Genomic DNA, 50,952 nt, shown 5'->3' with positions numbered 1-50,952 from the left:
CGGGGGGGGGGGGGGGGGGGGGGGGGGGCCGGAGGACACGATGGTGCTGCGGCGGTGAGGGGCCCTGCGGAGGCCCGCCGCGGCCACCTTCGAACCGGCGTGTGTCATCCGCCGACTCGCTTCTGATCCTCAAGGAGGCACATTCCCGTGCTGATCACTCTTCGTGGTGATCAGCACTGTCTGCTCCGGGATGGTCGCCCTGTATGAAGGTTGCCCGCGGTCACGGACACCCCCACAGGAGACGATCCCCATGACCAAGACCATGCGCGCACGTCTTGCGCGCGGTTCTTCGGCCGCTCTGGCGGCTCGAGCAATCGCCGCCCCTTGTCCAAGGTGACCTCGACCTGCCGGCCGACTACACCGTGGCCGATGCGGTGAACGACTTTCTGGAGCGCGGGCTGAAGGGGACGTGACGCCCAGACCGTCAGCAAGAACTGCGCGATGGCGAACAAGCACCTGATCCCGTTCATCGGCAAAGCCAAGCTGAAGGAACTCAGCGCGGATGACGTCGACGACTGGTTGGACGACAGGGCCGAATTCCTCGCGACGCGGAGCCTGCGGGACCTGCTCGCCATCCTGCGCCGCTCCATTGCGCACGCTCAGCGCCGGGACAAGGCCGCGCGGAACGTCGCCCTACTTGTCACCGCACCCGAGGGGCGCCCCGGTCGTCCGAGTAAGGCACTGAACCTGGAGCAGGCGAAAGCCGTGCTCATCGCCGCGCGCCCGTCACGGCTGTACGCCTACCTCGTGCTCTCGCTCCTCAGTGGCGTACGCACGGAAGAGGCGCGGCCCCTCACCTGGGATCACGTCTTCCTGGAGATAAAGGACGGCATTCCGCCGCACGTCGCTGTGTGGCGTTCCGTGCGCAAGCACGGCGAAACCAAGACCAGGAAGAGCCGCCGGACCATCGCTCTGCCGAAGCAGGTGGTCGACGTCCTCAAAGAGCACATGCGATGGCAGAAGCAGGAACGGGCATCGTGAGGGATGGAGTGGAGCGCCACGGGGCGGGTCTTCACGACCCGGACCGGCGAGCCGCTCGACGCGGCCAACGTCCGGCGAGACTTCAAGGCCATCGTGAAGCGGGCCGGACTGAAGCCTGAGTGGACGCCGAGGGGGCTCCGGCACAGCTTCGTGTCGATCCTGTCGGACAACGGTGTCCCGCTGGAGACCATCGCCCTCTTGGTCGGTCACAGCAGCCAGGCCACCACAGAGGCTGTCTACCGGAAACAGCTCCGGCCCGTGATCACGCAGGGGGCCGAAGCGATGGATCACATCTTCGCCGATAGCCGCGAAGGGGACGCTCTCGGGTCTGTCGTCGACTGATTTCGGGTAGATGACGGTCCGGTGCAGGGGGCGCTGACCAGTGCGCCAGGTGGGTGAGCGCACATTGCCACGGGGGGTGCTGTGGATCCGCAAGGCTGGTGGGGGTTGCTGCTACAGGGTGCTGTTTCCGCGGTGGTGGGAGGTGTCGTGGCTGCGCTAACCGCCTGGGGGGTCGTATCAGCAACGCATAGACACCAGCAGCGGGCCGCGCTGCTAGCGGAAGCCCGCCGGGCGGCGATAGAGCTGTTTCACCTTGCCGGGGGATACCTCAGCATGTTGGAGAGGGCCCGTGAGGATCAGAGCGGTCCTGTCCCCAACACGGAGGGACACGACTGGCTCGTTGCTGCCACCGGCGTGGAGATCGCGATGTTCTCATTGCCCGGCGACATCGGGCGCCGGATTTCGAACGACATCGGAGAAGCGCGCCGCGCCCTCGAAACGCTCAACAGCGCTGAGCATCGTGAGACAGGAGCCATCACAGCAGGGCTGCGCTGCGTACAGACCCTGGTCGACGATCTAGCTGACTGGCTCATGGAGGGGAGACATCTAAGCGCCTAGGGGGACTGGTCGAAGGGCTTGATCCACTTCCTTTGGCCCCCTGTTTGGCCCCCCGAGCACGGCAGAGGCCCATTCGCGATCACGCGAATGGGCCTCTGACCCGCGTCGGGGTGGCGGGATTTGAACCCACGACCTCTTCGTCCCGAACGAAGCGCGCTGCCAAGCTGCGCTACACCCCGATTGTCGCTGCTCGTCGCGGCGACGTCGTTTACTTTAGCCCACCGGTGGCTGGAGACGAAATCCGGTTTTCGCGCGGTGGCGGACCGGGTTCGGGCGGGCGTGGTCGAGGGCCACGAGGAGGACGGCGAGGGCGTAGAAGGAGAGGCCGAGGAGGAGGGCGTTGGCCAGGATGCTCTTGTAGCCGTGGAGGTCGACGTCCAGGAACGGGTAGAGGTAGCGGCCCGGGGTGCCCGGTGGGATCAGTTCGCCGCGGGTCAGGGAGAAGAGCAGGTAGGCCAGGGGGTAGAGGAGCCACGTGGTGGCCTGGCGCAGGTGGAGGCGGCCGGGTGGGGTCAGGAGAAGCCAGTCCAGGAGGGCTGCGAGGGGGACCACCGTGTGCAGGACCTGGTTGGTGATCGCGTGCCAGCCGGAATGGGTGGCCGCCTCGCCCGAGAGGGAGAACGGGCTCGTCCCGTTCGCCAGGAGCAGGTGGTACACCAGGCCCGTGATCGTGACGTAGAGGAGGGCCGCGCCCGTCAGGGCGGACGGCAGGGGGTGGCGGGCCGACCATGCCCGGCGGGCCGAGAACACCATGACCAGCGCCAGTAGGACGCTGCTCTGGATCGTGAAGTGGCTCAGGATCCGGATCGGGCTGCCGAGGAGCAGGTCGATCGTCACGGCCGTGGCCGCCACCAGGGCGACGAGCAGGCGGTAGACGGCGGCCAGGGGTCGGCGTACGCGGGGCACCACCGCCGTGGCGGGGACGGGCGAGGGCAGCAGCGCGGGCACACCCGGGATTGCGGGCAGGTCCGGGATGTCCCTGGGTATCGGGGCGGTCATGCCCTCACGCTAGGAAGGGTGGACAAAAGGGGCGATACGGGTGGTCCGTGTGGGTTAACCTCCGCCGGCTCCGCTCAGTATCAGTAGCGGGACTACTCCCGCACCCCACGCCAAACAGCGGGACTACTCACGCCGCCCCATCGCGACAGCGGGGCTACCCCCCACCACCCAGCAGGACTACTCCCGCCCCACCAACGTCAACAACGTCACCTCCGGCGGGCACGCGAACCGCACCGGTGTGTAGCGGTTCGTGCCGCAGCCCGCTGAGACGTGGAGGTACGCGGTACGGCCCTCCGCCGTGTGCGTGGACAGGCCCTTCACGCGGTCCGTGTCCAGGTCGCAGTTGGTGACGAACGCGCCGTAGAAGGGGAGGCAGAGCTGGCCGCCGTGGGTGTGGCCGGCCAGGACCAGGGGGTAGCCGTCGGCCGTGAAGGAGTCGAGCACGCGGAGGTACGGCGCGTGCACCACGCCCATCGAGAAGTCGGCGCCGCCGGACGGGCCGCCCGCCACCTGCGTGTAGCGGTCCCGCTTGATGTGCGGGTCGTCGAGGCCGGTCAGCTCGATCGAGGCGCCCTCGATCTTCAGCGTGCCCCTGGTGTTGGTGAGGTTCAGCCAGCCCGCGCCGTCGAAGGCGTCCCGCAGGTCCTCCCACGGGTTGTGGATCGCGTTGACGGCGGGCGCGTTGCCGTTCAGACCGTGGCGGCCCTGGGCCTTCTCGAACAAGTACCGGGCGGGGTTGCGGAGTTTGGGGCCGTAGTAGTCGTTGGAGCCGAAGACGTACGCGCCCGGGAACTCCAGCAGCGGACCGAGGGCGTCCAGTACCTCCGGCACGCCCTCCGGGTCGGAGAGGTTGTCGCCCGTGTTGATCACGAAGTCCGGGCGCAGCCCTGCCAGCGAACGCAGCCAGCGCTGTTTCTTGCGCTGGCCGCCGACCATGTGGATGTCGGAGACCTGGAGCACGCGCAGTGGGCGCATCCCGGCGGGGAGGACGGGGACGGTCACCCGTCGGAGGCGGAAGGAGCGGGCCTCGAAGCCCGCCGCGTACACCAGACCGGCGGTGCCTGCCGCCACGATTCCCAGGGGTACTCCATATCGCGAGCGCATACGTCCATCGTGTCAGACCCGGCGCGTGCCCCGTGCCCGACCGCCCGTTAAATGAACGGGCGTACGGGATGCGACACCTGCGACAATCACGCTCATGACCACCCTCAAGTCGAAGTTGCAGGAAGACCTCAACGCCGCGATCAAGGGGCGCGACGAGCTCCGCTCCTCGACGCTCCGGCTGACGCTCACCGCGATCACCAAGGAGGAGGTCGCGGGCAAGACCAAGCGCGAGCTCTCCGACGACGAAGTGCAGAAGGTGATCACCCGCGAGGCGAAGAAGCGCCGCGAGGCCGCGGACGCGTTCGCGCAGGGTGGTCGTGCCGAGTCGGCCGAGCGGGAGAAGGCGGAGGGCGAGGTGCTCGCCGCGTACCTGCCCCAGCAGCTCGGCGACGAGGAGCTGGACGCCATCGTCGCCCAGGCCGTCGAGGAGGCGAAGGCGGCGGGCGCCGAGGGGCCGCGGGCCATGGGCGCCGTCATGAAGATCGTGAACCCGAAGGTCGCGGGCCAGGCCGAGGGCGGGCGCGTCGCCGCCGCGGTCAAGAAGCTCCTGGCGGGCTGATCGCCCCGGGGCAGACCGCCGGCGGCCGCGCACCCCGGGCTGAGAAGCGGTCTCCCCACCTCCTCCCACATCACGAACGGCCCCTTTCTCCCGTACGACATCAGTCCGTACGGGAGAAAGGGGCCGCCCCCGTTCTCAGCCCACCGCGTCAGTCGCGGCCGCCGTTCCCGTTTCCGTTGCCCTGGAAGAAGCCCTCCGGGATGGAGAAGGTGGGATCCGGGAAGGTGCCGCCGCCGTCGGTGGCTCCTTCGTCGCCGTTGTCCCCGTCGTTGTCGCCGTTTCCGTTCCCGTTGCCGTTTCCGTTGCCATTCCCGTTTCCGTCGCCGTCACCGCGGTCCTTGGGGGGGTCCGGGATGCTGACGAGGTTGAAGGACTCCGTCTTCTTGCCCTCCAGGGCGCCGGTCATGGCGTCCTTCCAGATCGGGCCCGGGACCTCGCCGCCGTAGACGAGCGGGCGGTAGACGCCGCCGATCGTGATGTTCTTCATCTTGACCTTCTGGGTGGCACTGCCGACCCAGACGGCGCCCGACATGTTCGGCGTGTAGCCGACGAACCAGGCGTTCCGCCGCTCGTCGGTCGTACCCGTCTTACCGGCGCTCTGGCGGTCGGTGAGGCCGGCCTGCTGACCCGTACCGGAGTCGACCACGCCGCGCAGGAGCGTGTTGACCGTGTCCGCGGTCTTCTCGCTCATCGCCCGCGAGCACGTGGACTTCGGCACCTCCATCGACTTCTGCTCGTCGCCGATCTTCTGCGTGATCGACTCGATGGCGACCGGCGAGCAGTACATGCCCCGGGAGGCGAAGGCGGCGTACGCGCTCGCCATCGTCAGCGGGGAGAGGCCGATCGAGCCGAGGGCGATCGAGGGCGTCTCGGGGATCTTGTCGCCGTTGCCCTGCCGGACGTGCAGCTTGTCGGTCACGTTGACCACCGGGCACAGGCCGATGTCGGAGATCATCTGCACGAAGTAGGTGTTGACCGACTTCGCCATGGCCTCCTTCAGCCGGTACGGGCCGACCTCCGACTCGGTCTCGTTCTCCAGCTTCTCGCCGCGCCTGTTGGTCCACGGACTGCTGTCGCACGTCTGGACCGGGCTCGGGTACTCCATCTCGTACGGCGACGAGTACTCCTGCGTCGGCGGCCGGCCCTCCTCCAGGGCGGCCGCCGCCACGAACGGCTTGAACGTCGAACCGGTCGGGAAGCCGAAGTTGGAGCCGCCGTAGGCCGCGTCGACCGAGTAGTTGTACTCGGTCTCGTTCTTGCCGTAGCCGTACGGCTTCGACTGGCCCATCCCGACGATCTTGCCGGTGCCGGGCTCGACGAGGGTGGCCGCCGCGGCGACCTTGTCGCTCTGGTTGACGTGGTCCTTGAGCGAAGCCTCGACGGAGCTCTGCGCCTGCGGGTCGAGGGTCGTACGGATCGTCAGACCGCCCTGGTTCCAGACCTTCGCCCGCTCCTCGCGGGACTTGCCGAACACCGGGTCGCTGAGGAAGACCCGCTCCACGTACTTGCAGAAGAAGCTGGCGCCCTGGACGGCCGTGATGCAGCCGTTCTTGGGCTGGCTGATCTTGAGGCCGAGCGGCTGCTCCATGGCCTTGGAGGCCTCGGTCTGGGAGACGTCGCCGACCTCGGCCATGCGCCGCAGCACGGTGTTGCGGCGCTTGGTGGCCTCGGTCTCGTCGTTGATCGGGTCGTACCGGCTGGGCGACTGGACGATGCCGGCGAGGAGGGCCGACTCCTGGAGGTTGAGGTTCTTCGCGGACTTCGAGAAGTAGCGCTGGGCCGCGGCCTCGACGCCGTAGGCCTGCTGGCCGAAGAACGTGATGTTCAGGTAGTTCTCGAGGATCTTCTTCTTGCCCAGTTCCTCTTCGACCTGGATCGCGTACTTCAGTTCCTTGATCTTGCGGCCGAGGGTCTGCTGGGTGGCCTGCGCGACCTTCGTCGGGTCGTTGCCGGCCTCCTCGACGAAGACGTTCTTCACGTACTGCTGGGTGAGCGTCGAGGCGCCCTCCGAGACTCCGCCGGCCTGCGCGTTCTTGTTGAGGGCGCGCAGGACGCCCTTCAGGTCGATCGCGCCGTGCTGGTAGAAGCGCGAGTCCTCGATCGCGACGATCGCCTTCTGCATGTACGGCGAGACGTTCTTGAGGCCGACCACCGTGCGGTCGCGCGAGTAGACGGTGGCGAGCTGGCCGCCGTCGGCGTCGAGGATGGTCGTGCGCTGGCTCAGCGGCGGTGTCTTCAGATTGGCCGGGAGCTCGTCGAAGCTCTCCACCGACCCCTTGGCCGCAAGACCCAGCGCACCGGCCGCGGGCAGCGCGATGCCGGCCATGACAGCTCCCGCGAGCACACTGACACCGAGGAATTTGGCGGCCTGCTGCGTGGAGGACAGACCACCGCCCGAGCGCTTGTTTGGCATAGGGGCAGCCTACGTTCTCATTCGCCGGACACGCGTATATGCCTTGGCCTAAGCTGCTCTCAACTGTCACAGCCGTAGGGCTACGTATCAATACGTCCGGCGACCCCGAATCGTTCCGGAGGTTCCCCGACTTTTTTGACGGGGACGTGTCCGAATCCACCTCGTGTGTCACCTGGTGCCCGTTGTGACGCAACATAACTGTCCTGGTTTGCCGGAACAGTCATGTATGTCGCGGGCTCACTCCCCCGGGTGATCTGCCGCTTACCCATAGTCCGTTCGGGCCATTCAAGATTGGGCCCGAAGGGGGTGTTGCGCTGTGCCCACCTTCCGTAACGTCCTCAACTGGCGGCGGTGAATATGCCGCTGCCGCCGTGGGGGAGCCTCGATTCGGGAGAGGACGGCGCCGGTATGGGCTGGGTAGTCGACTGGAGTGCGCAGGCGGCCTGCCGCACTACCGATCCGGATGAACTGTTCGTTCAAGGAGCAGCGCAGAACAGGGCCAAGGCGGTGTGCACCGGATGCCCAGTGCGCACGGAGTGCCTCGCCGACGCGCTCGACAACCGCGTCGAGTTCGGCGTGTGGGGAGGAATGACGGAGCGGGAGCGCCGCGCACTGCTGCGCAGGCGGCCCACGGTCACTTCATGGCGCCGGCTCCTTGAGACCGCGCGTACGGAATACGAGCGGGGGGTCGGCATCCTGCCCCTCGACGACGACGAGGTGTACGAGAGCTACGCGGCGGTGAGCTGAGGGCAGCGCCCTCGGGCATCGGAATCGCACGCGTCGGTATCTCAGGCACCGGCAGCGGGCTCGGGCAGCTCCTGGTGGGCAGCCGCGAGCCGGTTTCCGATGTCCCGCAGCCCGGTCAGGTCGTGCACGTCGCCGGGCAGCGCGGCCACTTCGGTCACCGCCACCTCCGGGTGGAGCGCGGTGAAGCGGTCACGCGTGCGCTGCTCGCGGAAGAGCAGCCGCATGCGTTCGGCATGCAGCCTCAGCAGGCCTGCGGTGAGTTGCTGGACGGACATCTCCTGGTCACTGTCCTGCGTGGGTTCCGTGTCCTGCGTGACTTCCGTGTCCTGCGGGGTGGCGGGGGAGCCTTCGTCAGGAGCCGGATGGTGCGAGGCGGGAGACTCCGTAGCGGGAGACTCTGAACTGCCGTATGTGTCGGGAGAGTTACGAAGACCAGCTTTCCCGTCCCCCTGATCCACAATGCGAGGCTCTTCAAGATTTTCCGCGGCGGCGAGCGCGCGCTCGGCCGACAGCCGGTCGGCGCCGCTGCCATGGACCCGGTTGAGCACCAGGCCCGCGAGCGGCATGTCCTCGGCCGCCAGCCGCTCCACGAAGTACGCGGCCTCGCGCAGTGCGTCCCGCTCCGGGGCCGCGACCACCAGGAACGCCGTTCCGGGCGCCTGGAGCAGCTTGTACGTCGCGTCCGCGCGCGTGCGGAAGCCGCCGAACATCGAGTCCATCGCCGCCACGAAGGTCTGTACGTCCTTCAGCAGTTGGCCGCCGAGCAGCTTGCCGAGGGCGCCGGTCATCATCGACATGCCGACGTTCAGGAACTTCATCCCCGCGCGGCCGCCGACCTTCGCCGGCGCCAGCAGGACACGGATCAGCTTGCCGTCGAGGAACGAACCGAGCCGCTTCGGCGCGTCCAGGAAGTCGAGCGCGGAGCGGGACGGGGGCGTGTCGACGACGATCAGGTCCCACTCGTCCCTGGCGCGGAGTTGTCCCAGCTTCTCCATCGCCATGTACTCCTGCGTGCCCGCGAAGCCCGCCGAAAGCGACTGGTAGAAGGGGTTGTTGAGGATCGCCGACGCCCGGTCGGCGTCCGCGTGCGCCTCGACGATCTCGTCGAACGTGCGCTTCATGTCGAGCATCATCGCGTGCAGCTCGCCGTCGCCCTCCACGCCCTTCACCCGGCGCGGGGTGTTGTCGAGCGAGTCGATGCCCATCGACTGGGCGAGCCGGCGGGCCGGGTCGATGGTGAGGACGACCACCTTGCGGCCGCGCTCGGCGGCGCGCAGGCCGAGGGCCGCCGCGGTGGTCGTCTTGCCGACGCCGCCCGAGCCGCAGCACACGATGATGCGGGTCTTCGGGTCGTCGAGCAGGGGGTCGACGTCGAGTACGCGCGCGGGGGAGAGCTGGTGACGGGTGCCCTCCTGGGCGAGGGCCGGATCCTTGCTCATGACATCCCCTTGTTCACGACATCCCCTGATTCCGGCTCATGACAGCCCCTGTTCGCGCAGCTCGGCCGCGAGTTCGTACAGGCCCGCCAGGTCCATGCCCTCGGCGAGCAGCGGCAGTTCGTGCAGCGGCAGGCCCAGCTCGCCCAGTGCGGCCCGCTGTTCGTGCTCCAGCGCGTACCGCTCGCCGTACTCCGCGGCTTGCTGCAGCAGCGGGTCCACCAGCCGCTCGGCGTGCCCGCCGCGGCGCGCCCCGCCGAGTCCGGCCGCCGACAGCGACTGGGCCACGGCCGTACGCGGCACGCTCCGTACGAGTTCCAGTTCGGCCGCGTCCAACACCTCGGGCCGCACCATGTTCACGATGATCCGCCCCACCGGCAGCCGCGCCGACCGCAGCTCGGTGATGCCGTCCGCGGTCTCCTGGACGGGCATCTCCTCAAGCAGCGTCACCAGGTGCACGGACGTCTCCGGCGACTTCAGCACCCGCATCACTGCCTGCGCCTGGTTGTGTATCGGACCGATCTTGGCGAGGCCCGCGACCTCGTCGTTGACGTTCAGGAAGCGGGTGATGCGGCCGGTGGGCGGGGCGTCCATGACGACGTAGTCGTACGCGAACCGGCCGCTCCTGTCCTTCCGGCGCACCGCCTCGCACGCCTTGCCGGTCAGGAGTACGTCCCTGAGGCCGGGCGCGACGGTGGTCGCGAAGTCGATCGCGCCGAGCTTCTTCAGGGCTCTTCCGGCGCTGCCCAGTTTGTAGAACATCTGGAGGTAGTCCAGAAGGGCCAGTTCGGGGTCGATGGCCAGGGCATACACCTCCCCGCCCCCTGGAGCGACGGCGATCTTTCGCTCCTCATAAGGCAGCGTCTCCGTTTCGAAGAGCTGCGCGATGCCCTGCCGGCCCTCGACCTCGACGAGAAGCGTCCGCTTCCCCTCGGTCGCGAGGGCCAACGCGAGGGCGGCGGCGACCGTCGTCTTTCCGGTCCCGCCCTTGCCGCTGACGACCTGGAGCCTGCTCACGTATTCGAGCGTAACCAGTCCGTGCGCGGGCTAAGCGGGAGGCTGTGGACAACCTGGGTGCGGTCGGCCGTCCGACCGGTGTGTCGCAGCGGCTAAAGTCGCCCACATGACCAAGTGGGAATACGCAACCGTGCCTCTGCTCGTCCACGCCACGAAGCAGATTCTGGACACCTGGGGCGAGGACGGCTGGGAGCTCGTCCAGGTCGTGCCCGGGCCGAACAACCCCGAGCAGCTGGTGGCCTACCTGAAGCGGGCCAAGGCGTGAGCTCGGTCGAGGCGCGGCTGGCCGAGCTGGGGCTGACGCTTCCTGAGGTCGTGCCGCCGCTCGCGGCGTACCAGCCGGCCGTGCAGTCCGGTGTGTACGTCTACACCTCCGGCCAGCTGCCGATGGTGGAGGGCAAGCTTCCGGTCACCGGCAAGGTGGGTGCGGAGGTCACGGCCGAGGAGGCCAAGGAGCTGGCGCGCATCTGCGCGCTGAACGCTCTGGCCGCCGTGAAGTCCGTCGCGGGTGATCTGGACCGGGTGGCGCGTGTGGTGAAGGTGGTCGGCTTCGTGGCGTCCGCCTCCGACTTCACGGGGCAGCCGGGTGTCGTCAACGGCGCGAGTGAGCTGTTGGGCGAGGTGCTGGGCGACAAGGGTGTGCACGCGCGGAGTGCGGTGGGTGTGGCGGTGCTGCCGTTGGACGCGCCGGTGGAGGTTGAGGTTCAGGTGGAGCTGACCGGGGTGTAGGCCGGGTGCGCGTCGCGCCTTGTGTTTGGTGGGGGTCGGCGCCGTGTCGGGGGGTGTCCGTCCTCGGAACGGCGCGGAATCGGTTGGCCATCGAGGTGCTCGCGTTGACGCGCCAACCGTGTCGGGCGGACACCCCCCGACACGGCCCCTTGCCGCCGTACGCGGGTGCGGGTGCGTACCTCCGCCTCTCGGCCGACTGAGTCGGGTGGTGGGTGGCACAGCCCCCAAGGGTGGGTGCAGCGGTGCTGGTCGCTCTCGAACATCCGCGCGTCAGGAGATAGCCTCCGGCCATGGGTAACGGGCAGTGGTATCCACCGGAGTGGCCCGAGCGTATCCGTGCCCTGGCGGATGGCACGCTTACGCCGGTCGGTCCCAAGCGTGCGGCCACCGTGATGCTTCTGAAGGACACAGACGCCGGCATCGCCGTGCACATGCTGCGCAGACGGGCCTCCATGGCGTTCGCCGGGGGTGCGTACGCGTATCCGGGCGGCGGTGTGGATCCCCGTGACGACGACCGGCACGTCCGGTGGGCGGGCCCCACGCGCGCGTGGTGGGCGGACAGGCTCGGCGTGGACGAGACTGCGGCCCAGGCGATCGTCTGTGCGGCCGTGAGGGAGACGTACGAGGAGGCGGGGGTCCTTCTCGCCGGACCGGCCCCGGAGTCCGTGGTCGGCGACACCACGGGCCCGGACTGGGAGGCGGACCGGGCCGCCCTGGTCGACCGTGAGCTGTCCTTCGCCGAGTTCCTGGACCGGCGGGGGCTGGTGCTGCGTTCGGATCTGCTGGGTGCCTGGACGCGCTGGATCACCCCAGAGTTCGAAGCCCGGCGCTATGACACGTGGTTCTTCGTCGCCGCCCTCCCGGAGGGCCAGCGCACGCGCAACGCCTCCACGGAGGCCGACCGCACGGTGTGGATCCGGCCCGAGGACGCGGCAGGCTCGTACGACAAGGGCGAGCTGTTGATGATGCCGCCGACGATCGCGACGCTGCGCCAGCTGGTGGCGTTCGGCAGCGCCGCCGAGGCACTCGCCGGGGCGCCGGAGCGTGATCTGGCGCCCGTCCTGGCGCGGGCCCGCCTCGAGAAGGGCGAGATCGTGCTGTCCTGGCCGGGGCACGACGAGTTCACCAAGCGCATTCCGACCGACCTCCCGACCGGTGGAGCCCCCGCATGACGGACGCAGCAGCCCTTCCCGGCCGGCCACGGGGCGCGGTCCTGTCCGGTCCCGCCACCGCGCGCGCCGTCAACGTCCTCGCGCCGAACCCCTCCGCGATGACCTTGGACGGCACCAACACCTGGATCGTGGCGGAGCCCGACTCCGAGCTGGCCGTCGTGATCGATCCGGGTCCCCTGGACGACGGCCATCTGCGCAATGTCGTCGACCTGGCGGACAAGGCCGGCAAGCGCGTCGCCCTCACCCTCCTCACCCACGGCCACCCCGACCACGCGGCCGGCGCCGCCCGCTTCGCCGAGCTGACCGGGACGAACGTGCGCGCGCTGGACCCGGCGCTGCGGCTGGGGGAGGAAGGGCTGGGCGCCGGGGACGTGATCCGGGTCGGCGGCCTGGAGCTGAGGGTCGTACCGACTCCCGGGCACACCGCGGACTCGCTGTGCTTCCATCTCCCGGCCGATCAGGCGGTCCTGACCGGTGACACCATCCTGGGCCGCGGTACGACCGTCGTGGCGCACCCGGACGGCCGTCTCGGCGACTACCTGGACTCCCTGCGGCGCCTCAGGTCGCTCACGGTCGACGACGGGGTCCACACGGTGCTTCCCGGGCACGGGCCCGTCCTGGAGGACGCCCAGGGCGCCGTCGAGTTCTACCTCGCCCACCGCGCCCACCGCCTCGCCCAGGTCGAGACGGCCGTGGAGGACGGCTACCGGACCCCGTCCGAGGTCGTCGCCCACGTGTACGCCGACGTGGAGCGCTCGCTGTGGCCGGCGGCGGAGCTGTCGGTGCGGGCGCAGATGGAGTACCTGGAGGAGCACGGGCTCATCTAGGGCCGGGGAGCTTTGACGCCGTGCACGCGCGCGTACTCCCCGGTGAGCCACGGCCCCAGGTCGTCCACGTACGAACGCAGGGCGGCCGGGTCGCCGCTCGGCTCGTACCCGAGGACGGCCGCCGAGCGCATCTGGTCGGCCCGCTCGGGGTAGTACGCGCCGAACACCTCCGCCATCTCCCTCAGGTCGCTCGTCCAGCCGTTCCAGCGGGGCATGACGAGTGTGAAGCCGGTGCGGACGAGGTGCCGGGACATGAAGCGTACGAGGGGGCGTCGCGCCTCGTCGGTGTCGGCCGTGGCGGCGATCCGCTCGCGCCAGCGGGCGAGGAACAGTGCCAGGTCTCCGTTGGTCTCCCGGGCGAGCAGGGAGTCGGGCCGGTAGCGCGGCAGGTACTCGGCGAGGTCGTCGCCGAGCAGCGGGGTGCACAGGCAGGCGATGAACCACCCCAGGTCGTACCTCTCCAGGTCGCTCAACGCTTGCTCCTGGCTGACCAGTAGCGTCCCGCCCCCGTCGATCTGCGGGAATTCCTTGTCGAGGGTCTCGTCGATGGTGCGGGCGTCGGCCCGGTCGGCGTCGGTGGGCTCCGCGCGCAGCGCGATCAGCAGGTCGAGGTCACTGCGCCCCACGCGCGCGGTGCCGCGCGGGATCGACCCGTAGAGGTACGCGCTGTGCAGCCGGGCCCCGAAGGCGTCCAGCAGACGGTCGCGGACGGCGGCGACCACGGGGCGGAAGGCGGGCGGGACGCGTCCGAGGGAGCCCTCGCGGGCGATGAAGCCCTGTGCGTCGAGCCCTCGGGAGGGTTGCCCTTCGGCGGGGAGCGGGGCGGTTTCGGCCATGGGGCCACTGTGCCGTGAAGAGGGCGGCCCGAGCCGCTCATTTACGGGGCGCGGTTTCCGGCAGTCATGACAACGGCCCCGCCTCACCAGAGAGGAGACGGGGCCCGTCGTCGTATGCCTTGGGGTCTAGCGCGAGCGCTTGGCGAGCCGCTCCACGTCCAGGAGGATCACGGCCCGTGCCTCGAGGCGGAGCCAGCCGCGGCCCGCGAAGTCGGCCAGCGCCTTGTTCACGGTCTCGCGGGACGCGCCGACCAGCTGGGCCAGCTCCTCCTGCGTGAGGTCGTGGACGACGTGGATGCCCTCCTCGGACTGCACGCCGAAGCGGCGGGAGAGGTCCAGGAGCGCGCGGGCCACGCGGCCGGGGACGTCCGAGAAGACCAGGTCGGACATCGCGTCGTTGGTGCGCCGCAGGCGGCGGGCGACGGCGCGCAGGAGCGCGGTGGCCACCTCGGGCCGGACGTTCAGCCAGGGCTGGAGGTCGCCGTGGCCTAGGCCCAGCAGCTTGACCTCGGTCAGCGCGGTGGCGGTCGCCGTGCGCGGGCCCGGGTCGAAGAGGGACAGCTCCCCGATGAGCTCGCCGGGGCCGACGACGGCCAGCATGTTCTCGCGGCCGTCGGGGGAGGTGCGGTGGAGCTTCACCTTGCCCTCGGTGACGACGTAGAGCCGATCTCCCGGGTCGCCCTCGTGGAACAGGGAGTCACCACGCGCGAGGGTCACCTCACTCATGGAGGCGCGCAGTTCCGCGGACTGCTCGTCATCGAGCGCCGCGAAGAGCGGGTTGCGCCGCAGAACGTCGTCCACGAGTTCTCTCCTTGTCGACCTGCTCAGGGGATCTTGCTCCCCTGCGTACCAGGGGTCCGTGTTCCCCATTTTGCCGGACGTTCCAAACAGTGTGATCTGTCACAAGGATGCCGCACAGGTGTCCCGGGGTAAGCGGCAGGGGTCCAATTGGGGGCTGATCCTCTGGGTCCGGGGCGGGATGTCAGTGCCGGGCTCTAGGCTGACCGGGTGTCCAAATCGCCGGTGAGAGCACAGGCCAAGGGGGCTGGGCGGGTGGTTGTACGTCGAGATTCCGCCGTGGGCGAACAGAACCCTGCCGGTGGAAAGAAAACGGCAAAAGCGACAAAGAAGGTTGCGGTGAAAGCGGTGGCTCCGACCGGCCCGGTGCAGGCGAATCCGGTGAAGAAGAGCGAGTCGCGTACCGCCCTGGTCCGCCGGGCCCGCCGAATCAACCGCGAGCTCGCCGAGGTCTATCCGTACGCCCATCCCGAGCTGGACTTCGAGAACCCCTTCCAACTGGTCCTCGCCACGGTTCTGTCCGCCCAGACCACCGACCTCCGGGTCAACCAGACCACCCCCGCCCTCTTCGCCAAGTACCCCACTCCGGAGGACCTGGCCGCGGCCAACCCGGAGGAGGTCGAGGAGATCCTGCGCCCGACCGGTTTCTTCCGGGCCAAGACCAGGTCGGTGATAGGGCTGTCCAAGGCCCTGGTGGAGCAGTTCGGGGGAGAGGTTCCCGGGCGGCTCGAAGACCTCGTCAAGCTGCCCGGCGTCGGCCGCAAGACCGCCTTCGTCGTCCTGGGCAACGCGTTCGGGCGGCCCGGCATCACCGTGGACACGCACTTCCAGCGGCTGGTGCGGCGCTGGCAGTGGACCGAGCAGACCGAGCCCGAGAAGATCGAGGCCGCCGTCGGCGCGCTCTTCCCCAAGAGCGACTGGACGATGCTCTCGCACCACGTGATCTTCCACGGTCGCCGTATCTGCCACGCCCGCAAGCCGGCCTGCGGTGCCTGCCCGATCGCCCCGCTCTGCCCGGCGTACGGCGAGGGCGAGACGGATCCCGAGAAGGCGAAGAAACTCCTCAAGTACGAGAAGGGTGGCTTCCCCGGCCAGCGTCTGAAGCCCCCGCAGGCATATCTGGACGCGGGCGGGAAACCCGCGCCGCCGCTGGAGGCAGGGTGACACGCCCTCGGACTTGCCTCTGGGCACGTTCCCAGGAACGACCTCGGGGTCGCCGGGCGTTGGGTCGAGCAGGACGACGGGGGTGGCGATGACGCGGGCGAGCAATACACAGGGCGGTTCGGTGACGCTCAGCAAGGAGGGCCTGCCGGCCTGGCTCGATCCGGTGGTGCACGCGGTGGAGACGGTCGAGCCGCTGCAGCTCAGCCGCTTCCTGCCGCCCAAGGACGGCGCGGGACGGCAGTCCGCCGTCCTGGTCCTCTTCGGCGACGGGGACGGCGAGCGCGGCCCCGAGCTGCTGCTCATGGAGCGGGCGAGCTCGCTGCGCTCCCACGCCGGCCAGCCCTCCTTCCCCGGCGGCGCGCTCGATCCGGAGGACGGCGACCCGAAGGGCGACGGGCCCCTGCGGGCCGCCCTGCGCGAGGCCGAGGAGGAGACCGGGCTCGACCCGGCCGGCGTCCAGCTCTTCGGCGTGCTGCCCAAGCTGTACATCCCGGTCAGCGGCTTCGTCGTGACCCCGGTGCTGGGCTGGTGGCGCGAGCCGAGCCCGGTGGCGGTGGTGGATCCGAACGAGACCGCGCGGGTCTTCACCGTCCCCGTGGCGGATCTCACGGATCCCGGCAACCGCGCGACCGCCGTGCACCCCAGCGGCCACCGGGGTCCGGCATTTCTGGTCGAATCAGCCCTGGTGTGGGGCTTCACGGCGGGAATCATCGACCGGCTGCTCCACTACTCGGGCTGGGAACGGCCGTGGGACCGCGAGAAGCAGGTCCCTCTCGACTGGCGCGCATGACAGGGTGTCTGCCGTGCTGTGCAAAGTGATGAGGCGAGGCTCGAACCGGTGAACGTGCTGGACATCCTGTTGCTGCTCGCCGCCGTCTGGTTCGCGATCGTCGGCTACCGCCAAGGCTTCGTCGTCGGCATCCTGTCGGTGATCGGCTTCCTCGGTGGCGGTCTCGTGGCCGTGTACCTGCTGCCCGTCGTCTGGGACGCGCTCACCGACAACGCGGAGGTCAGTACGACCGCCGCCGTCGTCGCGGTCGTCGTCGTCATCGTCTGCGCCTCCGTCGGCCAGGCCCTGACCACTCACCTCGGCAACAAGCTGCGCCGGTACATCACCTGGTCCCCGGCCCGCGCCCTGGACGCGACGGGCGGGGCCCTCGTCAACGTCGTCGCGATGCTCCTGGTCGCCTGGCTGATCGGCTCCGCCCTCGCGCAGACCACGCTGCCGACGCTGGGCAAGGAGGTCCGCAGTTCCAAGGTGCTGCTGGGCGTGTCGGAGGCGCTGCCCAGTCAGGCGGACACCTGGTTCAAGGACTTCACCTCGGTCCTCGCGCAGAACGGCTTCCCGCAGGTCTTCAGCCCGTTCTCCAACGAGCCGATCAAGGAGGTCCGGCCCCCGGACCCGGCCCTCGCCAACAGCGCCGTCGCCACCCGCGCCCAGCGCTCCATCGTCAAGGTCATGGGCACCGCCCAGAGTTGCGGCAAGGTCCTGGAGGGCACCGGCTTCGTCTTCGGCAGCCGCCGCGTCATGACCAACGCGCATGTCGTCGGAGGCGTGGACGAGCCCACCGTCCAGATAGGCGGCGAGGGCAAGAAGTACGACGCGACGGTCGTCCTCTACGACTGGGAGCGCGACATCGCCGTACTCGACGTACCGGACCTGAGCGCACCCGCGCTGAAGTTCACCACCGAGGACGCGAGCAGCGGGGACGGCGCGATCGTCGCCGGGTTCCCGGAGAACGGGGCGTACGACGTCCGTGCCGCGCGCGTGCGCGGGCGCCTCACGGCCAGCGGCCCGGACATCTACCACCGCAGCACCGTGCGCCGCGACGTGTACTCGCTGTTCGCGACCGTCCGCCAGGGCAACTCCGGAGGCCCGCTGCTCACCCCCGAAGGGAAGGTGTACGGCGTGGTCTTCGCGAAGTCCCTCGACGACGCCGACACCGGGTACGCGCTCACCGCGGACGAGATCCAGGAGGACATCGCCAAGGGGCGCGCCGCGAACCAGCAGGTGGACAGCGACAGCTGCGCGCTCTGACCCCGGGGTTTCGGGAAGGCCCGAGTCCCGGGTTCAGAAGGGGTGCAGAAAAAAGGGGAGCGTCAGCCTCGCGGATGACGCAGGCGTACCGAGACCCAGCGGGCTCGGCGGCGCAGAATGCGCGGAATGCCCACCCTCAGGTCCGTGCCCGCCATATGCGGGGGACCGCCTCGCTGGTGGGAGCCCAGGCCGCTGCCCGAGCGTCGATTGCGTGCTGCGTCACTGTAGTCGTGCGTCCAGCCCATACCCCGACGTCTGCCCCTGCCCCAAGGTCGATAACCGCCCTCAGGCCCCCCAATTGGCCTATGCGCCGGGCAAGTGGCCGTTCGTAGGACACGTGTTCAGGCCCGGACGCCCAGGTCCGGATACCGGGCGCATCGGCACGGTCACCGATCGGGTTCGGGGTCCTTCAGCCAGTTGATGAGTTCGGTGGAAAAGGCCATCGGGTCCTCTTCGTGCGGGAAGTGCCCCAGGCCGTCGAACAGCCGCCACCGGTACGGCGCTTCGACGTACTCACCGGAGCCGGCCGCGCTCCGCGTCCGCATCACCGGGTCGAGCGAGCCGTGCAGGTGCAGGGTCGGCACCCGCACCGGCCGCTTCATCCGCCGGTTGAACTGGATGCCGTCGGGACGCGCCATCGACCGCACCATCCAGCGGTACGGCTCGATCGAGCAGTGCGCGGTGGAGGGGATGCAGATCGCGCGGCGGTACGCGTCCACCGCGTCGTCGTCCGGCAGGCGCGGGCCCGACCAGTCCCGGATGAGACGCGCGACGAGCGCGCCGTCGTCGGCGGTGAGCTGCCGCTCGGGGATCCACGGCCGCTGGAATCCCCAGATGTAGGAGCCCGCGGACGTCTGCTTGACGTCCGACAGCATCGCCGAGCGCCAGCGCCGGGGGTGTGGCATCGAGGCGACCGCGAGCCGCCTCACGAGCTTCGGGCGCATCGCGGCCGCCGTCCACGCCAGGTAGCCGCCCAGGTCGTGGCCGACCAGCGCGGCGTCCGGCTCGCCCAGGGAACGGATCACGCCGGTGATGTCGAGGGCGAGGTTGGCCGGGTCGTAGCCGCGCGGGGTGCGGTCGCTGCCGCCGACACCGCGCAGGTCCATGGCGACGGCCCGGAAGCCCGCGTCGGCGAGCGCGGGCAACTGGTGCCGCCAGGTCCACCAGAACTGGGGGAAGCCGTGCAGCAGCAGCACCAGCGGCCCGTCGCCCATCTCCGCGATGTGGAAGCGCGCGCCGTTGGCGGCGACCTCCCGGTGCGTCCAGGGGCCGTCCGGTCGTACGACCGAGGCCGGCTGGGACGAGGGTGTCGCGGGATCCGTCATGAGGATGAGCGTGCCACAGCCTCGATGGCCTTGGCGTCCGGGAGCCCGTCCTCCAGGGCCGCCGGGCGCGGGTGCGGCTTGGCGTTCTGCAGGACGTTCGCCGACTCCTTCATCGAGGCGGCGACCTTCTGCGGGCCCTTGCTCTTCTTGGCCTTCTTCGCGAAGACCATGCCGATCAGTGCGAGGACGAGCGCGACGAGCACGTTCGCCGCGAAGGAGAGCAGGAAGCAGACCGCGAGGTTCCAGTCGCTCCACGTGCGGATTCCGTACGCGAGCGCGAAGTTCAGCATCGGCAGCGAGAAGAGCAGGATCGCCCCGGCCACCGTGAACGCGCCGCCGCTCGTCGCCCCGCGTTTGACGTCGCGCTTGAGCTGAGACTTGGCCAGCGCGATCTCGTCGTGCACCAGCGCGGACATCTCGGTCGTCGCCGAGGCGAACAGCTGGCCGATGCTGCGTTCGGCGCCGACCGGGCTGCCGTCGGGTGCGCTCATCGCGTTCTCCCTTTTCTGCTGTGTGCCTGACTGGGAACGGTTCTTCTGTGCCGTCCCGTCAGATCATGCCGGACGACCGTCCTGATCGCCTGCCCCGCCCGTCACTTCGGCAAGCGCGTGGCGTTCGGCGGCCTTCACTTCGGCGAGCCGGCGGTGCTCGGCGGCCTTGCGGTCGTGGATCGCGGCCATCCGCAGGTGGTACTCCGGCTCGTCCTCCTCGTAGATGTCCGGGATCCCGTCGAGGTCCTCGTCGCGCTCCTCGGCCTCGTACAGGCGCCGGTACTTGGCGTTCCGTACCTTCAGCAGCACGGTCGCCAGCACGGCCGCGATGACGGACCCGGTGAGTACGGCGGCCTTGACCTCGTCCGTCAGCGTCGCGTTGCCGTCGAAGGCGAGCTCGCCGATGAGCAGCGACACGGTGAACCCGATGCCGGCCAGGGTGGCCACGGCGAACACGTCGGCCCACTCCAGGTCGTCGCTGAGCGAGGCCCGGGTGAAGCGGGCCGTCAGCCAGGTTCCGCCGAAGATGCCGACCGCCTTGCCGACCACAAGACCGAGGACCACCCCGAGCGTCTCCGGCTTGGTGAACACGTCGCCCAGCGCGCCCCCGGAGAGCGAGACACCCGCGCTGAACAGGGCGAACAGCGGTACGGCCAACCCGGCCGAGAGCGGACGTACGAGATGTTCGATGTGCTCGCCGGGGGAGTGCTCCTCACCCTCGCGGGTCGTGCAGCGCAGCATCAGGCCCATCGCGACGCCCGCGATCGTGGCGTGGATGCCGCTGTTGTACATCAGCGCCCAGATCACGAGCGCGAGCGGGATGTACACGTACCAGCCGCGTACGCCCTTGCGCAGCAGCAGCCAGAAGACGGCGAGGCCGACGACCGCGCCGGCGAGCGCGGCGAAGTCGAGGCTGTCGGTGAAGAAGACCGCGATGATCAGGATCGCGAAGAGGTCGTCGACCACGGCGAGGGTGAGCAGGAACGCGCGCAGGGCGCTCGGCAGGGACGTGCCGATGACGGCGAGCACGGCGAGTGCGAAGGCGATGTCGGTGGCGGTGGGCACGGCCCAGCCCTGCAGTGAGCCGCCGCCGGTGACGTTGGTGAGCAGGTAGACGAGCGCCGGTACGGCCATCCCGCACAGGGCCGCCACCACGGGCAGCGCGGCCGCCTTGGGGTCCTTGAGGTCGCCGGCGACCAGTTCGCGCTTGAGCTCGATGCCGGCGACGAAGAAGAAGACCGCGAGGAGTCCGTCGGCCGCCCAGTGCGCGATCGACAGGTTCAGGCCGAGGGTCGCGGGGCCGAGGTGGAAGTGGCTGACGCTCTCGTAGCTGTCGTGGCCCGCCGGCACGTTCGCCCACACCAGCGCGGTGACCGCGGAGACGAGCAGCAGGACACCGCCGACGGTCTCGGTGCGCAGCGCGTTCGCGACGAAGGTCCGCTCGGGCAGGGAGAGCCGGCCGAAGGCCTTGCGGGGGGTGGTGGGGCGGGGCGCGGTCACGGGGGGAGGCCTCCGGTCGGTGGGCAGCATCGAGCACGTTGCCGACCAGACTTCCCGGCGCACCTATGTGGTTGTTTTACCTAAAATGCACGGGGAGGAATCCGGTGGATCTCCATGTTAGGTGCGTCAGGGGCACCCGGCGCGCTTGTCGCCGGGCGCCCCTGACGGCTGTCCTCAGTCCTCGCCGGGAGCCGCGGGCAGCTTCGCCTGGATGAGGTCCATGACGGTGGAGTCCGTCAGAGTCGTCACGTCACCGAGCTTGCGGTTCTCGGCGACGTCCCGCAGCAGACGCCGCATGATCTTGCCGGAACGGGTCTTCGGCAGCTCGGCCACCGGCAGGACCCGCTTCGGCTTGGCGATCGGGCCGAGGGTGGCGCCGACGTGGTTGCGCAGGTCGGCGACGAGGTTCTCGTCCTCGGCGTTCGCCGTGCCGCGCAGGATCACGAAGGCCACGATCGCCTGACCGGTCGTCTCGTCCGCCGCGCCGACGACGGCCGCCTCGGCGACCGACGGGTGGGAGACGAGGGCCGACTCGACCTCGGTGGTGGAGATGTTGTGGCCCGACACGAGCATCACGTCGTCCACCCGGCCCAGCAGCCAGATGTCGCCGTCGTCGTCCTTCTTCGCGCCGTCGCCGGCGAAGTACTTGCTCTCGAAACGCGACCAGTACGTGTCGAGGAACCGCTGGTCGTCGCCCCAGATGGTGCGCAGCATCGACGGCCACGGCTCGGTGAGGACGAGATAACCGCCCCCGCCGTTCGGCACTTCCCGGGCCTCGTCGTCGACGACGGTCGCGGAGATGCCGGGCAGCGGCGTCTGCGCGGAACCGGGCTTGGTCGCGGTGACACCGGGCAGCGGCGAGATCATCATCGCGCCGGTCTCGGTCTGCCACCAGGTGTCGACGACGGGCGTCCTGTCGGCCCCGATGTGCTTGCGGTACCACATCCAGGCCTCGGGGTTGATGGGCTCACCCACGGAGCCGAGGATCCGCAAGGAGGACAGATCGAACTTCGCGGGGATGTCGTCGCCCCACTTCATGAACGTACGGATCGCCGTGGGCGCGGTGTACAGGATGGTCACCCCGTACTTCTGCACGATCTCCCAGAACCGGCCCTGGTGCGGGGTGTCCGGCGTGCCCTCGTACATGACCTGCGTGGCGCCGTTCGCGAGCGGGCCGTAGACGATGTAGGAGTGCCCGGTGACCCAGCCGACGTCGGCGGTGCACCAGTAGACGTCGGTCTCCGGCTTGAGGTCGAAGACGGCGTGGTGGGTGTAGGCGGTCTGCGTGAGGTAGCCGCCGGAGGTGTGCAGAATGCCCTTCGGCTTACCCGTCGTACCGGACGTGTACAGGATGAACAGCGGGTGCTCGGCGTTGAACGCCTCAGGCGTGTGCTCGGTGGACTGCCGGTCGACGATCTCGTGCCACCACACGTCGCGCGCGTCGTTCCAGGCGACCTCCTGGCCGGTACGACGGACCACGAGCACGTGCTCGACGTTGTCCACCCGGGCGACCGCGTCGTCGACGGCCGGCTTGAGGGCCGACGGCTTGCCGCGCCGCCAGCCGCCGTCGGTCGTGATGACGACCTTGGCGTCGGCGTCCTGGATACGGGTCGCGAGCGCGTCCGCCGAGAAGCCGCCGAAGACGACGGAGTGCGCGGCGCCGATCCGGGCGCACGCGAGCATCGCGATCGCCGTCTCCGGAATCATCGGCATGTAGACGGCGACCCGGTCGCCCTTGTGAACGCCCAGCTCCAGCAGGGCGTTCGCGGCCTTGGAGACCTCGTCCTTGAGCTCGGCGTAGGTGACGGCGCGGCTGTCGCCGGGCTCGCCCTCGAAGTGGATGGCGACCCGGTCGCCGTTCCCGGCCTCCACATGGCGGTCCACGCAGTTGTAGGCCACATTGAGCTCGCCGTCCTTGAACCACTTGGCGAACGGCGGGTTCGACCAGTCCAGCGTCTCGGTCGGCTCGGTGGCCCAGGTCAGCCGGCGGGCCTGCTCGGCCCAGAAGCCGAGCCTGTCAGCCTTGGCCTGCTCATACGCCTCCGCGGTGACGTTGGCGTTGGCCGCCAGGTCCGCGGGGGGTGCGAACCTGCGCTCCTCACGAAGCAGGTTGGAGAGGGAGGAATTCTCGCTCACTGTCCCATCTCCTCCCTCAGCAGGTTGGCCAGGCTTTCGTTGCTCACGACATCTCCCATTCTCAGGGTTGTCCGCTGTGTCCCAGGCCACAGCTCATCAGACCCGGGGGCCCGGTGACAAGGGTCGACGGAAAATTGGTTTAGACCTGTGCGTGCGGTGGTGTACGTCGGTTTCGGCGGCCGGGCTCATTCGTACCCACGGACGACGACCGGGCAGAGTTCAGCACCTGTAACGCCTTTCACACTCCGGCCCGAGTACAGGGGAAGCGCCGGGGAGGAGAGGGGAAGAAGGACAAGTGCGCGCGGTGACATCTTGTTGTGGCCCGGCCCGGCCCGGCCTGTCGCCGACGCCCACACCGTCGCCGATGGGGCGGCGAAGTTTCCCCGCGGTTCTGAAGCAGCACCGCCGTCAGGGCGAGAGCAGGCCCTGCGAACCGGAGCCCCTGCCCCAGGGCGCGCCGCGGGCGGGCGGATCAGCCCGCCCGCCCGCAAAGCGCCCCCCTCGCGTCACACCGGCACATCCGCCGCCCGCACATGGTCGAACACCTCGTCCGCGCCCGTTCCGGTGAGCAGGTACGCCTGGGCCTCTCCCACGTGGAAGTACATCCCGTGCAGTTCCAGCGCCCCTTCTCGCCGGGCCCGCACCACCGACTCGTGGGCGGACAGATGCTCCAACTGCTGGACCACGTTGGTCAGACAGAGCTGCTCGACCGCGTCGGCGGGTTCCCGTCCGGACAGCCGGGCCCACGGCCGGTCGTCGCCGGCCATGCGCTCAAGGCTCGGCAGCCCGTGCCGCAGCCACCGCTTGAGCGGCGTCCGGGCGCCGCCGGGCTCGGAGTTGAGCAGCGCCTGCATCGCCCCGCATCCGGAGTGCCCGCACACCGTGATGGAGCGCACCTTCAGCACATCCACCGCGTACTCGATCGCGGCCGCCACCGAGTCGTCGCCGCTCTCCTGGCCGGGCAGTGGAACGAGGTTGCCCACGTTGCGCACCACGAAGAGATCGCCCGGACCACTGGAGGTGATCATCGAGGTGACGAGGCGTGAGTCCGCGCAGGTGAGGAAGAGCTGGGACGGCCGCTGGCCCTCACGCGCCAGCCGGGCCAGCTCACCCCGCACGTGCGGGGCGGTGTGGCGCTGGAACGCGCTGATGCCACGCGCCAGATCGTGACCGCTCGCCGCACCGGGCGCGCCGGCTCTGCCCGCATGCCCCTCGTGGGGTGGCGAGGGCTGCGGGCGGTCGCACTGGTGGTTGCGCCACGGTGTCCAGGGGCGACAGCGGCAGCCGGCGGCGCCGGTGGCCGACTCGGCCTCTGCGGCCTCGGCCGTGAGATCGGCCGCGCTTCCCGGCTCGCCGGTCCGGACCCCGGCGCGGCGGCCGGTGAGCTCGACGGAGCCGCCTCGCGCGGTGTGCGTGTTCTGCCAGTCCTGCAGAGACTCGTACGCCGCATGGTCCATGAACGACCCGCCCAACTCCACCACGACCTGGGCGCCTTGGGGCACGAGATGCAGGGCCCGGCTGAGCCGGGGCACCGCGAGAAACGTCAGCTGTCCTCGTACGTGTACGTGATGGACTCCTTCCCTCTCTTCGTGCGTGATGTGGGTGCGCGTGAGGCGGTGCAGGGCGACGGCGACGGCCACGGCGATGCCGAGCGCGACGCCCTCCAGGACGCCGAGGATGACCACGCCGAGCGTGGTGACGGCGTACACCGGCACTTCTCGGTGGCGGGTCACCGTGCGGATGTGGTGCAGGGACACCATCTGGATGCCGACGGCCATCACCAGGGCGGCGAGTGAGGCGAGCGGGATGAGCTCCAGGATCGGGACCATCAGCAACGCGGCGACTACTACGAGAACGCCGTGCAACATCGTGGAGTTCCGGCTGACGGCACCGGCGTGGACATTGGCCGAACTGCGCACGGCGACGCCCGCGACGGGAAGTCCCCCGAGCGAACCGGAGACGATGTTGGCGGCGCCCTGCCCGAGCAGTTCGCGGTCCAGGTCGGAGCGGCCGACGCCGGCGGGCAGGCCGGGGCGGCCGGCCACCAGCTTGTCCACGGCGACCGCGCCGAGCAACGACTGCACACTGCACACCAGCGTGGTGGTGAGCACGGCGGCGACCAGACCGAGCACCGGCCCCTCGGGAAGTCCGGCCAGGGCGTGGCTGCGCCAGGACGGCAGGTCGACCTTGGGCAGGGTGAGCCCGGCGAGCGAGGCGGCGGCGGAGGCCCCGGCGACGGCGACGAGCGCGGCCGGGATCCTGCGGAGCAGGCGCCCTGCCCGGCCGGGGATCCGGGGCCAGAGCAAGAGCAGGACCAGGGTCAGCGCGCTCACCGACACGGCGGCCGGATGCAGGCCCGCCAACTGGGCGGGCAGCGCACGCACGTTGTCGAGGACGGAGCTCTGCGGGGTGCCGCCGAGAACGATGTGCAACTGGGCGACGGCGATGGTGACGCCGATGCCGGCGAGCATGCCGTGCACGATCGCGGGGCTGACGGCGAGGGCGCCGCGGGCCACGCGCAGGCAGCCGAGGCCGAGTTGGGCGAGGCCCGCCAGGACGGTGATGGCGCAGGTCGTCCGCCAGCCGTAGCGCTGGATGAGGTCGGCGGTGACCACGGTCAGCCCGGCGGCCGGGCCGCTGACCTGGAGCGGGGCGCCGCCGAGCCGGCCGGCGACGATGCCTCCGACAGCGGCGGCGACGAGTCCGGCCTGCAGGGGCGCACCGGTGGCGAGGGCGATGCCGAGGGACAGGGGCAGGGCGATCAGGAAGACCGCGATCGAGGCCGACACGTCGGCGCCCGCGACACGGAAGCGGCGGGAGGGGGGCGGCGGGTCGTGGGGTTGTCGAATGCTCTCCGGCCGAATCGAGTCGGCGGCGCGAGTGGGGACGCAGGCTGACATTTTTTTCCCGTCTCCTCCGGGGCAGCGCGGTCGCGATCTGGTGGTCCCCCGATGGCGGGGGGTCGGGTCGGCGGCCGTGGGTCACGGCGTGCAGCGGCGGGATGAACTAACACTCAGTAACGGATCGTAATGCAGAGTAAAGAGCGAGCATAGACTTTGCTGGCAAATGGGTGAATAGGTAACTCCGGAGAGTGAAGTGGCTCTTTGATCGGCTGGTCGTACTAATTCCTTCTCGGTCCCGTGCGAGCTTGACGGCCACAACACGCCTTCACCGGCGTCGGCCCGAGAGAAGGAAGTAGGTGGGCGGAACATGGCCGCCATCCAGAGGATCGCCGTGGTCGCCGCGGGCGCCGTGGTCGCCGCGGTCTGTGCCGCGTCCCTCGCCGGCTGCGGGATCGGAAGCGACGGTTCCAAGGAAGCAGCGGCAGGGCCACCGAAGGCGAAGCCGGCCCAGGCGCCGCCCAAGAATGTCGTCCGCCTGATCGGCGACGGCTCCACCTCGTACACCGGAGCCCAGCCCCACCTGCCCCGACCCGAACGCCTCAAGCCGGGCCAGAAGCCCCCGCAGTTCGTGGTGTTCTCCTGGGACGGCGCCGGTGAGGACGGCCAGAGGCTGTTCTCCCACTTCCGCAAGGTCGCCAAGGCGAACAACGCGACGATGACGTACTTCCTCAGCGGCGTGTACATGCTCCCGGAGGAGAAGCGTGACCTGTACAGGCCGCCGCAGCACTCACCGGGCCGCTCCGACATCGGCTTCAACGACGAGCGGGGCATCGCCGAGACCGCGAAGCAGTTGCGCATGGCGTGGCTGGAGGGCAACGAGATCGGCACCCACTTCAACGGCCACTTCTGCGGCAGCGGCGGCGGGGTCGGCGAGTGGTCGGTGGAGGACTGGAAGGACGAGATCGCCCAGGCCAAGCACTTCGTGAAGTCCTGGAAGACCAACGCCGGCCTGAAGAACGCCTCCCCGCTGCCCTTCGACTACGACAAGGAACTCATCGGCGCCCGCACACCCTGCCTGGAGGGCCAGAAGAACTTCATGAAGGCAGCCCGCGAGCTGGGCTTCCGCTACGACACCAGCGGTGTCAACAACCAGGTCTGGCCGAAGAAGAAGGAAGGCCTGTGGGACCTGTCCATGCAGCTCGTGCCGTTCCCCGGGCACTCCTACGAGCAGCTGACGATGGACTACAACTTCATGGTCAATCAGTCGGGCACCAGGACCCAAGGTGACCCCGCCAAGCACGACTTCTGGGGCGACCAGATGCGCGACGGTCTCCTCGGGGGCTTCCGCCGGGCCTACGACGGCAACCGCGCGCCCCTGATCATCGGCAACCACTTCGAGTCCTGGAACGGCGGCACCTACATGCGGGCCGTCGAGGAGGTCGTCGAGCGGGTCTGCAACAAGCCCGACGTGCGCTGCGTGTCCTTCCGGCAGCTCGCCGACTGGCTGGACGCCCAGGACCCGAAGACCCTCCAGAAGCTGCGCTCCCTGACGGTCGGCGAGGCCCCGAAGCAGAGCTGGGCGTCCTTCCTGTCGGGTGGCCGCCCGGCCCCGGCCCCGAAGGGTGTGCCCGGGGCGCCGACGGCCAAGCGCCAGTAGTCGTCAGGCGGTTGCCACGACACTCTCGCCGAGCACGAAGGAGGGGTCGACCTGCGCTGCCAGGTCGGCCCCCGTGCGCTCGTTGCCCCAGGACTGGGCGTTCTTCAGGTGGAAATGCACCATCTGGCGCGTATAGCGCTCCCAGTCCCGCAGCTCGTACGTCGCGTCGGCGGCCGACTGCAACCGGCTCAGGGCGCGGTGGTTGGCGTCCTCCAGGAGCTCGAACCGGGGCGGTCGGCCCTTCTCCAGTGCGCGCACCCAGTCCGAGTGCCCCACCGTCACGAGCAGGTCGTCCCCGACTTCGGCACGCAGGAAAGCGAGATCGTCGTCGCCCTGCACCTTGTTGCCGACGACCTTCAGGGTGACACCGAAGTCGCGGGCGTACTCCTTGTACTGGCGATAGACGGAGACCCCCTTCCGGGTCGGTTCGGCGACGAGGAACGTGATGTCGAAGCGGGTGAACATGCCGGAGGCGAAGGAGTCCGAGCCTGCCGTCATGTCCACCACGACGTACTCGTCCGGGCCGTCGACGAGGTGGTTCAGGCACAGCTCCACCGCTCCGGTCTTGGAGTGGTAGCAGGCGACCCCCAGGTCGGCGTCGGTGAAGGGGCCGGTGACCATCAAACGGACGGTGCCACCATCGAGTTCCACCGGCCGGGCGCAGGCGTCGTACACCGGGTTGTCCTCGCGCACCCGCAGCAGCCGCGAGCCCTCGCCGGGGGGCGTCGTCTTGATCATCGTCTCGGTCGAGACGATGCGCGGGTTGGAGCCGCGCAGATAGTCCTTGATCAAGGGCAGCCGCTCGCCCATTGCGGGCAGCGTTGCCGCCTCCGCCTCGTCCAGGCCGAGCGCCGGGCCCAGGTGCTGGTTGATGTCGGCGTCGATGGCGACGACCGGCGCCCCGGTGGCCGCGAGGTGGCGGATGAAGAGGGAGGACAGGGTGGTCTTGCCGCTGCCGCCCTTCCCGACGAAAGCAATTTTCATGTTCACCAAGCGTAGTGGCTCGATAGCTGTAGGTGGCAGGTGTGCGTGAAGAAGACCACTCCTTCGTGGGGTGGGCGCCTGGGCTGCGTAGGGTCGTACTTATGAGTACGACAGGGGCGACCGCCGATCCGCTCGCTGCCCTGGGCTCGCTGCCCGGTGTGGCCGAGTCCGTGGAATCCATGCGCAAAGCAGTGGACCGGGTCTACGGACACCGGGTCATGCGGCGCCGCAGCAACGAGATCACCTCCGAGGCCGCCCTGCGCGGCGCGCGCGGCTCGGGGGCGCTGTCCGGCGCGGACTGGGCTCTGGAGGAGGTGCGCCGACGCACCGACTTCAGCGGCGACGACGAGGCGCGCGTCATGGGCGGTGCCCTGCGGCTGACCGCCGAGGCGGGGCAACTGCTGTCCATCTGGCGGCAGTCGCCGCTGCGGGTGCTGGCCAGGCTGCACCTGGTGGCCGCCGCGACCGCGGGCGACGAGGTGGGACGCCCGCGTCAGGCGGGCGAGCCGGTCGACGAGCCGCTCATCGAGCTGCCGCTGCCGAGCGCGGCAGAGGTCTCCGGCCGCCTCGAAGGGCTTTCCGAGCTGATCATCGCGGGCGGTTCGGCACCCGCTCTGATCACGGCCGCCGTCGTGCACGGCGAACTCCTCGCCCTGCGCCCCTTCGTCTCCCACAACGGTCTGGTCGCGCGCGCGGCCGAACGCATCGTCCTGGTGGGCAGCGGCCTCGACCCGAAGTCCGTCTGCCCGCCGGAGGTCGGTCACGCCGAACTGGGCCGCGCGGCCTACCTGGCGGCGCTCGACGGCTATGTCTCCGGCTCTCCGCAGGGCATGGCCGCCTGGATCGCCCACTGTGGCAGGGCGGTCGAACTGGGGGCCCGCGAGTCGATGGCGGTGTGCGAGGCGCTGCAGCGCGGGGCTGCGTAGGGAGTCCCCGCACGTCCCGAATTCCCCGGGAAAGGGTTGCGGCGGTACGAGAATTCGTACCGCCGCTGGCATGTCCACCGGGGTACCAAGCGTCCTCGAATAATGCCCATCAGGTCGGGAACTTTGCCCGTCCCTGGTGCGGCTGGCCCGTAATCGACGGGTCGACGTCGCGTGGGTGCCCGGTGTTCATGCTCGGTCCGTGGGGCCAAATTGCGTTCTTAAGGTGATCCTTTCGGATGTCCTTGGTCTCGCGGGCCGTTAACCCCTTTGTACTCCTGGACCGGGGCAAGCGGAAGCCCAGGCAGCACTTCTTTACTTTTAGTGTCAAACGGACATTAAGCGGGTCGTGGCATGGTCAGGCCGGAGCGGCGCGGCGCCGGCTGGCGTACCAGACGAGGCCCGCGGTGGCCGCCGCGGCGCCCACCGCCGCGACCGCGACGAGCGCCGGACGGGGCGGGACGGAGAAGGCGGGCAGCCGCTTCTTGAGCCGGACCGGCCGGTGGAAATCCAGAATCGGCCACCCGCGCGCGAGCGCCTCACGACGCAGCGCGCGGTCGGGATTCACCGCGTGGGGGTGACCGACGCACTCCAGCATCGGCAGGTCGGTCGCCGAGTCGCTGTAGGCGTAGCAGCCCGCGAGGTCGTACCCCTCCGACTCGGCCAGTTCCCTGATCGCCTCGGACTTCGTCGGGCCGTACGCGTAGTACTCCACCTCCCCGGTGAAGCAGCCGTCGTCGCCCACCACCATGCGGGTGGCCACCACGCGGTCCGCGCCCAGCATCTCGCCGATCGGCTCGACCACCTCGGCACCGGACGTGGACACGATGACAACGTCGCGTCCGGCGGTGTGGTGCTCCTCGATGAGGGAGGCGGCCTCGTCATAGATGATCGGGTCGATGAGCTCGTGGAGCGTCTCGGCGACGATCTCTCTGACCTGCTGGACGTTCCAGCCGCGCACGAGTGCGGACAGGTACTCGCGGGTCCGCTCCATCTGGTCGTGGTCCATGCCACCCACCAGGAAGACGAACTGGGCATATGCGGTACGCAAGGCGGCCCTGCGGTTGATCAGCCCGCCTTGGTAGAAGGACTTGCTGAAGGTGAGCGTGCTCGACTTCGCAATGACCGTCTTGTCCAGGTCAAAGAAGGCCGCTGTGCGGGGCAAGGAGTGGTTTTCCACAACCATGAGCATAGGCGCAGCCCATTCGGCGTAAGGTGGGCGCGTGGGTTTGCCTGAGAGGCCTCTCGGGTACACCATGGAAGTCACGGATCGTTCGCGACCGTGCTAACCCGGTCCGACTCCTCCCCCCCCGAGTCGGCCGTGGAGACGACCCCCGCTCTCCCCCCCGGCGGGGGTCGTCGCATGTCCGGGTGGGTTTTCCCCTTCAGTAAGCGGCCGCGGGGCCGCGTTGAGGCGGCTGCGGCCGCCTCTTCCGCATGCCCATGATCCGTCACGTTCTGTAGTCGTCGCGCTGCTCTGCGGAAGTCGCACAGCGGGTGGTACAGCGGTCACCGGTTTGGGTGACGGTGATATTCACAGCCGTTGAGTTGTCCACAGATATCGACCAAGATCCACAAGATTTCCGGGATCCCTGCACCGTGATTCCCACGCATCCGGCTCGCACCGAGTTCATGGCTGGTTCCGGTTTGTCGGGCGCGTTTGGCCGGTCGGTATCGGCCGTTCATATGGAGGCCGGTTGCCGGTTCTTCACACGTTTGGGAATCGCGGGGCCGTGGTGGCCCCGCGGAAGGGGGATGGACACCGTGGCCGCAGCCGTCACACACGATCCGCCGCCCGCCGCCGGAGGGCGGCAGGGCAAGCCGTTGATCGTGACCGAAGACGCCGAACTGCTCGATGATTTGCTGCGCCTGTGCGCGGCAGCCGGCGCCACACCCGAGGTCCACCACGGGATGCCGGACAACAGAGGCAACTGGGAGGCCGCGCCCCTCGTGCTGGTCGGCGACGACGCCTCACGGCGCGTCCGCGGGGCCGCACGCAGGCGCGGAGTGGTGCTGGTCGGCCGCGACCAGGACGACCCCGGTGTCTGGCAGCGGGCCGTCGAGATCGGCGCCGACCACGTCCTGATGCTGCCCGACGGCGAGCAGTGGCTGGTCGACCGCATCGCCGACGTCGCCGAAGGCATCGGCCGGCCCGCCCTCACGGTCGGCGTCATCGGTGGCCGGGGTGGGGCCGGAGCGTCCACGCTCGCCTGCGCGCTCGCCGTCACCTCCGCGCGTGAGGGACTGCGCACGCTCCTTGTGGACGCCGATCCTCTGGGCGGCGGACTCGATGTACTCCTTGGCGGCGAGAGCGCAGAAGGCCTGCGCTGGCCCGCGTTCGCCGCCTCGCGCGGCCGGGTCGGCGGGGGCGCCCTGGAGGAGTCGCTACCGCGTCTGCACTCCCTGCGCGTGCTGAGCTGGGACCGCGGCGACTGCGTCGCCGTCCCGCCCCAGGCCGTCCGGGCGGTGCTGGCCGCGGCCAGGCGCCGGGGCGGGACGGTCGTCGTCGACCTGCCACGCCGTATCGACGACGGCGTCGCCGAGGTTCTCGCCCAGCTCGACGTGGGGCTCCTCGTGGTCCCCTCGGAGCTGCGCGCCGTCGCCGCGGCGGGCCGGGTGGCCTCTGCCGTCGGCATGGTCCTGCGCGACCTGAGGGTCGCCGTCCGCGGGCCGTACACCCCCGGGCTCGACGACCGCGAGGTGGCCCGGCTGCTCGGACTGCCCCTGGCCGGTGAGGTGCCGGTGGAGTCCGCGCTGCAACGTCCGCACGGGAGCCAGGCGCCTCCGGGCGCGGCCGCGCGGGGGCCGCTCGCGCGCTTCTGCAAGCAGTTCTGGGAGCGGGCGCTGATGGAGGCGGGTGCCGCGTGAGTACGTTCTCTGAACTTGAGGGGGTCCCCGCTGGGCGGGGCGGTGGCGCGGTGAGGGGGGCGTCCGGGCGGTGGGTGGCCGGTGAGGTCGCGTCTGAGCCGGGGCTGGGTGGTGGGGTTGCGTCCGGGCGGTGGGTGTCTGGTGGGGCTGCGTTCGGGAGGGTGCCGGGCGGTGAGGCTGTGTCCGAGCCGGGGCCGGCTGGTGGGGTTGCGTCCGGGCGGTGGGTGTCTGGTGGGGATGTGCCAGAGCCGGGGCTGGGCGGTGGGGCTGCCTCCGGGCGGTGGCTCGCCGGCGGCGCGACTTCCGTTGGGGCGAGCAGTGCGGACCTGTCGCCGGGGCTGCTCGACGGGGTGCGGCAGTGGCTGGTCGAGAGCGGGGCGGAACCGACACCCGCGCGCGTGGCGCAGGCGTTGCGGGAACAGGGGCGGGTGCTCGGAGACGCGGAAGTCCTCAGCGCTGCCGAACAGTTGCGGTCCGAGCTGGTCGGAAGCGGTCCGCTGGAACCGCTGCTCGCCGACCCGTCGGTGACCGACGTACTGGTGTCGGCCCCCGACCGGGTCTGGGTGGACCGTGGCGGTGGCCTTGAGCTGACCACCGTCGCCTTCCCGGACGCGGCTGCCGTACGACGGCTCGCGCAGCGCCTGGCCTCGGTGGCCGGACGCCGGCTCGACGACGCGCGGCCCTGGGCCGACGCCCGGCTGCCCGACGGGACCCGGCTGCATGCGGTGCTGCCCCCGGTCGCCGTCGGCTGCACCTGCCTGTCCCTGCGGGTCGTACGGCCGCGGGCGTTCACTCTCGACGAGCTCATGGCGGCGGGCACGGTGCCGCCGGGCGGGGACCGGTTGCTGCGGGCGCTGCTCCGGGCACGGCTGTCCTTCCTCATCAGCGGCGGCACGGGCAGTGGCAAGACGACGTTGCTGAGCGCCCTGTTGGGGCTCGTCGGGCCGGACGAGCGGATCGTGCTCGCCGAGGACTCGGCGGAACTCAGGCCGCACCATCCGCACGTCGTACGGCTGGAGAGCAGACCCGCCAATCAGGAGGGCGCGGGCCTCGTCACGCTCGAGGACCTGGTCCGGCAGGCGCTGCGGATGCGGCCGGACCGGCTGGTCGTGGGGGAGGTGCGCGGGCCCGAAGTGGTGCATCTGCTGGCCGCGTTGAACACCGGCCACGAGGGCGGCTGCGGGACCGTGCACGCGAACGCGGCAGCCGATGTGCCGGCCCGGCTGGAGGCGCTGGGTACGGCCGCCGGGCTCGACCGGGCCGCACTGCACAGCCAGTTGGCGGCCGCGCTGTCGGTCGTACTGCACCTCGTACGCGACCGGACAGGGCGGCGCCGGATCGCCGAGGTGCACGTGCTGGAGCGGGATCCGACGGGGTTGGTGCGGACGGTGCCGGCGCTGCGATGGAGCGCGGAGGGGTTCGCGTACGAGCGGGGGTGGGAGCGGTTGCGGGGGTTGATTCGGGATGAGTGCGGCTTGCGCGATGCGGGGGAGGGGTGTGGTTCGTCCGGGACAGGCGAGTTGGTGGGCGTGCCGACGCCTGTGAACGGACTGGCTGTGGAGGGGGCGGGGTGGTGAGCGGAATCGGTGGAATGGGCGAGATGAACGGGACATCGATGGGGGCGGCTGTGGCGTGTGCCGGGGCTGCTGTCTGGCTGTTCGGTGGGCGGCACTCGGGCGCGCGGAGGGCGCAGTTGCTGCTCGCGGGTGGTGGCGTGGTGGGGGCCGGACCGCCCACGTGGGGGCAAATGGCTCGAGGGCTGCGGCGGATTCGGAGGCGGCTGCGCGCCGAGTGGTGGGCGCTGGCCGTAGGGCTGGCGCTGGCGGTGTGGGGCTCCTCTGTGCTGCCGATCGTCGCGGGGGCGGCCGGGGTGCCGTTGCTGCGGCGGGTTCGGCTGGCGAGTGAGACACGGCGCGCGCGGGAGCGTCGAGGTGACGCGGTGATCGCGTTGTGCGGGGCGCTCGCGGGGGAGGTGCGGGCCGGGCGGCAGCCCGGGGAGGCGTTGCTGCGGGCGGTTCGGGAGGCCGGTGGGCTCGGTGACGTGCGGGCGGGGGCGGTGCGGGATATCGGCGGGCTGTACGTGCCGGCAGGGGCGCGAGGCGTCGGCGGGCCTGGTGACGTGAGGTCGGGGGTGCGGGAACCAAAAGGGCTCGGTCGTGTGCGGGCGGGGGTGCCGGACTTCGGTGGGCTCGCAGGCCTCGGCGGCCTCGGTGAGGCTGAGGCGGCGGTGTTGGCGGCGGCGCGGTTTGGCGGGGATGTCCCGGCCGCGCTCGCTGGTGCCGCGCGAGAGCCGGGTGCCGAGGGGTTGTTGGGGCTTGCGGCTTGCTGGCGGGTTGCCGTGGACCAGGGCGCGGGACTCGCGGCCGGACTCGACCGACTCGAAGGGGCATTGCGCGCAGAGCGTGATCAACGGGCCGACCTGCGGGCGCAGCTGGCGGGCGCCCGCTCGACGGCGGTGATGCTTGCCGGCCTGCCGGTCCTGGGCCTCGCTCTCGGTACGGCCCTTGGCGCGGATCCGCTGCACGTACTGCTGCACACCGGGGCGGGACTGGGCTGCCTGTTGGCCGGTGGCCTGCTGGAAGGGCTGGGGATGTGGTGGGCGATGCGGATCGTGCGGGGAGCGGAGGCGGTGTGAGGGCTACGGCTGAGGAAGCGGACGGTCGGCCGCGAAGGAAAGGGCGGGGCGGGAGCCGGCCGAGGACGAGGGGCGGGGCGGCAGGGCGCCGACTGGGTGGGCCGACGCGCCGAAGGTCGGCGGGGGGCCGGCTGGCCCGGTGGGCGTCGGCCGAGGGCGGACGTGGTGGGAGAAGCGGGAGTCGGCAGAGGTCTCGGGAGGGAGACGGTGGCGTGAGTGCGGAAGTTGTCCACAGGCTGGGGGTGGCCGTGGGGATGGTGCTCGTCCTCGGATGGCTGGTGCGGTGGCTGGAGTCGGTGCGGCGGGAGCGGAGGGTGCGGCGGCGGTTGGCCGGGCTGTTGGCGACGGTCGGGGAGCCGTCCAAGGGGCCGCGCATCGAAGCGCGGGACGTCGCTCGGCGATGGCTGCCGATGGTGGGGGTGGCGTGTGCCGTGTGGCTTCTGGTCGGTGGGGTCGCCGGTGCGGTGGCGGGGTCGGTTGCCGCGGTCGGGCTGTGGCGTTGGCGGCTCCGGCAGGCGGCGGCCGGCACCGAGGCGGAGAACGACGCCCGAGAGGCGGCTCGACAACTCCCCCTCGCCGCTGACCTCTTGGCGGCCTGCATCGCGGCGGGCGCCGGTCCCGTGGTCGCGGCGCAGGCCGTGGGTGAAGCCCTTGGCGGTCCTGTCGGAGAAGGGCTGGCGCGGGGCGCCGCAGAGGTGCGGCTCGGCGGCGAACCGGGCGAGGCCTGGCGAAGGCTCGCCTCGACCCCGGGCGCCGGAACCCTGGCGCGACTGCTGGAACGGGCCGGCGTCTCCGGGCTTCCCGCGGCCGGACCGGTGGCCAGGCTCGCCGCTGACGCCCGCGCCGACTGGACGCGTGAGGCGACGGCACGGGCGCGGAGGGCGGCCGTCATGGTCGCCGCGCCGGTCGGGCTGTGCTTCCTGCCCGCGTTCATCGCGGTGGGCGTGCTGCCCGTGGTCATCGGGCTGGCGGACGGGGCGCTGGGAGGAGGTGGTGGATGAGGAGAGGCGAAAGCGACGGCAAGTAGGGGGCGTGGGCCGCGAGTGGTCGACGCACGGCAGGTAGTCAGCTGGTCAACGGAACGGAACCTCACGGGGGTCGAGATGCACAAGGCGGTACGGGCGCGGCTGCGTTTCCAGGTGTGCAGGGCACGGGCGGCGCGGAGGGACGCGGGGATGGTCACCTCCGAGTAGTCAAAGGTCTGGCTATGCACCCATTCCGACAGGGGTAAGTCTACCTGCCAGACGGCCCGATTGGCAGTCCGCGCCGGTCAGTAAACGTGCAGGTCAGCAGCCCTTTTCTGAGGCTCCCTGGGGTCCTGCGAGGCATCGCCAGGGGACGCACATAGACGCGCCTGCGCGTCAATCAACGACAAGATCAGAACGCGAAGAAGCGCCCGACCAACGGCGGCGGATCGAGCGCTTCTTGTGTCAGTCTTACGGCCGGTTCGCCTACGCGGGTTTGCGCTGCGCCAGCACCGGAATCGCCGCGATCTTTTCGGGCGTCAGGTCATCCCACACCAACCCGCGCGGTCGTCGGCGGTTGGGGCAAGCGATCACCTCGCCGGGGGTGACGATGTAGTCCACCGAGAAATCGTGCTCCGTCTCGGGGATGTCGTTTTCGATGACTTGAAGCTCATGCACCGGTGCCACGATCACTGTCTTCTCAGTCACCAGGCCGGCTTCGATGAGAAGCGCAACTTCAAGGTCGGAGTACCCGGCACCCTTGCCGATACGTGCTCCCGAACGGTTCACGGCCACGCTGCCGCACACCACGATGTCGATCGGCTCGACCTCTTCAACGCCGACGCGGCGGGCAACCTGAGCAGCGCCCTTCTTGTCGGCAGCCTCCTCGGGCGAAATGGTGAGCGCCTTGGGGTCGAGCAGGTAGAAGGGTTGGGGGCTGGCCATACGCGGCACGGCCATATACACCCGCTTGCCGTCTTTGAGGGCACGCACACGAACGGGAAGCTGTGCCCAGTCAGGGTTTGCCTTGACGGTGCCAGCACGCCGCCACTCGTCCAGGGTTGCCAGCTGTTCGGCTGTCGCCTCCGAACCGTAGAAGCCGGGAATCTTCCCGTACGAATCAGCCGGTGCTCCGCCGCCGTCGATGAGTCGTCGCCACACCTGCTCGCGTACGGCCTGCTTCGCCTGGTCGATGTCCGTCAACGCTCCACCCGTTCTACATCAGGGCGAGCAGCCGATCGTTGATCTCCTGCGCCCATGGTTCGCTCCGCCACTGCCGCAGCTCCCGCCCGGCAGAGAACGCCAGATTAAGACCGCCACCGCCGCGCGTCAGCTCCACGGCATCAATGGTGCGGTGCATGACACTCGCCGCCTCGTCCAGCTTGCCTTGACGGATGAGCGCCAACGTCAGGTTCCCCAGCGCGATGGCTTGAGACTTCTTCTTGCTAGCCAGCGCTCGTGAAGTCATGCGCAGGATGGGTTCGGCACGTTCAGGAAGATCGAGGAACAGATAACAGCTGCCTGCGAGCCGGTTGTACTCGTTGACCGTGTAGAAGGGTGCCGCCAGATCATCGGGGTGGGCGCGGTCGAACTGAGCGTCAGCCTTCTTCAAGGCGGCTTCGCACTCGCTGAGTGCACCGGTCATAGCGTGGCCCTCGGCAACGTGAAGCAGACTCAACCCAGTAAGCGCCGGGCTGATCGCTTGAGCGACATCGGCTGCCTGCTCGGCGAGAGCCGCTCCTCGCACTGGGTTCTTCTCGCCGTAGAGTGCAACGAAGCTCATCCGCAGCGTGGCGTACGCCTCCATCGAGGGGTCACGCGCATGACGGGCAGCACTGACGGCTTCCTTGAAGTACTGAACCGGTGCGTGGTGGTCGCGGCGCTGAGAAACGTCCCACACCAGCTGCCCCATGATCGTCGCTGAATCGGCTTCGACTTCATAGAGGGCCCGGCGAACACGCGGGTTCGCCACGTTCTTACGGAGGAAGCGCACCTGGCCGTGCAGTTGACCGGCGCGACCAAGCAGCGCCGTCGACGCCTCTTGGTCGTACGACTCATCCAACTTCCGCAACTGCTCGTGGAGGTAGGCAACGACCATGAGGTCGGCCGATGCTGGATTTTCTAGGGCGTACGTCATCCGCTCGCCGAGTTGAGCGTCGGTGACGGTGATGTCATCGAGGAGCGCTTGAAGTTCCTCGTTCGACACCTTGAGGGCTCGCGCCAGCTTTGGCCGTAACCATGCTTGCGGCTCCGTCTCGGCAGACTCCCAGCGACCTACTGTCGAACGCTCGACGCCAAGAAACTCGGCAAGGTTCTCCTGGGTGTGGCCTGCCGCTTTACGACGCCGGACGAGACCCATCCGCTTCGCTGCCATCGCCCATCCCTCCGGTACGGGGCGAGGTTTCACCATAGCCGCGCAAGTGGCATTCGTGCAGGCCAGCGCTGTAAATCCCCCATGGATGCGACAAGAGTGCCGCACGTTTGCTGTGGTGTCTTTGCAGGTCAACCCGCTTCTCTGGCAAGCAGGTTGGCGGGCGGATGGCACTCTCGTGCCACTGCTCGCCGACCGCTCCAGTCCCCCAGGAGGAACGGATGCGACCGGCCATGTTCGGATACATGCGGCTCGCCGCAAGCGACGATCCAGATGAAAACCAGGCAGTTGAAACGGAGTTGCGGCGTTACACGCTCCGTGAAGGCTTCGAGTTGGAGCGGCTGTTCATCGAACGACTCGACTCCAGTGATGAATCCGCCTTCTTCGCGCTGACGGCTGCCCTGAAGACCACCGACGTCAAGTGCGTCATCGTGCCGTCCCTGTGGCACTTCGCCAGGCTTCCCGGGCTGCAAGCGGCCATGCGCGACCACATCGAGCGGGAACTTGGGGCACGGCTCTGGATCATCCAGAGCACCGCCGCTCAGCAGCGGGGTGTCACGTCATGAGCGCTAACGACGTCAAGCCCATCCCTCTACTGTCGGCGTCCCTCCGGTTGGTCGCTGTTCCTATGGCGGTCACAACGTCGCGAAGGTTCGTCGACTACACGCTGTCGCAGTGGAAACTGACCGACCACGCCGAGGCTGCTGCGCTCGTGATGAGTGAACTCGTCACCAACGCGGTGAAGGCCAGCGCCGTGATCGCCCCGAAGGCGAAGCCGGGCGAGGCCAAGCCTGAACGTGTCGTCGGTGTGCAGCTGCGTGCCATCGAGGCAAGCGTGCATGTTGAGGTCTGGGACGGAGCGGAAGAAGCGCCGGTACGTCGGACGCCCGACTCCGACACAGAAGGTGGGCGCGGCCTACTACTGGTCGACGCCTTGGTGAAGCAGTGGAACGTCTTCCGCCCGATGGTTGGCGGCAAGGTCGTCACGGCTGAACTGCCGCTCGGGCTACCGATAGAAGCTGCGGCTTCTGACGAGATGCATGCCCCGTTGCCGTTGCCCGATGGCCTCCGGGCGCACGGGCCGGTAGCGGAGCGAGCTCGATCGGCACTCTTCGAGTACCTGATGGAGACGACCGTCTCAACGATGTGCGCGCGGGTAAACGATGCGACCTGAGCACTGTGGCCGGCTGACCGTAGGACACTTCCACCAAGGCCCGGTCAGCCACCGATGAAGTCACAGCAGATATGGGACCTGTTCGACTGGTTTCGTGGGTCGTGCTTCCGCTGCGAAGCGGTCGGTGTTCCCGTGGCGGTGGTGGGTGACATCACGGCGCAGGACACGCCACTGCCGCTGTATGCCTGCCACCTCTGCATCTTCCGGATGCAGCAGTCGCATTGGTTCAGGACGAAGCGGCGAGCGTGGCCGCTTGAACGGTTGCAGCTACCTCCACGAGCGGGCGCGAGGGTGGGGCGCAGAGGTTCACTGAAGTGGCTCACATACAGAAAAAAGTCCAGAGCATGAAGAACGCCCCCGACGCAGACACGGGGCGTTCTTTGCTGTCTGGGTGAGAACCGAACACGGAAGATTCACCAACCACGTTGCGGCGGTAGGGTTGCGCTGATAAGAAGTCAGCAACATCCAAAGCGTTTTACTCTGAACACTGGCGAAGGACGAACTCACGATGGCACAGCAAACCATTATCAAGCTGCTCGATGACCTCGACGGGTCTGAGGCGTCCGAGACGATCGTGTTCGGCCTCGACGGCAGGACCTACGAGATTGACCTGAACGAGAAGAACGCTGCCAAGCTGCGTAAGGCTCTTGAGTCGTACGTCGACAAGGGCAGGAAGATGAGCCAGACGCGTGGTGGTAGGCGTGGAGCGGCTTCGCCGTCAGCAGCCTCCAGCGGCGACACTGCCCAGATTCGCGCGTGGGCCAAGGAGAACGGCTACGAAGTGAACGACCGTGGCCGTGTCCCGGCGGAAATCAAGGAGGCGTATGGCAAGGCCAAGGTTGCCTAGCGTCACCCGCAAGAACGAAGAACGCCCTCGCTGTGGATGCGAGGGCGTTCTCGTTTTTAACTCAAGCTCTACGAGTTCTCCTGCATGAACTTATCGAGCAGTTCACGCAGTACCTGCGGCGGCTCGTCCATCGCTTCGGCGAGGGCAAGACCGTCCTTCGACTTCTTGTAGCCGCGATCCAGGTATTTCGTCCACAAGCCGTTCAGAACATCTGCGCCAGGAGCGAGATTCTTCCATTCGGCATCCCAGTTGGATGAAGCCTCCCTCTCATGCTGCTCCCATGTTGAGGAGATCTTCTCTTCAATCTCCTCAGCGGTAGGAACACGCGCCAAGACTTCCGCGGACAATGCCGCCTTGTCTGCCGATTCCTTCGCCAACTTGCCACGTAGTTTATTATCGACAAGCCGGATCGGGTCCGCGAGGTCTGCCATGGCCTGCTTCAACACGACCACTTGCTGAAGCTCGTCAGCCAGTTCACGGGATGCCGAAGAAATCTCCTCGACCGTCACTGTCTCCTTGCCAAGCCGTTCACGCTCGGCGTTGATGACCGTCTGGATTGCCTTATCGTCGAGCATCAGATTCTCAAGCTCACGGCACGGCAGGACGTAGACGTTCTCCGATGCTTCCAATGTGGCCAGGAATTCAGCGGAAAGCTCATCCCGGTCTCGAACGTAGAGAACGCGACGTTGACCAAGCTCCCCATCTGCTTTGTCGAGCCAAGCGGCGAAGAGCTTGGCGTGTCGAGCATTGTAGCCGCCACCCCCACGAATGATGACGATCCGGGGGTTATTCAAGACGGACGGGAACCAAGTGTCGAGAATTTCTTTGTCTGTCGGGCCTTCCACGATGAGGACGCGCTCAGCAGAGAGAACATCACTCAACCGAACGCCAAGCTCCTGTAGGAGCGTCGTGCGCTCGGTAGTAACAGGGGCAACTGCGGAATTACCCTCCGTACGGGAGACGGCAAGCACCGACGTGTTAGGGGAATGCCAATCGAGAAGCGCGGCGGAGTGAGTGGAAGCCAAGAACAGGCGACCTGCCGACCATGTTTGAAGCAGGGTCAACAGCGCTCGCTGGGCACTAGGATGCAGTCCGGTTTCCGGCTCTTCTAGCAGGACGACATTGGCTGATTCAGTCAGGCCGACGACAAGCAACATGAGTAGTTGCTCAACGCCCGAGCCCAGGTCTTTGAGGTTGTGCCGGACGCCGGAAGAGCTGTCCTTGAAAACAACCTCGACACTTGTATTTTCCACTGGAACCATGAGTTGGCCGACATCTGGCACGATGCTTGTCACATGTGTCTGCAACTCCTGCCAAACGTCAGGCCGGTTCGTATAGAGGTGAAGTAGAACCGTTGCGAGATTCGAGCCGTTGGTTTCAAGGAGTGGAGTCACACCTGAAAGCGCAACCTTCCGGCCTGCCGATTCGCGGAGTGGTTGAAAGTGAAAGTAACCCTTCCGCCATTCCGTGAGGATGTTGTGAGGGATGCCGCTCGCGTAACCCTGAAAATGATGGAGAGTGTCAGATGGATGACTTCCACCTCCTGAACTTCTTTGGGTCAGATCGTGATCCTCGTTCGTCAAGGGAAAGTCGGCAGTAGAAAACTCGAAGGAGCCGGGCGAACGTGATTGAAGCAAGGCGATAGTGCGTTCTTCCGATGCCCATTGGATCGTAATCCGAGTTGGTCGAATGAAGCCTTCGTGTTCAGAAAATACCCACTCCATCCAGTGGGCAGTGTCTGCGTCCGCGAGAAGACCGTGAAGATCGTCCGACTGGCCAAGAATGAGGGCCCTTTCCTCATCATTTAGAGACCAGCGAGCAGTGACGCGAGAGTTGAACCCTTGAGCATGTCGAACTGAATCCGTAAACTCACGGCCGGCGACGATGTCGAAGGCGGAGAGAAACGCACTTTTACCTGAGTTAGTTGGCCCGGCTACAAGGAAGAGACCATTACCTCGAAGGTCAACGGAAAATTTTCTGTACCCGCGAAAATCTACTCCACGGATGTGGATCAGCTCGGCCATAAGTCCTCCCTTGGTAACGTCTAAATAAACTCTTCTGAGTGTAGCAAGTTGACACCTTTGGGCATAGAGGTAAGTCGTCACTCACAAGATTGAAAAATGCCCCCGCAGCGGACGCGGGGGCGTTCTTCGCTGTCAGGGGCGGTGTGGGTTATGCCGTTGCGGCGTCTTCGTGTAGCCGCCTCTCGACAATGGTGATCCTGCTGCGCTTACGAAAATCTGGTTTCTGGGAGACTCGCTGCACCTGAACATGACGAGGACGCTCGGGAGTGCCCATGCTCATCAACATGCGAACGCGATCAAACCTGTGTGTCGCGGGATTGAATCCCTCGTCGAACATCCAACCCTCTACATAGTAGTTCGGAAATTTTTCGTGAGGGAATCTTTCACGAGGGGGTTGAGAGATTAGTGCGTCGACCAGGAGGAGGCGATTGATTCCACCGGGCAGATTTACTGTGCACGGCTGAACATGGGTTGTGCGGTTAGCGGTCTGGGCGGCCATGACATCCTTGAGATCGAACGTCGGCCCTCCAATAAAGTAGACCGGTTCACTGGCGTCAAACCCTTCAGCCATGTATCCCTCTGTCTCATGCACCCCGTAACGGCGTCGTTGATGAACAACAACCTCGGTTACGGCAGGGATTCCCATGATCTCTGTTGCAGAGGCCATAACTCTCTCCATGATTGATTCTGGCAGGGCGGTCCGTTCGCTAAGCGTGCGAAAGGACCGCCGCGCCAGAAAATATGGAGAGTAGCAATTTGGGCCGAACTTATTTAAACATCGAGTTACGCAGAGATCAACCTGCTGAGTGTTGGCGCGAAGGTCAACGCGTCAAGGGTAAGCGCCAAAATGCATACCGCCACCATAAATCCCTCGGCGTAACCTTCTAGCTTTTCCCTCTCCGTATTTCTGAACAGCCCAAGACGGTAGCATTTAATTGGAGCGCGAGAAATTGGTGGTTGAACTTCCGCACCGAGATTCACGCCGCACACAGAGTTTTCCAGGATGATGCGGGCCAAGTCCCATTGACCTGCTTTCTCACGTCTCCTGACACTTTCCGAGCATCCATATGCGATCAGTAGGCGGCTGCGGCGAAGTCCTACGTTTGGCTCCTGCTTGCCTGTAATCCCCAAAATATTGAGCACGGCATCCCGCTGCTCGTCGTGGCCGATCATCTGTGCGAACTTCTTGAGCCGCTCCACGGCGTCTTCGGTCGTCTCGCTGTCCGAGTGAAGATGCTTCATCAGTGTTGGGAAGGTGGCTAGCCGGGCTGCCGTAAGGCCCACCTTCTGCTTCAACTGCTCAAGCTCACTGAACAGAAGAGCCAGTTCATCCACCGTCTGACCTCGCATTTGTTGGCTCTGTGTGGGGAATCTGTGGCGCCACAAGATTATGGCAGGACGCCAACATTTGCTCGGTGACTGGTGGTTGCTGCGCTTCAGTGGTTGCGGAGGCCGCGAAAGGCGGCCGAACGCAAGGAGCAATCCATTGGCCAGAGAAGTTGAGCGTTACCAACCACCCGACCCCAGCCAAGCGGCGTACCAAGCAGGCCACGAACTCGCCCGGCAACTGCCGTCCCGTGAAACGCCACAACCAACCGGCAACCTCCCGATGCCCCGCGGGCTCGACCCTTCGGCGCTGGCCGGCTACTTCGAGAACCATCCGTTCTTCGAGCAGGGGCAGACGAAACGTCAGCGACAGACCACCCGGGAGATGCACGTCATCGGGGAGGACGAGTACAAGCTGACGGAGACGACCATCGATACCGAGTGGTTCAGCTTCGGCCGCGACATCTTCATGAAGGGCAGCGGCCAGTGACCCACGACCAACAGTTCCTCGTCGGGTGTGTGGTGACGCTGCTGTTCCTCGCGGCTGTCGTCGGTGGGCCGCTGTTCTTGGCGCTCCGGATGATGCCGCGCATCAACAGGGCGAGGCGGAGACGGCAGATCGAGACGGCCATGCGCCTCGGTGTCCTCGACGGTGAGCTCATCCAAGAAGTTGGCGACAAGCTGTACCGCGAGCGGGAGGGGCAAGCCTGATGCCCCACAACGAAGTATGCCCCGACTGCAACGGAAATGGCCTGGTCGTTCCTGACGACGCAGGACCGTATGAGGACCCCATTGACTGTGAACGCTGTGGCAGCGACGGGTACATCGTCGTTGACGACTAGCGGGGAGCGCTGAAGCGCTCGACCTTCAGGAAATCGGTGAAGTCGCGTAGCTCCTGGCGCTGCTTGTCCAGGAGCGCGCGACGCTGGTTGCGAGGTACTACCCGCAGCAGATCGCGGGAATGACTGCCGAGGTCATACCGAAGCCGGCCGAAGCCCTGGGCGACGAGCCGATGGTCGTGGGGAACTTCCCGGCCGTCGTAGAAGCGGGCGAGCAGCAGCACCAGGCGGCGAAGCTCGACGGCATTGTGTCGCTCGACCATCTGCCATGCACGGCGGGCCTGTTCGCGGTCGCCTTGCTTCTCGGCTTCGTGCGCACGACGACGGTGTTCATCGGCGTGTGGGGAAGCGATCGAAACCGACGGCCCCAACGCCCGGTCAATGTGACCACCGCACGACATGTACGTGTGAAAGCCCAGGAGCCGGAGAACGGCGACCGTGTCGATGATCGGGCGGTCTACCGCCATCCCCATGCCATCTCGAAGCTGACGCACTGCGTGCTTCTCGGCTTCCCACAACTCCCGCTGTTCTTTTGTCATATCTCATTCCATTTTACGCCGGAACGATCATTTTTAGGAGAGGTGCCAGGTGAAGAAGGCCCGCGCGTGGCTCGTCATGCTGCTGCTTGGCGTGATGGCGATTCGGATGCTGTGGCTACTCGTTGAACCGCTCATCCCGGTACTGCTGATCGCGCTCGTCATCGTGATGGTGCTCGGCTTCCTGTATCACCGGTCTTCGCGGTGGTAGACGACGAGAAGCTGCGGACGTTCCTTCTCGGCTTCCCGGCAGGGCTAGACGAGCGCCAGGTCGTCACATGGCTCGGCTCCGTGAACGGCTTGATCCAGCTCGGCCCGCGGCGGCTGGTTGGTGTGTCGTCCCTCGTCCTCGAAGTCCGCGCGGATGAACGCGGCATCCAGCACCGCATCCGGGTGCCGCGAGGTCAGGCGAACTTCGTGACGGCGCAGCTGCGCACCCTGATCCCTGGTTCTACGGTCACGCCGGCGAGGACGGAAGAACAGGGCGACGTATGGACGACCGCGGTGGAGCTTGGGTCGACGGATTCACGGCGTCGGCTTCGCACGGTGGACGGCGCATTCATGTCCGCTCGGCTCCTGGCCATGATGCAGGGCCTCGCTCGGCGAGAAGCGCTCCTTCTCCAGTGGGTGATCTCCCCGGCTGTTCCAACGCACCAACCCCTCGGGGCCGACGCGGGGGTGGTGGTGCCGTTCTTCGGCAGCGGCCAGCGGCGGGGTGAACGTTCCGACAAGGAGACGGCCGCTAAGCACGAGGAGCCGAACTTCCTCGGCGTCCTCCGCGTAGCGGTGAAGGCCGCAGACGACGACCGAGCAGCACGGCTGCTGTCTGGTCTGCGGCATGCCCTCATGAGCGTCAGTGGCAATCGCACTCGATTCAGGCGGCGCTTCGTGTCCCCTCGTCGCGCAGCTCGACGCGTTTCACGGGGTGCAGCGCCGCTGCTCTTTCCATCCCGTCTTGCGACGAGCGAACTTGCTGGGCTGTTGGCGTGGCCCATCGGGGCGCCGCATGTCGCTGGGCTTCCACGACCACGCACGCGGCAGCTGGCGGCGACAGGGGCGATTTCATCCCGAGGGCGGGTGATCGCTCGCTCCAACTTTCCTGGTGCCGAGCGACTGCTTGCCCTCGATCCCGTTCTCTCAGCGCAGCACCTTCACGTCGTCGGCCCGACTGGCAGCGGTAAGACGGCGCTGCTTACGAACCTCATCGAGCAGGACATGAAGGCGGGCCGCGGGGTCGTCCTCGTCGAAAGCAAGGGGGATCTGTTCAAGGCGGCGCTGGAGCGTGTGCCAGAACAGCGGCTTCAAGATGTCGTCCTGCTCGACGTTGGTGACACCGACCATCCGGTGGGGTGGAACCTGCTGACCGGCAGCCCATACCTGGCAGCGGCTGGTATCCAAGCGCTCTTCGACCATCTGTATCCGCAGGACGCGAGGGGCGTACGGGTACGGGCAGGCTTCTACCACCTCATCTTGACCCTCATGCTCAGTCAGGGTGCGGAGGAGCCGATGTCCTTTGCGGACATCGGGCCTCTCGCCTTGCCGCAGGCAAGACAAGAGGACTTTTCTCGTCGCCTCATCCGAGGTGTTTCCCACGTCGAGGAACTGGCCGACTGGTGGCGCAGCATCGATGACCGGATGCGCACCGCCCACTTCCAACCGATCCTGGATCGCATCTGGCAGCTCAACAACCGCCCGGCGCTGCGGAACATCCTCGGGCAGGGCCGGAGCACGGTGGATCTTCCGAAGCTCCTACGCGAGCGGAAGATTCTGCTTGTCAACCTCAGTCGCGCAACGGAGGGGAAGGACACGGCCGGGCTCTTCGGCTCCCTGCTACTGAACGGAATTTGGGGAGCTGTCCAGGCCGGGGCGTGTGATCCGACCAACCCAACACAGCTGTACCTCGATGAGTTCCAGGACTTCATCAACCTGCCGATCTCTGCGTCAGAGTGGTTCGCTCAGGCGCGTTCGCTCGGCCTGGCGGTGACGGTCGCACACCAACACCTCGACCAGCTCACCCGTGAACTCCAGGCGGCAACGCAAAATAATTGTCGCTCGAAGGTCGTCTTCCAAACGGCGGCGGACGAAGCCCGGGACTTTGCCCGCCAGTTCGGCCGCAGCGTGAGTGAGGACGACTTCCTCAATCTCAGCCGCTTCGAGGTCCTGATGCGCCTGGCAACGGAGGACGGGGTGAGTGCGCCGCTCTCTGGCGTGACGCTTCCGCCCAGTGACTCCACCGGCTTCGCTGACGCGGTTCGCCGACTTTCCCGCGAGCGCTACGGACGGCCACGGGGAGAGGTGGAAGCGGAGATCCGGGCGCGAAGGGAAGGGCGGAAGAAGCCGAGCACCCAGGCGCAGCCGGCCACTGCTCCTAAGAGGCGGCGGTTCGGCGGCCCGAAGGTGGAGGGGTAATGCCGGGCACTCAGAACGCGCAGTCAGAAGTGGCGTACTTGCGCCGAAGTTGCGACTACCTTCTGTCGGCACTGCGCGACGTCGAGAAGGAGCTTGGTCGGTTGCCGGATCTTACCGAAGCCCAAGAAGCCATCTTGGACATGGAGACCTCTTTGGCTGGCGAGGACATCCGAAAAGACCTCGACCACGCGGCGGGGTCGGCGGAAACCTGGCTGCGGCGAGTCGAGAACGTACGGAACTGCTGACCCGGCGGTGCTACAACCAGCCCTGAGGTAATCGCTGGTGGTCCTCCAACTTGGCCTGTATCCTGACCTGTTCGCTCGTGATCACTCACGCTCGGAGGAGCACGGTGGCAGACATCCAGAAGATGGTTGACCAGCTTGACTTCTTGATCAAAGCTGCGAGCAACTACGAGGTACGTGACGGCTGGCTCCAGCCGTACAACATGCCTGCCGATGCCATCGTCCTTGGAAACCGCCTGGAATCGGCGATTGAGCGTAGCGCGCTGGCCGGGACCGTCTACATCAAACAACTTGATGACGCACGCGCTCTGCCGCAGCCTCAAAAGTTCTTGGAAGTGCAGCACGTCGCGATTGGTCTACGGGACGACCTCATCGCAGGTTGGTACTCATCGGTGGTGGAGCTGGTGCATGCCGACACGTACGGCGACTACCTGGAGATGGCTGAGGGTCTTCTCGACCAGGGATACAAGGACCCTGCGGCGGTTATCACGGGCACGTCCCTCGAAGTTCACGTGCGCTCGTTGTGCGTGAAGCACGGCGTCGATATCGCAATGCCCAACGGCTCACCCAAGAAGGCCGACACGATGAACGCCGACCTGAAGAAGGCGGGCGTTTACGACGGCTTGCAGCAGAAGCAGATAACGGCCTGGATGGATCTGAGGAACAAGGCCGCTCACGGAAACTACTCCGATTACGACCAGGTACAGGTGCGGCTGTTTATTGAGGGTGTTCGGGCCTTCATGATGAAGCACCCCGCGTAATACTCGGTGTGTAGGCGAGCCCCGTAGGCCAGGGGTAGGCCGGCCGTAGGTCTACCCCTACACCTTTGACCCTGTGACCAGGAAGGATGACAGGGCCTATCTAGGCGGAGGAACCACCCGTGGAGCTCGCCCAGCGCGACTTTGAAGTACTCAAGCTCACCCGCACCTTCTCTCAGCTTGCTTCGACGCACATTACAGAGCTGCTGTTCTCAGATAGATCCCACTCGGTGCCGGATAGGGTGCTGGGCCGGTTGGTGAAGCTCAGTTACCTTTCCCGCGTTGGCCGGAGGGCGACAGGGGAGAAGGGCGGGGCGGGTGCGTACGTGTACCAGCTCGGCCGTGCGGGGCGGTTGCTGTTGGGCGTTGATGGGCGGCTTTCTAGGGCAGTGAACAACCACTCTCTTATGATCGCGGACATGTATTTGGAGCTGCGACGAGCGGAGCGACAAGGGGTGCTTGTTATCCATGATTGGGCCGTTGAACGGGCTGTTCCTCCACGCGTGCGTGCGGATCTCTTCGTGAGCGTCGAGTATCCGGCACAGAGGCGGCGAAGCAGCTACTTCCTTGAGGCCGATTTGGGGACGGAGCCACTGCGAGTTATTCGGGAGAAGGTTGCGGGATATTGGGATGCTGTCGAATTGAGCGAGGATGAGTACTTCCCGTACGTGGTGTTCGTCGCAAAGGAGCGGGTGCGCCTATTGGAACTGGAGAGGTTTTTCCAAGGGTTTGATGAAGAACTGCGAGAGATGGTCTCTCTAGCTGTAGTCACAGACATGCAAAACAAGTTTCTCATGCTTTAATGGGGATGGCTCGTTCTATGACTCTCTATACTCAACCCCTAATTGTTGTAAATAATGAAAAATAACAAAAACCCATTGCTTTTCATAGACCGTCCGGGTTAATATAAGGCCATGTCTAAATCGTTATCACAAGAAACTGCCGCCGCCTGGATTAAGCGCCTTTTTGGTGACACTACCTCTAATTACGTGACTGTTGAAGCTATATGGTCAAATGCGGGTCGAAGCGGTAACGCAAAAGAAAAGAACAGAGGTTGGTTGTACAATCTCTTGGGGAGTATAAAGCACCTCGACCTTGTCGAGAAGGATTATGACACTGTTCGGGGTGTGAGGACTATTCGCGGTATCCGCCTTACAGAAGCGGGCGAACGAATCTTGCGCGGTAATGCAAGTCGCCAAGAAGCCTCGACGCACGAAATTCGACAGGTTACTTTTAAGTCCGTGAAAGAAGATATCGGCAAGTTGCGTGAGCAATATCCCGAGTTTATTATTGTTTTTGATGCATACCTAGGCCCCGATGACGAGAAGGAGGTGAGCATGTAATGACGACGCAAAAACAATAGAGACCTAGGGTTGCAGCCTAGGTCTCGGTAACCACAATTTTTGTTGATACGCAAATTTATTGGTTAATTCTATTTTAGAACATTTCGGGCTGCAAGTCAATAAACCGCTGCCTTTTCTTTTACGAGGGCGGTAAAATAACGGCACATTGCGTGTCAAGGAACTTCAGTATGACTGATTACTATGTCAACGACCATGAGCAAACTAATGGTGACCACGAGGTGCACCATTCGGGGTGTATGTACTTCCCGCTAATTGTGAGCAAGGCTTACCTGGGGGCTTACTCCAACGCCATACCGGCGGTTATCGAGGCCAGGATAAACCATTACGTGCGGTCTAATGGCTGTGCGTACTGTTCACCTGAAGCGCACACAAGCTAAGAATCAATCCCACTTAAAGGGCCCGTATATGGCGGGTCCTTTAAGTGGGTACCTGCGACGCTGCCAGTTACACTTTCGTTCGGACTATTCTGAAGATAGCTACCGTTCCCAAGTACGGCGATGGGCCGCCAGTAAGCGGGTAGTCGTCCATCGTCGCGGAGTAGAGGGCGAGCCTCTTCTCTGCAAGTTCATCCAAGATAGCCGTGATGCTTCGTTGTGCATCCCGTACCGAGGAGCGAGAAAACTCGATGTCTCCTGAGATATCGCTCCAGTCCCGGAAGCTTTGAACAGCACCGTCAATGAGGTCCTGCTCCTCGTCGGTGCAGTCGTCTGGCTCCTCGTGTTCCAACCACCCAAGGCTGCCGGAGAGGATCGGCCAGAGGTCACGACCCGTCTTGATGTGGTCGAGGAAGACAACCTCGAACTCGGGCTCGTCCACCGTGATGACGTCGATGATCCTGTCGACCTGCGCCCGCTTGAGCTTGCTGATCTCATCGGCAAGCATCTTGAGACCCCACACCTCGATGGTGACGCCGGGGTGCAGCGGGCGAAGCTCGTTGTCGATGAACTGGTCGACCTCGCCCGGCAGCGTGTCGTTGGTGAGGAAGCGCCACACCTTCACGTCGCGGTGCTCCTGA

The 50,952-nt window shown here is 67.2% G+C and carries 51 protein-coding genes and 1 tRNA gene; 29 read left to right on the top strand and 23 right to left on the bottom strand.

Annotated elements, in window-relative coordinates:
• Positions 1-441: 441 nt before the first annotated feature.
• From KUM49_RS49090 to KUM49_RS37330, 3 genes are all read left to right on the top strand, one after another.
• Positions 442-981: a hypothetical protein gene (locus tag KUM49_RS49090; protein WP_254402372.1), complete on the top strand. Its 540-nt coding sequence runs from the start codon at positions 442-444 to the stop codon at positions 979-981.
• 3 nt (positions 982-984) lie between these two features.
• The gene (locus KUM49_RS49085; protein ID WP_254402371.1) at positions 985-1,323 is read left to right on the top strand and encodes a tyrosine-type recombinase/integrase; all 339 of its coding nucleotides are present in this window, start codon (positions 985-987) and stop codon (positions 1,321-1,323) included.
• A gap of 147 nt (positions 1,324-1,470) precedes the next feature.
• Positions 1,471-1,881: a hypothetical protein gene (locus KUM49_RS37330; protein ID WP_217241411.1), complete on the top strand. Its 411-nt coding sequence runs from the start codon at positions 1,471-1,473 to the stop codon at positions 1,879-1,881.
• 105 nt (positions 1,882-1,986) lie between these two features.
• Here the strand turns inward: KUM49_RS37330 and KUM49_RS37325 are convergent.
• The 3 genes from KUM49_RS37325 to KUM49_RS37315 form a co-directional block, all read right to left on the bottom strand.
• Positions 1,987-2,060: transfer RNA gene (locus KUM49_RS37325), tRNA-Pro, on the bottom strand.
• A gap of 34 nt (positions 2,061-2,094) precedes the next feature.
• A complete protein-coding gene (locus tag KUM49_RS37320; protein ID WP_217241410.1) occupies positions 2,095-2,880 on the bottom strand; it encodes a Pr6Pr family membrane protein in 786 nt (261 codons plus the stop codon).
• Positions 2,881-3,057: 177 nt separating this feature from the next.
• Positions 3,058-3,984: a metallophosphoesterase gene (locus KUM49_RS37315; RefSeq protein ID WP_217241409.1), complete on the bottom strand. Its 927-nt coding sequence runs from the start codon at positions 3,982-3,984 to the stop codon at positions 3,058-3,060.
• A gap of 94 nt (positions 3,985-4,078) precedes the next feature.
• On the opposite strand from KUM49_RS37315, the gene KUM49_RS37310 reads away from it, so the two are divergent.
• The gene (locus tag KUM49_RS37310) at positions 4,079-4,543 is read left to right on the top strand and encodes a GatB/YqeY domain-containing protein (protein ID WP_217241408.1); all 465 of its coding nucleotides are present in this window, start codon (positions 4,079-4,081) and stop codon (positions 4,541-4,543) included.
• A 148-nt stretch (positions 4,544-4,691) separates the two neighbouring features.
• Here KUM49_RS37310 and KUM49_RS37305 read toward each other — a convergent pair whose 3' ends face one another.
• Complete coding sequence (locus tag KUM49_RS37305) at positions 4,692-6,956, bottom strand: transglycosylase domain-containing protein (protein ID WP_217241407.1); 2,265 nt, start codon at positions 6,954-6,956, stop codon at positions 4,692-4,694.
• A 408-nt stretch (positions 6,957-7,364) separates the two neighbouring features.
• Here KUM49_RS37305 and wblA point away from each other — a divergent pair, with 408 nt between their 5' ends.
• Positions 7,365-7,703, top strand: coding sequence for a transcriptional regulator WblA (wblA, locus tag KUM49_RS37300; protein ID WP_217241406.1), 339 nt, complete (start codon positions 7,365-7,367; stop codon positions 7,701-7,703).
• Positions 7,704-7,744: 41 nt separating this feature from the next.
• Here wblA and KUM49_RS37295 read toward each other — a convergent pair whose 3' ends face one another.
• Positions 7,745-9,142 (bottom strand): ArsA family ATPase, encoded by a 1,398-nt coding sequence (locus tag KUM49_RS37295; protein ID WP_217241405.1) that lies wholly within the window; start codon positions 9,140-9,142, stop codon positions 7,745-7,747.
• A 36-nt stretch (positions 9,143-9,178) separates the two neighbouring features.
• Positions 9,179-10,156: an ArsA-related P-loop ATPase gene (locus KUM49_RS37290; RefSeq protein WP_217241404.1), complete on the bottom strand. Its 978-nt coding sequence runs from the start codon at positions 10,154-10,156 to the stop codon at positions 9,179-9,181.
• A gap of 106 nt (positions 10,157-10,262) precedes the next feature.
• Between KUM49_RS37290 and KUM49_RS37285 the strand changes: the two genes are divergently transcribed.
• From KUM49_RS37285 to KUM49_RS37270, 4 genes are all read left to right on the top strand, one after another.
• Positions 10,263-10,421 carry a DUF4177 domain-containing protein gene (locus KUM49_RS37285; RefSeq protein ID WP_020129281.1) on the top strand — a complete coding sequence of 53 codons (159 nt, stop codon included), beginning with the start codon at positions 10,263-10,265 and terminating at the stop codon, positions 10,419-10,421.
• Positions 10,418-10,885 (top strand): RidA family protein, encoded by a 468-nt coding sequence (locus KUM49_RS37280; RefSeq protein ID WP_217241403.1) that lies wholly within the window; start codon positions 10,418-10,420, stop codon positions 10,883-10,885. The genes KUM49_RS37285 and KUM49_RS37280 overlap by 4 nt, the downstream gene beginning before the upstream one ends.
• 290 nt (positions 10,886-11,175) lie before the next feature.
• On the top strand, positions 11,176-12,057 hold the full coding sequence (locus tag KUM49_RS37275; protein WP_217241402.1) for an NUDIX domain-containing protein: 882 nt from the start codon (positions 11,176-11,178) through the stop codon (positions 12,055-12,057).
• Positions 12,054-12,884 (top strand): MBL fold metallo-hydrolase, encoded by an 831-nt coding sequence (locus tag KUM49_RS37270; RefSeq protein ID WP_217241401.1) that lies wholly within the window; start codon positions 12,054-12,056, stop codon positions 12,882-12,884. The genes KUM49_RS37275 and KUM49_RS37270 overlap by 4 nt, the downstream gene beginning before the upstream one ends.
• On the opposite strand, the gene KUM49_RS37265 is transcribed toward KUM49_RS37270, so the two are convergent.
• Complete coding sequence (locus KUM49_RS37265) at positions 12,881-13,720, bottom strand: nucleotidyltransferase domain-containing protein (RefSeq protein WP_217241400.1); 840 nt, start codon at positions 13,718-13,720, stop codon at positions 12,881-12,883. The genes KUM49_RS37270 and KUM49_RS37265 overlap by 4 nt on opposite strands.
• Positions 13,721-13,846: 126 nt before the next feature.
• Complete coding sequence (locus KUM49_RS37260) at positions 13,847-14,521, bottom strand: Crp/Fnr family transcriptional regulator (protein ID WP_030043265.1); 675 nt, start codon at positions 14,519-14,521, stop codon at positions 13,847-13,849.
• A gap of 336 nt (positions 14,522-14,857) precedes the next feature.
• Between KUM49_RS37260 and nth the strand changes: the two genes are divergently transcribed.
• From nth to KUM49_RS37245, 3 genes are all read left to right on the top strand, one after another.
• Positions 14,858-15,682 (top strand): endonuclease III, encoded by an 825-nt coding sequence (nth, locus tag KUM49_RS37255; RefSeq protein WP_308406929.1) that lies wholly within the window; start codon positions 14,858-14,860, stop codon positions 15,680-15,682.
• 88 nt (positions 15,683-15,770) lie between these two features.
• Positions 15,771-16,472: a CoA pyrophosphatase gene (locus KUM49_RS37250; RefSeq protein ID WP_217241454.1), complete on the top strand. Its 702-nt coding sequence runs from the start codon at positions 15,771-15,773 to the stop codon at positions 16,470-16,472.
• Between the two features lie 48 nt (positions 16,473-16,520).
• Positions 16,521-17,720: a MarP family serine protease gene (locus KUM49_RS37245; protein ID WP_217241399.1), complete on the top strand. Its 1,200-nt coding sequence runs from the start codon at positions 16,521-16,523 to the stop codon at positions 17,718-17,720.
• Positions 17,721-17,782: 62 nt separating this feature from the next.
• Here KUM49_RS37245 and KUM49_RS49080 read toward each other — a convergent pair whose 3' ends face one another.
• The 6 genes from KUM49_RS49080 to KUM49_RS37220 form a co-directional block, all read right to left on the bottom strand.
• Positions 17,783-17,965: a hypothetical protein gene (locus KUM49_RS49080; RefSeq protein WP_254402370.1), complete on the bottom strand. Its 183-nt coding sequence runs from the start codon at positions 17,963-17,965 to the stop codon at positions 17,783-17,785.
• Between the two features lie 141 nt (positions 17,966-18,106).
• Entirely contained in the window at positions 18,107-19,045 is a 939-nt protein-coding gene (locus KUM49_RS37240; RefSeq protein ID WP_217241398.1) for an alpha/beta fold hydrolase, read from the bottom strand.
• Positions 19,042-19,536, bottom strand: coding sequence for a phage holin family protein (locus KUM49_RS37235; protein ID WP_217241397.1), 495 nt, complete (start codon positions 19,534-19,536; stop codon positions 19,042-19,044). Before KUM49_RS37235 ends, KUM49_RS37240 begins: the two co-directional genes overlap by 4 nt.
• Positions 19,537-19,599: 63 nt before the next feature.
• A complete protein-coding gene (nhaA, locus tag KUM49_RS37230; protein WP_217241396.1) occupies positions 19,600-21,036 on the bottom strand; it encodes a Na+/H+ antiporter NhaA in 1,437 nt (478 codons plus the stop codon).
• 174 nt (positions 21,037-21,210) lie between these two features.
• Positions 21,211-23,172, bottom strand: a complete 1,962-nt coding sequence (gene acs / locus KUM49_RS37225; RefSeq protein ID WP_217241395.1) for an acetate--CoA ligase — start codon at positions 23,170-23,172, stop codon at positions 21,211-21,213.
• A gap of 506 nt (positions 23,173-23,678) precedes the next feature.
• Positions 23,679-26,072, bottom strand: a complete 2,394-nt coding sequence (locus KUM49_RS37220) for a bifunctional SulP family inorganic anion transporter/carbonic anhydrase (protein ID WP_217241394.1) — start codon at positions 26,070-26,072, stop codon at positions 23,679-23,681.
• Positions 26,073-26,382: 310 nt separating this feature from the next.
• On the opposite strand from KUM49_RS37220, the gene KUM49_RS37215 reads away from it, so the two are divergent.
• Positions 26,383-27,672, top strand: coding sequence for a hypothetical protein (locus KUM49_RS37215; protein ID WP_217241393.1), 1,290 nt, complete (start codon positions 26,383-26,385; stop codon positions 27,670-27,672).
• A 3-nt stretch (positions 27,673-27,675) separates the two neighbouring features.
• On the opposite strand, the gene KUM49_RS37210 is transcribed toward KUM49_RS37215, so the two are convergent.
• Positions 27,676-28,656, bottom strand: a complete 981-nt coding sequence (locus KUM49_RS37210; RefSeq protein ID WP_217241392.1) for an ATP-binding protein — start codon at positions 28,654-28,656, stop codon at positions 27,676-27,678.
• A 101-nt stretch (positions 28,657-28,757) separates the two neighbouring features.
• Between KUM49_RS37210 and KUM49_RS37205 the strand changes: the two genes are divergently transcribed.
• Positions 28,758-29,582: a Fic family protein gene (locus KUM49_RS37205; RefSeq protein ID WP_217241391.1), complete on the top strand. Its 825-nt coding sequence runs from the start codon at positions 28,758-28,760 to the stop codon at positions 29,580-29,582.
• Positions 29,583-29,937: 355 nt separating this feature from the next.
• On the opposite strand, the gene KUM49_RS37200 is transcribed toward KUM49_RS37205, so the two are convergent.
• Positions 29,938-30,771, bottom strand: a complete 834-nt coding sequence (locus tag KUM49_RS37200; RefSeq protein ID WP_217241390.1) for an HAD family phosphatase — start codon at positions 30,769-30,771, stop codon at positions 29,938-29,940.
• 563 nt (positions 30,772-31,334) lie between these two features.
• Here KUM49_RS37200 and ssd point away from each other — a divergent pair.
• The 4 genes from ssd to KUM49_RS37180 all read left to right on the top strand — a co-directional run bounded on the left by ssd (position 31,335) and on the right by KUM49_RS37180 (position 36,083).
• A complete protein-coding gene (gene ssd / locus KUM49_RS37195) occupies positions 31,335-32,447 on the top strand; it encodes a septum site-determining protein Ssd (RefSeq protein ID WP_217241389.1) in 1,113 nt (370 codons plus the stop codon).
• 326 nt (positions 32,448-32,773) lie between these two features.
• Complete coding sequence (locus KUM49_RS37190) at positions 32,774-34,024, top strand: TadA family conjugal transfer-associated ATPase (RefSeq protein WP_254402380.1); 1,251 nt, start codon at positions 32,774-32,776, stop codon at positions 34,022-34,024.
• Positions 34,025-34,038: 14 nt separating this feature from the next.
• Positions 34,039-35,082: a type II secretion system F family protein gene (locus KUM49_RS37185; RefSeq protein ID WP_374200247.1), complete on the top strand. Its 1,044-nt coding sequence runs from the start codon at positions 34,039-34,041 to the stop codon at positions 35,080-35,082.
• Positions 35,083-35,294: 212 nt separating this feature from the next.
• Positions 35,295-36,083 carry a type II secretion system F family protein gene (locus KUM49_RS37180; RefSeq protein ID WP_217241388.1) on the top strand — a complete coding sequence of 263 codons (789 nt, stop codon included), beginning with the start codon at positions 35,295-35,297 and terminating at the stop codon, positions 36,081-36,083.
• A gap of 450 nt (positions 36,084-36,533) precedes the next feature.
• On the opposite strand, the gene KUM49_RS37175 is transcribed toward KUM49_RS37180, so the two are convergent.
• Both KUM49_RS37175 and KUM49_RS37170 read right to left on the bottom strand, forming a co-directional pair.
• Complete coding sequence (locus KUM49_RS37175) at positions 36,534-37,250, bottom strand: 5-formyltetrahydrofolate cyclo-ligase (RefSeq protein ID WP_217241387.1); 717 nt, start codon at positions 37,248-37,250, stop codon at positions 36,534-36,536.
• 13 nt (positions 37,251-37,263) lie between these two features.
• The gene (locus KUM49_RS37170; RefSeq protein WP_217241386.1) at positions 37,264-38,421 is read right to left on the bottom strand and encodes a helix-turn-helix transcriptional regulator; all 1,158 of its coding nucleotides are present in this window, start codon (positions 38,419-38,421) and stop codon (positions 37,264-37,266) included.
• A 218-nt stretch (positions 38,422-38,639) separates the two neighbouring features.
• On the opposite strand from KUM49_RS37170, the gene KUM49_RS37165 reads away from it, so the two are divergent.
• From KUM49_RS37165 to KUM49_RS37155, 3 genes are all read left to right on the top strand, one after another.
• On the top strand, positions 38,640-38,984 hold the full coding sequence (locus KUM49_RS37165; RefSeq protein WP_217241385.1) for a recombinase family protein: 345 nt from the start codon (positions 38,640-38,642) through the stop codon (positions 38,982-38,984).
• Complete coding sequence (locus KUM49_RS37160; protein ID WP_254402367.1) at positions 38,981-39,592, top strand: ATP-binding protein; 612 nt, start codon at positions 38,981-38,983, stop codon at positions 39,590-39,592. The genes KUM49_RS37165 and KUM49_RS37160 overlap by 4 nt, the downstream gene beginning before the upstream one ends.
• A gap of 508 nt (positions 39,593-40,100) precedes the next feature.
• Positions 40,101-40,439 (top strand): Lsr2 family protein, encoded by a 339-nt coding sequence (locus tag KUM49_RS37155; protein ID WP_217241384.1) that lies wholly within the window; start codon positions 40,101-40,103, stop codon positions 40,437-40,439.
• A 68-nt stretch (positions 40,440-40,507) separates the two neighbouring features.
• Here the strand turns inward: KUM49_RS37155 and KUM49_RS37150 are convergent, their stop codons facing one another.
• The 3 genes from KUM49_RS37150 to KUM49_RS37140 all read right to left on the bottom strand — a co-directional run bounded on the left by KUM49_RS37150 (position 40,508) and on the right by KUM49_RS37140 (position 43,798).
• Positions 40,508-42,463, bottom strand: a complete 1,956-nt coding sequence (locus tag KUM49_RS37150) for an AAA family ATPase (RefSeq protein ID WP_217241383.1) — start codon at positions 42,461-42,463, stop codon at positions 40,508-40,510.
• Between the two features lie 148 nt (positions 42,464-42,611).
• A complete protein-coding gene (locus KUM49_RS37145) occupies positions 42,612-43,130 on the bottom strand; it encodes a hypothetical protein (protein ID WP_217241382.1) in 519 nt (172 codons plus the stop codon).
• Positions 43,131-43,246: 116 nt separating this feature from the next.
• Positions 43,247-43,798 carry a hypothetical protein gene (locus KUM49_RS37140; protein WP_217241381.1) on the bottom strand — a complete coding sequence of 184 codons (552 nt, stop codon included), beginning with the start codon at positions 43,796-43,798 and terminating at the stop codon, positions 43,247-43,249.
• A gap of 151 nt (positions 43,799-43,949) precedes the next feature.
• Between KUM49_RS37140 and KUM49_RS37135 the strand changes: the two genes are divergently transcribed.
• On the top strand, positions 43,950-44,279 hold the full coding sequence (locus tag KUM49_RS37135; RefSeq protein ID WP_217241380.1) for a hypothetical protein: 330 nt from the start codon (positions 43,950-43,952) through the stop codon (positions 44,277-44,279).
• Positions 44,276-44,500, top strand: a complete 225-nt coding sequence (locus KUM49_RS37130) for a hypothetical protein (RefSeq protein ID WP_217241379.1) — start codon at positions 44,276-44,278, stop codon at positions 44,498-44,500. The genes KUM49_RS37135 and KUM49_RS37130 overlap by 4 nt, the downstream gene beginning before the upstream one ends.
• 127 nt (positions 44,501-44,627) lie before the next feature.
• Here KUM49_RS37130 and KUM49_RS37125 read toward each other — a convergent pair whose 3' ends face one another.
• The gene (locus KUM49_RS37125) at positions 44,628-45,167 is read right to left on the bottom strand and encodes a hypothetical protein (protein ID WP_217241378.1); all 540 of its coding nucleotides are present in this window, start codon (positions 45,165-45,167) and stop codon (positions 44,628-44,630) included.
• A 49-nt stretch (positions 45,168-45,216) separates the two neighbouring features.
• Here KUM49_RS37125 and KUM49_RS37120 point away from each other — a divergent pair, with 49 nt between their 5' ends.
• The 6 genes from KUM49_RS37120 (at position 45,217) to KUM49_RS37095 (ending at position 49,916) form a co-directional block, all read left to right on the top strand.
• Positions 45,217-45,375, top strand: coding sequence for a hypothetical protein (locus tag KUM49_RS37120; protein WP_217241377.1), 159 nt, complete (start codon positions 45,217-45,219; stop codon positions 45,373-45,375).
• Positions 45,369-47,573 carry a type IV secretory system conjugative DNA transfer family protein gene (locus tag KUM49_RS50420; protein ID WP_217241376.1) on the top strand — a complete coding sequence of 735 codons (2,205 nt, stop codon included), beginning with the start codon at positions 45,369-45,371 and terminating at the stop codon, positions 47,571-47,573. The genes KUM49_RS37120 and KUM49_RS50420 overlap by 7 nt, the downstream gene beginning before the upstream one ends.
• Complete coding sequence (locus tag KUM49_RS37110; protein WP_217241375.1) at positions 47,573-47,818, top strand: hypothetical protein; 246 nt, start codon at positions 47,573-47,575, stop codon at positions 47,816-47,818. The genes KUM49_RS50420 and KUM49_RS37110 overlap by 1 nt, the downstream gene beginning before the upstream one ends.
• Before the next feature lie 104 nt (positions 47,819-47,922).
• Positions 47,923-48,576: a hypothetical protein gene (locus tag KUM49_RS37105; RefSeq protein ID WP_217241459.1), complete on the top strand. Its 654-nt coding sequence runs from the start codon at positions 47,923-47,925 to the stop codon at positions 48,574-48,576.
• Positions 48,577-48,695: 119 nt separating this feature from the next.
• A complete protein-coding gene (locus KUM49_RS37100; protein ID WP_217241374.1) occupies positions 48,696-49,376 on the top strand; it encodes a replication-relaxation family protein in 681 nt (226 codons plus the stop codon).
• Positions 49,377-49,487: 111 nt separating this feature from the next.
• The gene (locus KUM49_RS37095; protein WP_217241373.1) at positions 49,488-49,916 is read left to right on the top strand and encodes a hypothetical protein; all 429 of its coding nucleotides are present in this window, start codon (positions 49,488-49,490) and stop codon (positions 49,914-49,916) included.
• Positions 49,917-50,381: 465 nt separating this feature from the next.
• On the opposite strand, the gene KUM49_RS37090 is transcribed toward KUM49_RS37095, so the two are convergent.
• A partial coding sequence (locus KUM49_RS37090; RefSeq protein WP_217241372.1) for a hypothetical protein occupies positions 50,382-50,952 on the bottom strand: 571 nt, incomplete at its 5' end.

Origin of the sequence: Streptomyces sp. AC555_RSS877, assembly GCF_019049245.1 — a bacterium.
In the GTDB taxonomy this organism is placed as follows: domain Bacteria; phylum Actinomycetota; class Actinomycetes; order Streptomycetales; family Streptomycetaceae; genus Streptomyces.
The sequence above is the reverse complement of the archived record's forward strand: the minus strand, read 5'-3'. Positions and strand labels throughout refer to the sequence as shown.

Bases quoted from the DNA above. Each gene is read 5' to 3' on its own strand.
- KUM49_RS37150 (WP_217241383.1), bottom strand. From the start codon at position 42,463: ATGGCCGAGCTGATCCACATCCGTGGAGTAGATTTTCGCGGGTACAGA.
- KUM49_RS37240 (WP_217241398.1), bottom strand. From the start codon at position 19,045: ATGACGGATCCCGCGACACCCTCGTCCCAGCCGGCCTCGGTCGTACGA.
- KUM49_RS37110 (WP_217241375.1), top strand. From the start codon at position 47,573: ATGCCGGGCACTCAGAACGCGCAGTCAGAAGTGGCGTACTTGCGCCGA.
- KUM49_RS37095 (WP_217241373.1), top strand. From the start codon at position 49,488: ATGTCTAAATCGTTATCACAAGAAACTGCCGCCGCCTGGATTAAGCGC.
- KUM49_RS37295 (WP_217241405.1), bottom strand. From the start codon at position 9,142: ATGAGCAAGGATCCGGCCCTCGCCCAGGAGGGCACCCGTCACCAGCTC.
- KUM49_RS37250 (WP_217241454.1), top strand. From the start codon at position 15,771: ATGACGCGGGCGAGCAATACACAGGGCGGTTCGGTGACGCTCAGCAAG.
- KUM49_RS37270 (WP_217241401.1), top strand. From the start codon at position 12,054: ATGACGGACGCAGCAGCCCTTCCCGGCCGGCCACGGGGCGCGGTCCTG.
- KUM49_RS49090 (WP_254402372.1), top strand. From the start codon at position 442: ATGGCGAACAAGCACCTGATCCCGTTCATCGGCAAAGCCAAGCTGAAG.
- KUM49_RS37305 (WP_217241407.1), bottom strand. From the start codon at position 6,956: ATGCCAAACAAGCGCTCGGGCGGTGGTCTGTCCTCCACGCAGCAGGCC.
- KUM49_RS37235 (WP_217241397.1), bottom strand. From the start codon at position 19,536: ATGAGCGCACCCGACGGCAGCCCGGTCGGCGCCGAACGCAGCATCGGC.
- KUM49_RS37210 (WP_217241392.1), bottom strand. From the start codon at position 28,656: ATGAAAATTGCTTTCGTCGGGAAGGGCGGCAGCGGCAAGACCACCCTG.
- KUM49_RS37310 (WP_217241408.1), top strand. From the start codon at position 4,079: ATGACCACCCTCAAGTCGAAGTTGCAGGAAGACCTCAACGCCGCGATC.
- ssd (WP_217241389.1), top strand. From the start codon at position 31,335: ATGGACACCGTGGCCGCAGCCGTCACACACGATCCGCCGCCCGCCGCC.
- KUM49_RS37160 (WP_254402367.1), top strand. From the start codon at position 38,981: ATGAGCGCTAACGACGTCAAGCCCATCCCTCTACTGTCGGCGTCCCTC.
- KUM49_RS37215 (WP_217241393.1), top strand. From the start codon at position 26,383: ATGGCCGCCATCCAGAGGATCGCCGTGGTCGCCGCGGGCGCCGTGGTC.
- KUM49_RS37125 (WP_217241378.1), bottom strand. From the start codon at position 45,167: ATGACAAAAGAACAGCGGGAGTTGTGGGAAGCCGAGAAGCACGCAGTG.
- KUM49_RS37315 (WP_217241409.1), bottom strand. From the start codon at position 3,984: ATGCGCTCGCGATATGGAGTACCCCTGGGAATCGTGGCGGCAGGCACC.
- KUM49_RS37170 (WP_217241386.1), bottom strand. From the start codon at position 38,421: ATGGCAGCGAAGCGGATGGGTCTCGTCCGGCGTCGTAAAGCGGCAGGC.
- KUM49_RS37155 (WP_217241384.1), top strand. From the start codon at position 40,101: ATGGCACAGCAAACCATTATCAAGCTGCTCGATGACCTCGACGGGTCT.
- KUM49_RS37205 (WP_217241391.1), top strand. From the start codon at position 28,758: ATGAGTACGACAGGGGCGACCGCCGATCCGCTCGCTGCCCTGGGCTCG.
- KUM49_RS37200 (WP_217241390.1), bottom strand. From the start codon at position 30,771: ATGCTCATGGTTGTGGAAAACCACTCCTTGCCCCGCACAGCGGCCTTC.
- KUM49_RS37275 (WP_217241402.1), top strand. From the start codon at position 11,176: ATGGGTAACGGGCAGTGGTATCCACCGGAGTGGCCCGAGCGTATCCGT.
- KUM49_RS49080 (WP_254402370.1), bottom strand. From the start codon at position 17,965: ATGGGCTGGACGCACGACTACAGTGACGCAGCACGCAATCGACGCTCG.
- KUM49_RS49085 (WP_254402371.1), top strand. From the start codon at position 985: ATGGAGTGGAGCGCCACGGGGCGGGTCTTCACGACCCGGACCGGCGAG.
- KUM49_RS37320 (WP_217241410.1), bottom strand. From the start codon at position 2,880: ATGACCGCCCCGATACCCAGGGACATCCCGGACCTGCCCGCAATCCCG.
- KUM49_RS37185 (WP_374200247.1), top strand. From the start codon at position 34,039: ATGGGCGAGATGAACGGGACATCGATGGGGGCGGCTGTGGCGTGTGCC.
- KUM49_RS37285 (WP_020129281.1), top strand. From the start codon at position 10,263: ATGACCAAGTGGGAATACGCAACCGTGCCTCTGCTCGTCCACGCCACG.
- wblA (WP_217241406.1), top strand. From the start codon at position 7,365: ATGGGCTGGGTAGTCGACTGGAGTGCGCAGGCGGCCTGCCGCACTACC.
- KUM49_RS37165 (WP_217241385.1), top strand. From the start codon at position 38,640: ATGCGACCGGCCATGTTCGGATACATGCGGCTCGCCGCAAGCGACGAT.
- KUM49_RS37145 (WP_217241382.1), bottom strand. From the start codon at position 43,130: ATGGCCTCTGCAACAGAGATCATGGGAATCCCTGCCGTAACCGAGGTT.
- KUM49_RS37265 (WP_217241400.1), bottom strand. From the start codon at position 13,720: ATGGCCGAAACCGCCCCGCTCCCCGCCGAAGGGCAACCCTCCCGAGGG.
- KUM49_RS37220 (WP_217241394.1), bottom strand. From the start codon at position 26,072: ATGTCAGCCTGCGTCCCCACTCGCGCCGCCGACTCGATTCGGCCGGAG.